The sequence below is a fragment of the Streptomyces sp. 8N616 genome, assembly GCF_052246385.1.
In the GTDB taxonomy this organism is placed as follows: Bacteria; Actinomycetota; Actinomycetes; order Streptomycetales; family Streptomycetaceae; genus Streptomyces.
Map to the genome: position 1 here is coordinate 1 of NZ_JBQQBY010000037.1, position 57237 is coordinate 57237.

A 57237-nucleotide genomic window follows, 5' to 3' on the forward strand; every position below is an offset into this window, starting at 1 on the left:
CGTACGAGGGCGAGCGCACGATGGTCTCGCACGGCCACGAGGCGCCCCCTCCCGACCCCGCCTCCGACTGCCCGCCCCCGTCCCGCGCCTGCGTCGCCTCGCTGGCCCCCGGCCGCCAGGAGGACTGGATCACGTCCGCCGCGGGCCGCGGCAGCCGGATCTTCGCGGACGTCGGCTGGGACGACACGGGCCGCTGGGAGCTGTCGGCGCTCGCCGACCTCGGGCGCTGCGAGGCCTTCCTCCCCAACGCCGAGGAGGCGATGCGGTACACCCGCACCGACAGCCCGCGCGCCGCCGCCCGCGCGCTCGCCGACAAGGTGCCGCTGGCCGTGGTGACGCTGGGCGCCGAGGGCGCGTACGCCGTCGACGGCGGTACCGGCGAGACCGCCGCCGTGCCCGCCATCGCGGTCGAGGCGCTCGACACGACCGGCGCCGGGGACGTCTTCATGGCGGGCTTCGTCACCGGCACGCTGGCGGGCTGGCCGCTCGCCGACCGGCTCGCCTTCGCGGGCCTGACCGCCGCCCTGTCCGTCCAGGAGTTCGGCGGCTCGCTCTCCGCCCCGGGCTGGGTCGAGATCGCCGCCTGGTGGCAGCACGCGAAGTCCTACGACGACCAGGTGGCCGCCCTGCGCCACTACGGGTTCCTCGACGACCTGCTGCCCGCGGCCGCGCGCCCCCTCCCGCTGCGCCGCGCCGTCCCCACGATCGGGTTCCGGCAGCGCTGAGCCCGGGCCGTGCAGCGCCGGAACCGGACGGTGAACGCCGGAACCGGACGGTGAAAAGCCCTCGGGTGTTGTCGGTGCTCCGTCGTAGGCTTGGAGTATCAAGGGGCCGCACGGACCGGCGTGCGGCACGTCGAGCACACAGAAGGCGGGGTCAGCAGGCCAGAGAGCCGGCCCATGACTCAGACACCCACACGTTCGCAGGCAACCGCCCACTTCACCGTCTCGCCCAAGCACCCCATGGTGATGGTTCTGGGGTCCGGTGACTCTCTTCTGCGCGTGATCGAGAAGGAGTTCCCGTCGACCGACATCCACGTGCGCGGCAACGAGATCAGCGTGACCGGGGACTCCAAGGAAGTGGCGCTGGTCCAGCGTCTGTTCGACGAGATGATGCTGGTGCTCCGCACCGGGCAGCCGATGTCGGAGGACGCGGTGGAACGCTCGATCGCCATGCTGCGCGAGGAGGCCAGCGCGGCGGGAGCGGCCGAGACCCCCTCCGAGGTGCTCACCCAGAACATCCTCTCCAGCCGCGGCCGCACGATCCGCCCCAAGACCCTCAACCAGAAGCGGTACGTCGACGCCATCGACAAGCACACGGTGGTCTTCGGCATCGGCCCCGCGGGCACCGGCAAGACCTATCTCGCCATGGCGAAGGCGGTCCAGGCCCTGCAGTCCAAGCAGGTCAACCGGATCATCCTGACCCGTCCCGCGGTCGAGGCGGGCGAGCGGCTCGGCTTCCTGCCCGGCACGCTCTACGAGAAGATCGACCCGTATCTGCGCCCGCTCTACGACGCGCTCCACGACATGCTGGACCCCGACTCGATCCCGCGGCTGATGGCGGCCGGGACGATCGAGGTGGCCCCGCTGGCGTACATGCGCGGCCGGACGCTCAACGACGCGTTCATCATCCTCGACGAGGCGCAGAACACGAACCCCGAGCAGATGAAGATGTTCCTCACCCGGCTCGGCTTCGACTCCAAGATCGTGATCACGGGTGACGTCACCCAGGTCGACCTGCCGGGCGGCACGAAGAGCGGCCTGCGCCAGGTGCGGGAGATCCTCGACGGCGTCGAGGACGTCCACTTCTCGATCCTCAACAGCACCGATGTGGTCCGGCACAAGCTGGTCGGCCGTATTGTCGACGCGTACGAACAGTACGACAGCCGCAACGAGCAGTGACATCACCGAAAGAGCCAGACACAGCGCAATGTCGATCGACGTCAACAACGAGTCCGGCACGGACATCGACGAGCAGGCGATCCTGGACGTCGCCCGCTACGCCCTCGCGCGGATGCGGATCCACCCGCTCTCCGAGCTCTCGGTGATCGTCGTCGACGCCGCCGCCATGGAGCAGCTCCACATCCAGTGGATGGACCTGCCGGGGCCCACGGATGTCATGTCCTTCCCGATGGACGAGCTGCGCCCGCCCGCGAAGGACGACGAGGAGCCCCCGCAGGGGCTCCTCGGCGACATCGTGCTGTGCCCCGAGGTGGCGCGGAAGCAGGGCGAGGAGGCGCCGACGCAGCACTCGATGGACGAGGAGCTCCAGCTCCTCACCGTGCACGGCGTCCTGCACCTGCTCGGTTACGACCACGAGGAGCCCGGCGAGCGGGCCGAGATGTTCGGTCTGCAGAAGGCCATCATCGACGGCTGGCGCACCGAGCGCGGCGTCGCGGGGCCCTCCCCGGCGCCCACCACCCGATGACGGGACGGACACGATGACCGGGCAGTTCATCGCGGCGGCCGTGCTGCTGGTCGTGATCGCCTGGCTCGCCGCCTGCGCCGAGGCGGGCCTGGCCCGTACGACCCGCTTCCGCGCCGAGGAGGCCGTGCGCTCCGGGCGGCGCGGCAGCGCCCGGCTGCTCGCGGTCGCCGACGACCCGACCCGCTATCTCAATGTCGCGCTGCTGGTCCGGGTCGCCTGCGAGATGGGGGCGGGCGTCTTCGTCACCTACGCCTGCCTGCGGGAGTTCGATCAGACCTGGGAGGCGCTGGCCGTCGCGCTCGGCGTGATGATCCTCGTCTCCTACGTCGCCGTCGGCGTCTCGCCGCGCACCATCGGCCGCCAGCACCCGCTGAACACCGCCACCGCCGCGGCGTACGTCCTGCTGCCGCTCGCCCGCGTCATGGGCCCGATCCCGCAGCTGCTGATCCTCCTCGGCAACGCCTTCACGCCCGGCAAGGGCTTCCGCAAGGGCCCCTTCGCCTCGGAGGCCGAGCTGCGCGCCCTGGTCGACCTGGCGGAGTCGGAGCAGCTCATCGAGGACGAGGAGCGCCGCATGGTGCACTCGGTCTTCGAGCTGGGCGACACCCTCGTCCGCGAGGTGATGGTGCCGCGCACCGACCTCGTCGTCATCGAGCGCGCCAAGACCATCCGCCAGGCCCTCACCCTCGCCCTGCGCTCCGGCTTCTCCCGCATACCGGTGACCGGCGAGAGCGAGGACGACATCGTCGGCATCGTCTACCTCAAGGACCTGGCCCGGAAGACGCACATCAACCGGGAGGCCGAGAGCGACCTGGTCTCCACCGCGATGCGGCCCGCCACCTTCGTGCCCGACACCAAGAACGCGGGCGACCTGCTGCGCGAGATGCAGAAGGAGCGCAACCACGTCGCGGTCGTCATCGACGAGTACGGCGGGACGGCCGGCATCGTCACCATCGAGGACATCCTCGAGGAGATCGTCGGCGAGATCACCGACGAGTACGACCGCGAGCTGCCGCCGGTGGAGGAGCTGGGGGAGGAGCGGTACCGCGTCACGGCCCGGCTCGACATCGGCGACCTGGGCGACCTGTACGGCCTCGAGCTGGACGACGAGGACGTGGAGACGGTCGGCGGGCTGCTCGCCAAGTCCCTCGGGCGGGTACCGATCGCGGGCGCGACGGCCGAGGTGGACCTCTCGGAGGAGGCTCCCTCCGGCTCGGCCGGTGGGGGCACCCCCAGCGGTAGCTGGGGGAGCAACCCCACCGGCCCCGCGCTCAAAGCCCTGCGCCTGACCGCTGAGTCCCCTGCGGGCCGCCGGAACCGGATTGTCACGGTGCTGGTGGAACCGGTCCGCTCCACGGAGGCGGGCGCCGGCGTGGAGGCGCCGTAACCCCGCGGATCTGGAGAATTCCGCCGCCGAGGTGGCCCGGGTCTGAGGCTCCGCCCCAGACCTCAGGGGCCCAGGGGCGTACGCCGGGCCGGGCGGTCGGCTCTCTATGATCGCCCCATGACCGACAGCGATGCCCTGGACCCCGAAGACCGCAAGATCATCACGCTGGCCCGCTCCGCGCGGGCGCGGAACGCCGTGCCCGAGGGCGCGGCCGTACGGGACGAGACCGGCAGGACCTACGTCGCCGGGACCGTCGATCTCGCGTCGCTCAAGCTCAGCGCGCTGCAGACCGCTGTCGCGATGGCCGTGGCCAGTGGCGCCACGTCCCTGGAGGCCGCGGCCGTCGTCACCGATGAGCCCGCCGCCGCCGACGCCGACCGCGCCGCCGTACGCGATCTGGGCGGCCCGGACACGCCCGTCCTCCTCGCCGCCCCCGACGGGACCCTCCGCGCCTCCGTCACCGCGGGCTGAGCCCGTCCGCGGCCCGGTCGCCCTGCCCGTCCGGGCCGCTCGCGTACTGCGCGGCCTGGAGGCGGTACAGACGGGCGAAGTGCCCCTCGCGGTCGAGGAGTTGGGGGTGAGTGCCCTCCTCGATGAGATGTCCGCGGTCGAGTACGTAGATGTGGTCGGCGTGCCGGACCGAGGCGAGCCGGTGGGTGATGAGGACGACGGTGTGGCCCTGCGCCGCCAGGGCGCGGATCTTGTCGAACGCCTCGATCTCGGCTCTGGGGTCCAGGGCCGCGGTGGGCTCGTCGCAGATCAGCAGGGGCGCGGACCGGTAGTGGGCGCGGGCGAGGCCGAGCCGCTGCCACTGACCGCCGGAGAGCTGCACGCCGCCGGTGAAGGCGCGGTGGACCAGGCTGTCCCAGCCCTTGGGCAGGGAGTCGACGATCCGGCGGACGTCGGCGTAGTCGGCGGCGCGGTCCAGGGCGTGTTCGTCCAGGGGGCTGTCCGGGCGGCCGATGACGACGTTGGCCCTCGCCGTGAACGGCCAGCGCTGGAAGTCCTGGGTGACCAGGGCGACGCGGTCGAAGAGCTGACGGCGGTCGAGCTCCCTGGCGTCGACACCGTCCCAGGTGATGCGGCCGGTGTCCGGTTCGTAGAGCCCGGCGATCAGTTTGGCCAGCGTGGTCTTGCCCGAGCCGTTCTCGCCGACCAGGGCCACCACCTGGCCGCGCCGCAGGGTCAGGCTGACGCCGTGCAGCGCCGGTTCCGTGCGGCCCGGGTAGCTGAAACCGGCCTTCTCCACCCGGACCACCTCCGGCTCCCGGGGGACGGCGGCGCCTCCCGCCGGGATGGCCCGCCGGTCGGCCTCGGTGTGCAAGGAATCCAGATCCTTCAGGAACAGCCCCTCCTCGTACAGGTGGTTGACCTGGAGCACCAGCGCGGAGAGGTTGCCGGTGGTGGTCCGGATCGCGATCACGGCGGTGCCGGCGACGGCGAGCGGCAGCCCTCCGCCGATCAGCAGCAGGCCCAGTACGGCGTACGTCCCGGCGGTGGCCAGACCGGACAGGGCCGACGCCGCCAGATCGGTCCGGGCCTGCTTGCCGGCCAGGCGGGTCTGCTCGGCCTCGGCGGCCACGGCCATGCCCGCGTAGTGCTCCAGCAGGAACGCGCCCGCACCGTGCACCCGCACCTCCTGGGCTGCCTCCTGCTGGGTGAACAGACCGGCGAGCAGATGGCTGGCCCGGGAGTGCTCCAGCCAGGCCTGCACCGACTCGTACCGGCGGCGCGCGGTGCGCACCGCGGCCCACCCCCGGGGCACCGCGATCAGGCCCAGCAGCGGAAGCAGTACGGGGTTCAGGACCGTGAGAACCCCGGCGGCGGCGATCAGCGCCGCCACGGCGTCGATCACGCCGACGCAGTAGCCGATCATGCGGCGGGCCGAGGCCGTGGCGTGCTGGGCGGCGTCGAGAAGCCGGTGGAACCCCGCGTCCTCGATCGCCGCCAGCTCCACGCGCGCGGCGTGGTGCAGAAACCTGAGCGTCGCCACGCGCTCCACCTTCGGCTCGAGCCGCCCCGTGGCGGCCGTGGAGAGCGACTGCATGAGGGCGGCGAAGCCCGCGACGGCGCCGAGGACCAGCAGGGACGGGGTGGCGGCCGCCACCTTCCCGGGCGTCGGGCCGCCCGCGAACAGGGCGACCAGCACCTTGTTCGTCGCCAGCAGCCCCGTGGCCTGGGCGGCGGCCTTCCCCAGCGCGGCCACGGCGACCATCAGCAGCGCGGCCCGGTCGGCCGCCCAGGCCAGGCGAACGCTCTCGGCGAGCACCTGCGGCAGCCGGCGCGCCATCGCGGTGAACGACAGGTTCAGCGACGCCAGTTCGTGGCGGCTGAACCCGAGATCCCAGCGCAGGCGGCCGCCGAAGAGCAGCGCCTCGCTCCCGCATGCGCCCGCCTCGCTGGAGCCCTTGCGCGCTCCGGCCGGCCGGCCGAGGCCCGGAAACCTCATCCCGTCACCACATCCCCTTCTCGGTTCAGCTGAGCAGGAGAGCCGCATCCCAGGGGGTGTCCGGCTCGCTGTCCGTCGCGTACGTGTGCAGGGCCAGGGCGATCCCGGCCGCGCCTTCGAGGAAACCGGCCCGGTCACCGGCGACCCGCATGGTCGGGGCCGAGTACCGGTATCCGAACGGGAGTTGGGGGTCGTAGGCGTCGAGGACCGGGGCGGCGAGGTGCGGCAGCTGCGCGGTGAGGCGGCTGTCGCCGCTGTCGCGCGCCATCCGCCAGGTGATGAGGAGCACTCCGGTCCGGCCGTGGCACAGGGAGGAGTCGAAGAGCCCCCGGACGTCGTCGAGTTCCGCGGCGAGCGCGTCGACGGCGGCCCGCTGCCAGTCGGTATGGGACAGGGCACGCCCCGCGAGGTACACCGCCCATGCGACGCCCGGGGTGCCGTAACACCAGGCGGTGCGCCCGGGCGGGAGCGGAACCGTCCGGTCACCGGCCTTCATGTGCCGCTCGAACGGGATCACCCACGGCCACCGCCCTCCGGCCGTCCGCCAGTCGAGCAGCCAATCGCAGACGCGGGTGATGGCCGCGTCCTGGCCGGGGACGCGTACGCCCGCCTCCCGGGCGAGCGCGAGGAGCGCCATCGGCCCGGGGATGCCGTGCGCCAGGCCGAGGTTGAAGTGCCCGCGGGGGTAGTCGGGGTCGTCGTCTGCGGTCGCCGGGCCTCCGCGCACCCACCAGCCGGGAACGGTATGGCCGTGGGCGCTGACCGGTTCGGTCAGCCGGACCAGATAGGACAGGACGCGGGCCAGCAGCTCCTGGTGGCGGGGCCGGTGCAGGAGCAGATAGCGGCCGAGGCCCGTCGCTCCGCTGATCACGTCGTAGGCGTGCATGGGCGCTCCGGCCCGGCCCGCTCGCAGGCGCTCCTCCTCGGCTGCGAGCAGGCGCTCCACTTGTGCCGTCACGCGGTCGTCGAGACGGTCCAGCAGGGTCGCGTAGTCACCCGGGCGGTGCCGCGCCGCCCAGGCCGCGAACGCCAGCGGGGCCGCGCCGTCGAACAGCCCGCCGGAGGTCGGCGCGGCCGTGGCCTGGGCCGCGGTCGACAGGTGCGCGTGCGCGGTGGTGCGGTGCCGGGGAACGGAGCGGGACAGCTCCGCGAAGAGCAGGGCCACACCGGGGTGTCCCTCCGCGAGCGACAGCGGGGCCCACGGGACGCGTACCGGGCCGTCCGGGAGGTGGTCGACGTTCCCGGGGGCGGTCGCCACCGCCGCGACCCGGTCGGGTCCCGCGAGGTGCTCGGTCAGGGCGGTCACGATCTGCCCGGCCCGTTTCCGGACGGCAGACGGCGGTGGGGCGGGGGAACGGCGCGCCGGACGCCGCGGCGCGGCCGTCACAGCGCCCACCTGCGGCGGTCCCGGTGGGCCTGGACAGCGCCCCGGGCCACCGCGCAGGAGGCCCGTTCCCCGTCCCGGTCCGCCCCGATGAGGCGGTTGTGGTGCATGTGGAAGAGCGAGGGCAGGACGTCCTGCGGCGACGTCCAGGCCCGCGGCCCCAGCTCGTACAGGAGCCGCCCGTAGTCGGCGAAGGCACGGGCCCGGTTGTCCCACACCTGCCGCAGGGACGCGCCGCCGGGCTGCTCGCACAGCCCCTCCCAGCCGCCGTACGGGTCGATGAGGCGTACGGCGTCCCGGCGCACGCGCTGGAACGCCGCGTGCGCCTCGCCCTTGGGGAACGCCTCCAGCAGCCAGGTCGCCCACGCGGGCTCCGCGCCCCCGCTCACGCCCTGCGGGTACCAGAACGTACGGGCGAGATCGACGTAGCCCGCCGCCACGAGCAGCAGGGGGTCGACCGTGAGCTGTCCGCCCTGCCGCAGCCCGAGCTGCCGGATGACGGCGACGCTGTCGGCGTGGAACGCGCGCTCGGCGGCTTCCATGGCGTCCGGGCCGCCGTACCGCTCCCACTCCGGGACATAGGTGTCCAGGGTGAGCCGCCACGCCAGGCCCTGCCTGCGCAGCCGGGCCATCCAGTCGTGCAGGCGCGGCAGGACCTCGCCGGCGAGCGTGGCGGGCGGCCCGTGGAAGCGGAATCGCAGATGGTCGTCGTCGTCCCGGTACCGGAGGAAGAACCAGCGGTCGACGCCCGAAGGCAACTCCTCGATCAGCGGGGGAACTTCGGTCGCCAGAAGGTCCGTCTGGCGCTCCTTCGCGCAGTACACCGACGCGTACAGCCACTCGCCGCCGGGCGGGTGCTCGACCGGCGCGGCGCGCGGCACGGCTGGTACGGAGCGCGGCACGGCAGCGGTGCCGGTGCGCCGCGCCACCAGGGGAATGACCAGTTCGTTGCGGTGCGCGCCGCCCGGACCGGTGAGCCAGCCCCACTCGCCTTCCCCCGCCCGGCCTTCCCCCGCCTCGTCCTCCCCCGTCACCAGCGCCTCGTACAGCAGGGCCTCCGGGTGCCGCCCCAGCTCGTGGCGCAGCAGCCGCAGATGCTCCTCGTCGCCGAGGTCCAGTTCCAGCCGGTGGTCGGCGTATCCGGTGCACAGCCGCCGCGGCACCCTCCAGCGGTCCCGCCAGGCGCGCACGGCGGCCGCCCACCGGCCGAACGGGGCCTCCTGGTCGAGGACTTGGGGAGCGGGCCGCCACCGGGCGGGGGCGAGCACGGTACGCCCGTAGCGCACCCGCGGAAGGTACGGCAGGGCCTCGGCCGCTCCCCAGTCCCACAGCCCCCAGGCGCGCTCGCCCGTGGTGGAGACCTCGCGCAGGAAGCGGGCGACGTTCGGTGCGTTCCACTGCGTGGTGAGCATGTGGAACACCGTGGGCACCACCTCCCGGCCGGTGGCGCGGTCCACGACGAACAGCCGGTGCGGGTCGGCGCCCACCAGCAGGCTGTCCACGTCGAGCGTGTGCGGGTCGCCGCGGTCGGCGAAGACGGCGACCGGAATCAGGCGCTCCAGCAGCCGGGGCACCTGGGCCACATTGCCGCTGCGCGAGTTGGGGGACGGGAACGTCAGCTGCGCCCGCGCCGCTCCGGGCGAGCGCGTGCCGATGGTGCGCGCCAGCTCCCCCAGCGCGGCTCGGGCGCCCTCGGGCAGCAGATGGGCGAACCGGCCGGAGACCGCGCCCGCCTGCGCGGCCCCGCCGACCACGACCAGGCGGAACCGCCCTTCCTGCAGCGCCGTGGGCGAGTCGGCCAGGAGCTGGGTGAACAGCTCCACCGACCCGGGCGGGACCCCCGTGTCGCGGGAGAGCCGGGAGACCACCGGGTCCTCGGCGTCGTCGGTCAGTACGATTTCGGGCTCGCCGGCCAGGACCGCCTCCTCGGCGAGCCCGGCCAGCACCGCGTCCCGCTCGGGGTCCCGGCGGTGGGCCGGACGCGGGGAGCGGCTGCTGCGCGGGCGCACATAGCCGGCCGGTGCCCCCAGCCCGATGCCGGGGTCGAGCAGTTCCTTCACCGGAACGAGGCGGTCGCTGCCGTACCGCTCCAGGAAGTCCGCGTGGTAGTCCGCCAGGGGGCCGTGGTCGCCCCACCGGGGGCCCAGCCGCCACAGCAGCCCGGCCGCCCGCTCGGCCTCCTCGGCCACCGTCCGCGGCAGCCGTACGTCGGCGTCGACCGCCAGATCCACCTGCACGAGCTGCTCTCCGGCGCGCAGGCGGCCCATCCGGGCGGTCAGTTCGCGCCAGGCCGCGCGCCCATCTCCCAGGGGGCGGGCGCAGTAGTCGGACAGGCGCCGCCGGATGTCCCGCAGCGGCGGGAGGTCGGGCGGCGAGGAGGAGTCCGGGAGGTCCGCGAGCCGGTTCAGGACGTACGCGAGCGGATCGGTCTCCTCCAGCGGCGGGCGCAGGTCGGTGAGGAGGATCTCCTTCCCGATCAGCCGCCCGAGCATGGCAGCGGCAGCGCCCCGGGGTGCGGCCGGAAAGGCCGCCGACAGCCGCCGTTCCAACTCGGCGTACGGCACGGGAGCGCGGGCGGCTTCCCGTACGGCGCGCACCGCGGTGGTGTGCCGCACGCTCACCTCGTGGACGGCTCGCCCCTCGCCGCCGCCTCCCGCGGTGTCGGGCAGATACGGCAGGACCAGCCGGTCACCGCGCACGAAGCAGAGGTTGTTGACCGTCACCCGCAGCTGCCGGAGTACCTCGGGGCGCTCCTCCCACCCCGTCACCAGGCCCATCAGCCACTTCCGGTCGGGCCGGGCGGCGCGCCGGTGCCCTTCCCCCAGCCGCACCTTGACCTCGGCCGGGTCGTCGACGAACTCGGCTGCCGCGACACCCGCCATCAGCCCGAAGGGCGTGCAGCGGGTCGCCATCCGCAGCCGGTAGCGGGCCAGCGCCCGCGCCGCGCGCCGCAGCGCGGCCAGGTCCGGCAGCTCGCAGCCGCTCTCGGCGCCGCGGCTCTCGCCATCGCCCCCGGCCCCGGCGATCCGGTCCAGGCTGCGCGCCAGGGACGGGCTCGAGACCGCGACGGCCTCGCGCACCAGCGGATCCGCCGCGAGGCGGCGGATCCGGTCGACCAGTTTTTCCCCGCCCGCCAGGGAACCGTCCGCGGCTATATCGCACGTTTCCCGGGCGCGCCATTCCGGGTGAACCGGCGCCCGCAGCAACGCGGAACCCGGACAGGAGAAAAGGGAATCAGTGCTCATAAGCCCTCTCGGTCTGTGCTCGGTATTTCGGGTCGGGCATCGATCCGTATGAGTGGGGTGCCTTTCCACAGAGAGGAAAGGAACCCCACCACGGTCACTGGGGGCCACCCCCGGCTGCTTGCACTGCGGGCAGGTGAGGCAGGTGCCGCAGAAGGTGGCGCAGGTGTCACCACAGGTGGCCGGGCACGAGAGGCAGGTGCCGCAGAACGTGGCGAACCCCGTGGCGTGAGGGGCGTTGTCCGGGGTCACCTCGGCGGTTTCGCGGATGTCCAGATCGAAGACATCCTCGGCCGTCTCGTTGACGACAGCGGAGATCGGCATGGTCTTTCCCTCCTTTCCGTGTCTCGAATACTGAATTGTCGATGGGGAGCTCCGGCTCGCTTGCGCAAACGTTCCCAGCGTTGCGCCTTCCCATGGGTAACCCAATAGCAGTAAGGCCATTTAACTCATCCGAAGGAAATTCCCGAGAGGAGTGTTTAAATGCAGGTCGCTGGCCTATGCTCTACCTGCTGTGACCTGCGGAAACGTCACCATCGAAAAGCGCCGGGGAATTCCACCGGCGCAGCGCCCCCCGAATTCCCGCTCCCATTTCGGCCGCCCGCGGCCCGCGATGCGTACGGAGGAGCCATCCGCATCGGGGAGAATGGTCGCCATGAGTGCACCTTCCTCCCCCGCCCAGGCCTCCCACCGCGCGGGCTTCGCGTGCTTCGTCGGCCGCCCCAACGCGGGCAAGTCGACCCTGACCAACGCCCTGGTGGGGACGAAGGTGGCGATCACCTCCACGCGGCCGCAGACCACCCGGCACACCGTCCGCGGCATCGTGCACCGCCCCGACGCGCAGCTCGTCCTCGTCGACACCCCGGGACTGCACAAGCCCCGCACGCTGCTCGGCGAGCGGCTCAACGACGTCGTACGGACGACGTGGGCCGAGGTGGACGTCATCGGTTTCTGTCTCCCCGCGGACCAGAAGATCGGCCCGGGCGACCGGTACATCGCCACCGAGCTCGCCGGAATCCGGAAGACCCCCAAGGTCGCGGTCGTCACCAAGACCGACCTGATGGACTCCGACCGGCTCGCCGAGCAGCTCATCGCCGTCGACCGGCTCGGCAAGGAGCTGGGCGTCGAGTGGGCCGAGATCGTGCCTGTGTCGGCCGTAGGCGACAAGCAGGTCGGGCTGCTCGCGGACCTGCTCGTTCCGCTGCTGCCCGAAGGCCCTGCGCTCTACCCGGAGGGCGACCTCACCGACGAGCCCGAGCAGGTCATGGTCGCCGAGCTGATCCGCGAGGCCGCGCTGGAGGGCGTACGGGACGAGCTGCCGCACTCGATCGCGGTCGTCGTCGAGGAGATGCTGCCGCGCGAGGGCCGCCCCGCCGACCGGCCGCTGCTGGACGTCCACGCCAACCTCTACATCGAGCGGCCCAGCCAGAAGGGCATCGTCATCGGCCCGAAGGGCGCCCGCCTGAAGGAGGTCGGAAGCACGTCGCGCAAGCACATCGAAGCCCTGCTCGGGACCCCGGTCTTCCTGGACCTCCACGTGAAGGTCGCCAAGGACTGGCAGCGGGACCCCAAGCAGCTGCGGAGGCTGGGCTTCTGAGCCTCGCCGGCCGGGCTTCTGAGCCCGCCGGCCGGGCCGGAGATCGCTCCGAGCCTACGAGCCCTCCTTCAGCACCCGCGTGATCAGCTTCCGCTGCGGCTCGGTGAGCCGCGGGTCGGAGCAGTAGACGGTGCGGTCGTCGATCGTGATCTGGTAGCTGAAGCCGTCGGGCACACCGACCGGGGGCGTGTCCCGGCCGTCGGCCGCCGCCTGCTCGGCCAGGGCGCGCCACTCCTGGGCGTCGGGCCGTCCCGAGGTGTCCACCTCGGCGTGGCGGTCGATGCCCGCGAACCCTCCAGTGCGCCTCACGTGAATTCGCATGGGTTCATCAGTACCCGCTTAGGCCGGTTACGTCCCAGGGTTCTGCGGCTCCGTCCGCCGCGCCGCCGGTACGCCCACCCGGGACCAGGCCTTCAGCAGCGCCTCCTGCTCCTCGCCCTCGCCGTAGCGGGCCCGCGCGGCGGCGACGGTGAGCCGGGCGAAGTCGGCGAACTCCGCGTCCGCGGCCAGCTCGCCGCCGGTCAGCACGTCGTACCAGATCCGCCCGGCCCGCTCCCAGGCGTGCCCGCCCAGGCTCCGGGCGGCGAGGTAGAAGGCGTGGTTCGGGATGCCCGAGTTGATGTGCACCCCGCCGTTGTCGCTGCTCGTGCGGACGTAGTCGTCCATCGTGGCGGGCTGCGGGTCCTTGCCGAGGACGTCGTCGTCGTACGCCGTCCCCGGGGCCTTCATCGAGCGCAGCGCCACCCCGCTGACGCGCGGGGCGAGCAGCCCGGCGCCGATCAGCCAGTCCGCCTCGCCCGCGGTCTGGCCGAGCGCGTACTGCTTGATCAGCGAGCCGAAGACGTCGGACACGGACTCGTTGAGCGCGCCCGACTGGCCGAAGTACTCGAGATTGGCGGTGTACTGCGTGACGCCGTGGGTCAGCTCGTGGCCGATGACGTCCACCGGAATCGTGAAGTCGAGGAAGACCTCGCCGTCACCGTCCCCGAAGACCATCCGCTCGCCGTCCCAGAAGGCGTTGCCGTAGTCCTCGCCGTAGTGGACGGTCGCGTCCAGCGGCAGCCCCTCGCCGTCGATGGAGTTGCGGGCGAACTCCTTGAGGTAGAGCTCGAAGGTCGCGCCGAGCCCGGCGTAGGCGCGGTTGACGGTCGCGTCCCGCACCGGCTCGTCGCCCTCGCGGCGCACCTCGCGGCCCGGCAGCTCCTCGCGGTGCTCCGCGTCGCAGATGGTCCGCTCAGGCCGGTCGGAGGGGCCGCGCCGGGGGGCTGCGGCGAGTGGGCCCGCGACCGTGGTCAGCCGGCGGCGGGTGCGCTGCGAGGCGTCCCGCTCCAGCGTGCGGCGGGCAGGCCCGGCGAGCGCCGGGTCGCCCGACCTGGCGAGCCGGTCGAGGAGGTGGGGCGGCACGATCGTGCAGAAGACGGGTTGGGTGGCATGCGTGAGATATGCGGTCATGCTGCGCAATGTGGCACATGGTCATGGTCCTGTCACCCATGGCGACGGCAGTTAGTGAAATGGAGTGATTCATCACTCTTCAGCGGTCACCGCCGACACGTCTTGCATACTGAAACGGACTCGGTTCACCCGCGCAGCTCGGTTAGGCTTCTGCGCATCATGCGTTTCGGGCTGCTTCTCCTTAGCTGCCGCGGCGAGGGCCTGTAGTCGTAGGCCGACCCCCTCCCCGCGGAGTCCGGTGTTGCCCACCGCCGCCCCGTCGGCCGTCGAAGCCCATTCGACAGGAGCCCAGCCCACATGACGACCGCCCCGAATTCCGCATCCGCGAATTCCGTAGGCCGCCCCACCCCCATCACGGCAGCCGGTGTCACGCAGAAGCCGTCCGGGATGCCGATCCACAAGTACACGCCGTACGAGGCCGTGGACATCCCCGACCGCACCTGGCCGGACAACCGCATCACCAAGGCCCCCCGCTGGCTGTCCACCGACCTGCGGGACGGCAACCAGGCGCTGATCGACCCGATGTCGCCCGCCCGCAAGCGCGCGATGTTCGACCTCCTGGTGAGGATGGGCTACAAGGAGATCGAGGTCGGCTTCCCCTCCTCCGGCCAGACGGACTTCGATTTCGTCCGCTCGATCATCGAGGAGGGCGCGATTCCGGAGGACGTGACGATCTCCGTCCTCACCCAGGCCCGAGAGGAGCTGATCGAGCGCACGGTGGAGTCGCTGCGGGGCGCTCACCGGGCCACGGTCCACCTCTACAACGCGACCGCTCCGGTCTTCCGCCGGGTCGTCTTCCGCGGTACCCGCGAGCAGGTCAAGGCCATCGCCATCGACGGCACCCGGCTGGTGACGGAGTACGCGGAGAAGCTGCTGGACGACCGGACGGCCTTCGGCTACCAGTACAGCCCGGAGATCTTCACGGACACCGAGCTGGACTTCGCGCTGGAGGTCTGCGAGGGCGTCATGGACGTCTGGCAGCCCGAGGACGGCCGCGAGATCATCCTCAACCTGCCCGCCACCGTGGAGCGTTCGACGCCGAGCACGCACGCCGACCGCTTCGAGTGGATGTCGCGGAACCTGTCGCGGCGCGAGCACGTCTGCCTGTCCGTGCACCCGCACAACGACCGCGGTACGGCCGTGGCCGCCGCCGAGCTGGCCATCATGGCGGGCGCGGACCGCATCGAGGGCTGCCTGTTCGGGCAGGGCGAGCGGACCGGCAACGTCGACCTGGTGACGCTGGGCATGAACCTCTTCTCCCAGGGCGTCGACCCGCAGATCGACTTCTCGCAGATCGACGAGATCCGCCGTACTGCCGAGTACTGCAACCAGATGACCATCCACCCGCGCCACCCCTACGCGGGCGACCTGGTCTACACCTCCTTCTCCGGCTCCCACCAGGACGCCATCAAGAAGGGCTTCGAGTCGATGGAGGCCGACGCGGCGGAGCAGGGCAAGACGGTCGACGACATCGAGTGGGCCGTGCCGTACCTGCCGATCGACCCCAAGGACGTCGGCCGGTCGTACGAGGCGGTCATTCGCGTCAACTCCCAGTCCGGCAAGGGCGGTATCGCGTACGTCCTGAAGAACGACCACAAGCTGGACCTGCCGCGCCGGATGCAGATCGAGTTCTCGAAGATCATCCAGGCGAAGACCGACGCCGAGGGCGGCGAGGTCACGCCGAAGGACATCTGGGACGTCTTCCAGGACGAGTACCTGCCGAATCCGGACAACCCGTGGGGCCGCATCCAGCTGCGGGCCGGGCAGACCACGACCGACAAGGACGGCACGGACACGCTGACCGTCGAGGCCGTGGTGGACGGGCAGGACACGGTCCTGGCCGGCACCGGCAATGGTCCGATCTCGGCGTTCTTCGAGGCGCTGGCGGCGATCGGCGTCGACGCCCGGCTGCTGGACTACCAGGAGCACACGATGAGCGAGGGGGCCAGCGCCCGCGCCGCCGCGTACATCGAGTGCGCCATCGACGGCAAGGTCCTGTGGGGCATCGGCATCGATCCCAACACGACCCGCGCCTCCCTGAAGGCGGTCGTCTCGGCGGTCAACCGAGCCGCTCGCGCCTGACGGGGTCCGCCGGCCGTCCCGCCGCGGCCGCGTGCCCGACTCGTTTTTTCAGCCCCTGCCCGCCCGGGTGCAAAACGCCCAGGCGGGCAGGGGTTGTGCAATTGCGGGCCCGGGTCCGGGGCCGTTTCCCTCGGCAGGGGGTGCTGACGGCACATCATCGATGTGGTTAACATCACCTCCAACACGGCGCCGTTGCCGAAGAGTCACCGAGCAGCAGCGGACCGTGTCGGGACGAGTCGGGAAACTCTTGGGCCTACGCGCCGGAGGTGCGCTATGCAGCGCGTGTGGGGAGTGCGCACGACCTGGCGCACGGTCGGAGACGGCGAGTTCTTCTGCCCCGACTGCGGGGGCGACCGCAACTACCGCCGCCGCACCGGCCGTCGCCGCCTCGCCGTGCTCGGACTCCCGCTCCTCCCGCGCGGATCCGCGGCCCCGGTCGTCGAATGCTCCTGCTGCCGCGGCCGCTTCGGCGCCGACGTGCTCGACCACCCGACCACCCACCGCTTCTCCGGGATGCTCCGGGACGCCGTGCACACCGTGGCCCTCGCCGTCCTCGCGGCGGGCGGCGCGCAGGACCGCTCGGTCCGCGAGGCCGCGGTCGGCGCGGTGCGCGGCGCCGGGTTCGAGGACTGTACGGGCGAGCAGCTGCTCGCGCTCGTCGAAGCGCTGGCAGCCGACACCGGGCGCCTGCCGTGCCGCTTCGAGGACGGCGTGAAGGGCGGCACCGCGCTCACCATCGAACTCCATGAGTCCCTCGAGCCCCTGGCCCCGCACCTCGCACCCGCCGGGCGCGAGGGCATTCTGCTGCAGGGCGCCCGGATCGCCCTCGCCGACGGGCCGTACAGCCCGGCCGAGCGGGAGGCCCTGGCGGCCCTCGGCCGCGCCCTCCTCATCGGTCCGGAGGACACCGACCGCCTGCTGGCAGCCGCGGCCCGCACGCCGTCGTAGGCCCGTCCCGGAGTCGTACGGGCCTGTGGCGTACGGAGGGACCCGGGTTCGCCCCCGACGGCCCGAGCCGCCCCTTCCGTACGGGACAATGGCCGCATGAGTCTGTTCCGCGACGACGGCATCGTGCTGCGCACCCAGAAGCTGGGGGAGGCGGACCGGATCATCACGCTGCTCACCCGCGGTCATGGGCGCGTACGGGCCGTGGCGCGCGGCGTGCGCCGGACCAAGTCGAAGTTCGGGGCGCGGCTCGAGCCGTTCTCCCACGTCGACGTGCAGTTCTTCGCGCGCGGCAGCGAACTCGTCGGCCGCGGGCTGCCGCTGTGCACGCAGAGCGAGACCATCGCTCCGTACGGTGGCGGCATCGTCAGCGACTACGCCCGCTACACCGCGGGCACCGCCATGCTCGAGACCGCCGAGCGGTTCACCGACCATGAGGGCGAGCCCGCCGTACAGCAGTACCTGCTGCTGGTCGGGGCGCTGCGCACACTCGCCGCCGGCGAGCACGCCCCGCATCTCGTCCTCGACGCCTTCCTCCTGCGCTCCCTCGCCGTCAACGGCTACGCGCCGAGCTTCGACGCCTGCGCGCGCTGCGGCATGCCGGGCCCCAACCGGTTCTTCTCGGTCGCCGCGGGCGGAGTGGTCTGCGCGGAGTGCCGGGTGCCGGGAAGCGTCGTACCCTCGGCTGAGTCGCTGACGCTGCTCGGTGCGCTGCTGACCGGCGACTGGGAGACGGCGGACGCGTGCGAGGCGCGGCACGTACGGGAGGGCAGCGGGCTCGTGGCGGCGTACCTCCACTGGCACTTGGAGCGCGGCCTGCGCTCGCTCCGGTATGTCGAGAAGTAGAAGCGCAGGGCCGATGACATGGGAGACGTGAACCGCATGGCACGACGCGGGATTCTGGGCCGTACCCGCCGCGAATACCTGGCACCCGAGCCGCACCCCTCCGGTGCGCGCCCACCGAAGATCCCGGGCGAGCTGGTCCCGAACCATGTGGCGATCGTCATGGACGGCAACGGCCGCTGGGCGAAGGAGCGCGGCCTGCCGCGCACGGAGGGCCACAAGGTGGGAGAGGGCGTCGTCCTCGACGTCCTCAAGGGCTGCCTGGAGCTCGGCGTCAAGAACCTTTCCCTGTACGCCTTCTCGACCGAGAACTGGAAGCGCTCGCCGGACGAGGTGCGCTTCCTGATGAACTTCAACCGGGACGTCATCCGGCGGCGCCGCGACGAGATGGACGCGCTGGGCATCCGTATCCGCTGGGTGGGCCGGATGCCGAAGCTGTGGAAGTCGGTCGTCCAGGAGCTCCAGGTCGCGCAGGAGCAGACCACGGGCAACGACGCGATGACGCTGTACTTCTGCGTCAACTACGGCGGGCGCGCGGAGATCGCGGACGCGGCGGCCAAGCTCGCGGCCGACGTGAAGTCCGGCAAGCTCGACCCCTCGAAGGTCACCGAGAAGACCTTCGCCAAGTACCTGTACTACCCGGACATGCCGGACGTGGACCTCTTCCTGCGCCCGAGCGGCGAGCAGCGCACGTCCAACTACCTGATCTGGCAGAGCTCGTACGCCGAGATGGTCTTCCAGGACGTGCTGTGGCCGGATTTCGACCGGCGCGACCTGTGGCGGGCGTGCCTGGAGTACGCGTCGCGGGACCGCCGCTTCGGCGGCGCACTGCCGAACGAGACCGACGCATCCCAGGGCAGCATGTCCTGACGGGAAATCCGCGCACGGCGACGGACCTCCCGGAGCGGGGACCCGCGCTCAGGGGCAGCGAGGGTGCTGCGTCACCTGCCCGGTTCGGTCGCCGGAGGCCGGCCCGCCGACGGCCACGAGGCCGCGGGCGGCACGACCGGCAAAACGTCCGCGCCGGCGGTGTCGTCCCAGAGGGCGGTGGCCGGGGGAGGAGCAGGTGCGGGCGCCGTCTGGCAGGTGAACCCCAGGCGCTTCATGGCCCGGGTCACCTCGAAGGCGGTGAAGTCGCGGCGGTCCTGGCGGGTGACCAGCGCCCCGACCTGCTTGACCGGGTAGACGGTGCGACCGATACGGACGGAGGCACCGGTGATCGGCTCGGGCCTCACGCCGCGCATCGTCTGCTCCACCTCGCTCGCGGTCAGATCGAAGGGGTAGCCGGCGATGATGCAGCGCATGGTGCCTCAGCTAGGGGGAGGGGGGAGTACGTCGGGCGTACGTCGGTCCGCTCAGCGTCCCACAGTCCTGCCCGGGCGGGAAGCAAATGGGGCCATCCGGAATATCCCCACCCCGCGAAGAAGTGTGCTACCTTGTTGTTAGTTGCAGTTTTGGTACCCATGAAACTTTGTGTGCGCCTGACGGGATGTGACCTTCAGGCGCATTTTGTTTTTCCGATCTCATCGGATGGGGACATACGGCGACGTGGAATCCGCACAGGGCGGGTTCCGGTACTGCTTCCCCTATGAAGGAGATTTCATATGGCCACCGGCACCGTCAAGTGGTTCAACGCGGAAAAGGGCTTCGGCTTCATCGAGCAGGACGGCGGCGGCGCCGACGTCTTCGTCCACTACTCGAACATCGCCACCCAGGGCTTCCGCGAGCTCCAGGAAGGCCAGAAGGTGAACTTCGACGTCACGCAGGGCCAGAAGGGCCCGCAGGCGGAGAACGTCGTTCCTGCCTGAGGCCTGGACGCGCCACACAGCAAGGGCCCGCACCTGATGGGTGCGGGCCCTCGCCCGTGCCATGGCGGCTTTTGCTGAAACCCCGAGGCACCTTTCGCTGAGGTGCCACGCATTCCCATCTCCCGGCCCGTTCCCGCGATTCTCCGACCGGCTCCCAGGCCGCGGATTTCCTGCCCGGTACGCGCCGTCGTCCCGAGGAAGGTTCCTTCCCTTTGAATCGTCGTGCCCGCACCACCCGCCACGCCCGTTCGCAATCCCCTGCACCCGCTCGTGGCCGCGGGGCCGCTCCCGCTCAGAGTGATTTCGCTCTGCCGACCGGAACCACCCCGGCGCTGCCCGCGGCCGGCTCCTTCGCCGAACTGGACATGGATCCGGCCCTGGTGGCCGAGCTCACCCGGCAAGGCGTGACCGTGCCGTTCCCGATCCAGGCCGCGACCCTGCCGAACGCGCTCGCCGGCCGGGACGTACTGGGCCGCGGACGCACCGGCTCCGGCAAGACACTGGCCTTCGGGCTAGCGCTTCTCGCTCGTACGGCGGGAGGCCGCGCGCAGACCCGCCGGCCGCTCGCCCTGGTCCTGGTTCCCACCCGGGAGCTGGCCCAGCAGGTCACCCAGGCGCTCGACCCGTACGCCCGATCGCTGCGGATCCGGATGGCCACCGTGGTCGGCGGCCTGTCGATCGGCCGTCAGGCGGGGGAGCTCCGCACGGGCTCCGAGGTCGTCGTGGCCACTCCCGGCCGGCTGAAGGACCTCATCGAGCGCGGCGACTGCAGCCTGGACCAGGTGCGCATCACGGTGCTCGACGAGGCCGACCAGATGGCCGACATGGGCTTCATGCCGCAGGTCACCGCCCTGCTCCGGCAGGTGCCCGCCGACGGCCAGCGGATGCTCTTCTCCGCGACCCTCGACCGGAACGTCGATGCGCTGGTGCGCCGCTTCCTGACGGACCCGGTCGTCCACTCGGTCGACCCGTCCGCCGCCACCGTGAGCACGATGGAGCACCACGTTCTGCACATCGCGGACGAGGACAAGCAGGCCACCGTCACCCGGATCGCCGCCCGCGACGGCCGAGTGATCATGTTCCTGGACACCAAGCACGCCGCCGACCGGCTCGTCCGGCGGCTGCTGGCCAGCGGCGTACGGGCAGCGGCGCTGCACGGCGGCAAGTCCCAGTCCCGGCGCACCCGTACCCTCGACCAGTTCAAGGAGGGGCACGTCACAGCCCTGGTCGCCACTAACGTGGCCGCCCGGGGCATCCATGTGGACGACCTCGACCTCGTGGTCAACATAGACCCGCCCGGCGACCACAAGGACTATCTCCACCGCGGCGGCCGTACGGCCCGCGCCGGTGAGTCCGGCAGGGTCGTCACCCTGGTCCTGCCGCACCAGCGACGTGACATGACCCGGCTCATGGCCGACGCCGGGATCACTCCTCAGGTCGTACGGGTGCACTCCGGTGACACGGAGCTCACCGACATCACGGGCGCCAGGACTCCGTCCGGCGTCGCGGTCACCATCACGGCTCCGGTGGTCGAGCAGCCCCGCCGGACCGGCGACGGCGGCAACCGCAGGCGCCGCCCGTCCCGGGCGCGCCGCTCCTCATCGGTGGTGGCACGGCAGGCCGGTTCCCCGGCACGCAGAAGGTCGCGCTAGGACTGCGCGCGGCGAAGGTCGCGCTAGGCCTGCGCGGCCTTCGCCGCGCAGGTTCCGCACGTCCCGAAGATCTCGATCGTGTGGGCGACGTCCACGAAGCCGTTGTCCGCCGCGATCTGGTCGGCCCACTTCTCCACGGCCGGGCCCTCCACCTCGACCGCCTTGCCGCACCCGCGGCACACCAGATGGTGGTGGTGGTCGTCGGTGCTGCAGCGGCGGTAGACGGCCTCGCCCTCGCTGGTGCGCAGGACGTCGACCTCGCCGGCGTCCGCGAGCGACTGGAGGGTGCGGTAGACGGTGGTCAGACCGACCGAGTCGCCGCGGTGCTTGAGCATGTCGTGCAGCTCCTGGGCACTGCGGAACTCGTTCACCTCGTCGAGGGCGGCCGCCACTGCGGCGCGCTGCCTGGTCGACCTGCCGCGCACTGGGGCTGTGCTCATCCCACTGCTCCCCGCGGTAGCCACCGTTGCCTCCTCTGCTCGCCGTCCGCACCTACGGCTGGCCATTGTGCCAGTTCGCGGGTGCGGCAAAGAGCTACACCTTGACGTCGTCCCCCGAGGGGCCCGCGCCCGGTACCTCAAGGGTGCACTGTTCCTCGAAGGCCGCCGCGGCCCTGCGCGCACGTTTCCTGGCCAGCGGCGCCACGAGCGCGGTGATCACCGCGAATACGGCGATGGCCAGCACCACGATGCTCGCCCCGGGTGGCACGTCCACGTAGAAGGAGTAGACGGTCCCGGTCAGGCTGACGCCGACGCCGATGCCGACCGCGGCCGCGAGCGTCATCGCGAAGCCGCGGGTGGCCTGCTGGGCGGCGGCGACCGGCACCACCATCAGCGCGCTGACGAGCAGCAGGCCGACGACCCGCATGGCCACGGTGACCGTGACGGCGGCGGTGACGGCGAGCAGCAGGTTCAGCAGCCGTACGGGCAGCCCGGTGACCCGCGCGAACTCCTCGTCCTGGCAGACGGCGAACAGCTGCCGCCGCAGTCCCAGCGTGATGGCGATCACGAAGGCGGCCAGCGCGCAGATCGCCCAGATGTCCGAGCTCGACACCGTGGTGATCGAGCCCCAGAGATACGTGGTGAGGTTGGCGTTGGAGCCGTTCGGCGCGAGGTTGATCAGCAGGACGCCGCCCGCCATGCCGCCGTAGAAGAGCATGGCCAGCGCCAGGTCGCCGCGCGCCTTGCCGTACCAGCGGATCAGCTCCATCAGCACCGAGCCGACCACGGTGACCGCGATGGCCGCCCAGATCGGGTTGGTCCCGGTCAGGAAGCCGAGCGCGACACCGGTCAGCGCCACGTGCCCGATTCCGTCGCCCATGATCGCCTGGCGGCGCTGGACGAGGTAGATGCCGACGGCGGGCGCGGTGATGCCGACGAGGACGGCGGCGAGCAGCGCCCGCTGCATGAAGTCGTAGCTGAGGATGTCCATCAGGTCAGCAACCCCGTCCGGATCGATTCGGCCGTCTCGCCCGCGTGCGGGTGGACGTGGTCGTGGCCGGGCAGCGCGTGCTGGCCCAACGCCTGGGGCGGTGGCCCGTCGTGGACCACGCAGCCGTCGCGCAGCACCACCGCGCGGTCGATGAGCGGCTCCAGCGGGCCGAGTTCGTGCAGCACGAGCAGCACCGTGGCACCCGCGGAGACCTGTTCGCGCAGGGTGTCCGCGAGCACCTGCTGGCTCTCGTGGTCCACCCCCGCCATCGGCTCGTCCAGGATCAGCAGCTCGGGCCCGGTGGCGAGCGCGCGGGCTATGAGCACCCGCTGGTGCTGGCCGCCGGAGAGGTTGTTGACCGAGTCCTTGGCCCGGTCCGCCATCCCGACCAGCTCCAGCGCCCGCTGCACCGCCTCCTTGTCGGCCTTGCGCTGCCGCCCCAGCTTCGTACGGGCAAGCCGGCCCGCCGCCACGACCTCGCGGACGGTCGCGGGCACGCCGCTCGCGGCGGTGGTGCGCTGCGGTACGTACCCGATGCGGGCCCAGTCGCGGAAGCGGCTCCGCGGGGTGCCGAACAACTCCAACTCGCCTCCGGTGAGCGGAATCTGGCCGACGATGGCCCGTACGGCCGTGGACTTGCCGGAGCCGTTGGCGCCGAGCAGCGCGACGACCTCGCCGTGCCCCACGGTCAGGTCGATCCCGCGCAGGACGGGCCGCGAGCCGAGCGAGGCGCTGGCCTTGCCGAGGGATATGACCGGCTGCTCCATGTGCGGTGCCTCCGTTGCCGTCACTTGGCCCCGAGGGCCTTCTGCAGGTTCTTCAGGTTCGCCTGCATGACCTCGAGGTAGTCGTCGCCCTGGGACTTGTCGGTGATGCCCTCGAGCGGGTCGAGCACATCGGTCTTGAGGCCGGTCTCGCTCGCCAAGGTCCTGGCGGTCTTGGGACTGGCGATCGTCTCGAAGAACACGGTGGTGACCTTGTCCTTCTCGGCGATCGTCTGCAGCTCGCGCATCCGGGCCGGGCTGGGATCGGACTCCGGGTCCGAGATGCCGACGATGCCCTCCTGGTCCAGGCCGTAGCGCTCGGCGAGGTAACCGAAGGCGGCGTGGGTGGTGATGAAGGTGTCGGTGGAGCGGCTCTTCAGGCCGTCCTCGTACTCCTTGTTCAGCCCGTCCAGCTTGCCGACCAGGGCCTCGGTGTTCTTCTTGTAGTCGTCGGCGTGGTCCGGGTCGGCCTTCTCCAGGGCCTTGCCCACGCCCTCGGCGATCTCGGCGTACTTGACCGGGTCCAGCCAGACGTGCACGTCGGCGCCGGCGTCCTCCGCGCCGTGCTCGTCGCCCTCTTCCTCGTGGCCGTGCTCTCCGCCGTGTTCCTCGCCGTGGTCGTGGCCGACCTCGGTCCCGTGGTCCCCGAGCTTGGTGAGGGTCGTGGCGTCGACGGTGTTCTTCACGCCGGACTGCTCGACGGCCTCGTCCACGGCGGGCTGCAGGCCCTTGAGGTAGAGGATCATTCCGGCTTCGCCGAGCTCGGCGGTCTGCTGCGGGCTGAGCTCGAGGTCGTGCGGCTCGATGCCCGGCTCGGTGAGGTCGGATACGGAGACGTGGTCGCCGCCGATCTCCTTCGCGAGGTACTCCATGGGGTAGAACGACGCCACCACGGTGAGCTTGCCGCCGTTGCCACCGCCTCCCGAACCGGAGCCGGAGCAAGCGGACAGGGAGGTGAGGCCGAGCGTGACGGCCCCGGCGACGGCGGCGGTGGGTATGAGGCGACGGCGTACGTTCATGACACTCATTTTCAACAAAATTGGAAACGATTGTCAACAACGTCTCTGTGGGGCCTCAAACGCTTACCGATTTGATCCGAGGGGTGCGGCCGCCGGTAATCTGAGGTATTCGCTGGGCCGGATCCCGGCGGAACCCACCATCACCGCCTTCGTCGTCATGAAGAGAGCACCGTGGCCGCCGACAAGATCGACACCATCGTCAGCCTGAGCAAGCGCCGTGGCTTCGTCTACCCGTGCAGCGAGATCTACGGCGGCCAGCGCGCCGCCTGGGACTACGGGCCGCTCGGCGTCGAGCTCAAGGAGAACATCAAGCGCCAGTGGTGGCGCGCCATGGTCACCTCGCGCGACGACGTGGTCGGTATCGACTCGTCCGTGATCCTGGCCCGCGAGGTCTGGGAGGCGTCCGGCCATGTCGCGACGTTCACCGACCCGCTCACCGAGTGCACCTCCTGTCACAAGCGGTTCCGCTCGGACCACCTGGAGGAGGCGTACGAGGCCAAGCACGGCCACATGCCGGCCAACGGCCTCAACGACGTCAACTGCCCGCACTGCGGCAACAAGGGCGCCTTCACCGAGCCCAAGCAGTTCTCGGGTCTGCTCGCGACCCATCTCGGCCCGACCCAGGACTCCGGCTCCGTCGCGTACCTGCGCCCCGAGACCGCGCAGGGCATCTTCACCAACTTCGCGGCGGTGCAGCAGACCTCGCGCAAGAAGCCGCCGTTCGGCATCGCGCAGATGGGCAAGTCGTTCCGCAACGAGATCACGCCGGGCAACTTCATCTTCCGCACGCGCGAGTTCGAGCAGATGGAGATGGAGTTCTTCGTCAAGCCGGGCGAGGACGAGAAGTGGCACGAGTACTGGATGCAGGAGCGCTGGAACTGGTACCGGGACCTGGGTCTCCAGGAGGCCAACATCCGGTGGTACGAGCACCCGAAGGAGAAGCTCTCCCACTACTCGAAGCGCACCGCTGACATCGAGTACCGCTTCAACTTCGGCGGCACCGAGTTCTCCGAGCTCGAGGGCGTCGCGAACCGCACGGACTTCGACCTCTCCGCGCACTCCAAGGCCTCCGGCCAGGACCTGTCGTACTTCGACCAGGAGGCGGGGGAGCGCTGGACGCCGTACGTCATCGAGCCGGCGGCCGGTGTCAACCGTGCGATGCTCGCCTTCATGCTCGACGCGTACACCGAGGACGAGGCGCCGAACGCCAAGGGCGTGATGGAGAAGCGCACCGTCATGCGGCTGGACGCCCGGCTGGCGCCGGTCAAGGTCGCGGTGCTGCCGCTGTCCCGCAACCCGCAGCTGTCGCCGAAGGCGAAGGGGCTGGCGGCGGACCTGCGCAAGCACTGGAACATCGAGTTCGACGACGCGGGCGCGATCGGCCGCCGCTACCGCAGGCAGGACGAGATCGGCACGCCGTTCTGCGTCACCGTCGACTTCGACACGCTCGACGACAACGCGGTGACGGTGCGCGAGCGCGACACGATGAAGCAGGAGCGGGTCTCGCTCGACCAGGTCCAGGCGTACCTGGGGGCGCGCCTGCTCGGCTGCTGAGCCGCGAAGCCGCCTCCGGCGCGGTGAGCTAACGTGCCGGGGTCCCGCAAGGGACCCCGGCACCGTGGTGTGGGCATGCGTTCCGCGGGGGCGGAACGGGTGGGCACAACGGGGCCACCGGCGTGCAGCCGCGCACGAAACGGGAATCCCCGGCGGCGGGTGGCGCGTCGTTGCCGGGTGCGGGCCGTGGTGTGCCTACCCTCCCCCATAGCCTGAACGGCATGGAGGCACCCCCATCGCCCCGCGGAACGAATGCCCACACCACGGGATCGTGCTGCGGCCGGTCAGGCCATGAGGCCGCGGAGTACGAGCGCGCGTACGGCGGCGAAGGCCGTGGTGATGTCCGGCGACGACCACTCCGGGGCGTAAGCCGGGTCGTGGAAGCGGTTCGTGGCGTCGAAGACCGCGCGGGCCGCGGTGGCGTAGTCGCCGTCGGGGGCTTTGAACACCCCCTGCTCGTGCCCGTCCTGGAGGATTTGCGCCAGCTGACCGACCAGGTCGGCGACGTGCCGCTCGACCACCCCGCCGCTCTCGCCGATCAACGCCATGTAGGTGGCGAAGAGTTCGGGGTCGTCACTCGCCTTGTGGCGCTTGGCTTCGAAGAGTTCCGACAGCCACCGCTCGAGCCGCTCCGGAGCCGGGCCCGGCCCGGCCGCGATCGCGGCCAGTGCCTCTGACGTACGGCTGAGCCAGCGCTCCGTGACGGCCTCCCGCAGCGCGGCCTTGCTCGGGAAGTGGCGGTAGACGCTGCCGTGGCTGACCCCCAGCGCCCGCGCGACGTCCACCACCGTGGCCTTGGCCGGGCCGAAGCGGCGGAGCACCTCCTCGGTGGCTTCGAGGATGCGGTCCGGGGTCAGGGTCTCGGGCGGCATCTGCTCCCTGCGGCCTCTCTCGTCGTCATGCCGGGGTTGTCCCGCTACGTCTTCTTCTCGCTGTCGAGGTGTGCCATCTGGGCCGCAGGGTAGCGCTCGCCCGCCGCCGCCCCGGCCGGGACGGCGGCCTCGATCGCTGCCAGGTCGTCCGCGCCGAGGGTGACGTCCAGCGCGCCGAGCGCCTCGGTCAGCCGGTCGCGGCGGCGCGCGCCGACGAGCGGGACGATGTCCTCGCCCTGCGCGAGCACCCAGGCGATGGCGGTCTGGGCGACCGTAGCACCCCTGCTTTCCGCGACCTTGCGGAGCGCCTCGACCAGGTCCAGGTTGCGGTCGAGGTTGTCGCCGCTGAACCGCGGGCTCATGCCGCGGAAGTCGTTCGCGGCCAGCTGCCGGTCCCGGCTCCAGTGCCCGCTGATCAGGCCGCGCGAGAGCACGCCGTACGCGGTGACGCCGATGCCCAGCTCGCGGCAGGTGGGGAGGATGGTGTCCTCGCTGCCGCGGGAGATCAGCGCGTACTCGATCTGGAGGTCGGAGATCGGGGCGACGGAGGACGCGCGGCGGATGGTGTCCGCACCCGCCTCGGACAGGCCGACGTGGCGCACCCAACCGGCCTCCACCGCCTCCGCGGTGGCGCCGACCGTTTCCTCGATCGGCACGTCGGGGTCGACCCGGGCGATCCGGTAGACGTCGATGTGGTCGGTGCCCAGGCGCCGGAGCGAGTAGGCGAGGAAGTTTTCACAGCCGCCGGGCGGCCGTCGAAGCCGGTCCAGCCGCCTTCAGGGTCGCGCAGAGAGCCGAACTTCACGCTGATGACGGCCTGGTCGCGGGCCTGGGAGCTGGTCCGCAGGGCGTCGCGGATCAGCAGCTCGTTGTCGCCCATGCCGTAGAAGTCGCCGGTGTCGAGAAGCGTGATGGACGTAGGGATGGGCGGTACGCCTCCAACGTGACACATGGAATGACAGATTTCAATATCTGTCATTCCATGCTTGTTCCGTAACGCGGCCGCAGCCCGTCACACCACCGACGTCACGTCACCGCGCGCGGCAGCCGCAGGCTCATCAGCGTGGTCAGCAGCACCGCCCCCAGCTGTACGGTCAGCGTGATCGCCAGCGCATCGCGCATCCCCATCGACCCGGCCAGCGACAGGAACAGCGAGCCGAGCGTCGCCACGCCCAGCGCCAGGCTGGCCTGCTGGGTGGTCACCAGGACCCCGCTGCCGACCCCCGCCCGTACGCCCGGCACGTCCGCCAGCACGATCCGGAACAGCACCGGCAGTTGGAGCCCCTGGCCGAAGCCCGCAACGGCCATCCCCGGCAGCAGCTGCCAGAAGCCGAGTTCCGGCCAGCTCCGCAGCGCCGCCGCGACGAGCAGGGCCAGGCCCGTCGCCTGCAGCAGCCCGCCCGCGGTCACGACCCGGCTGCCGTACCGGCCCACCAGGCGCGGTCCCATCAGCGAGGCGACGAAGAACGCCACCGCCATCGGCACCAGCGAGACCCCGGCCTCCACGGGACCGTGCCGCAGCCCCTGCTGAAGCGCGACCGCCATGACGAACATGAAGCCGCCGAAGCCGATGGCGACCGGCATGAGGACCCCGAGACCGCGCCGCAGACCCGGCAGTGCGAACAGGCTCGGCGGCACCAGCGGCGTACGCCCCAGCCGGTCGGCCCGCCGCTCCACCGCCCAGAACGCGCCCGCGGCGAACGGGAACACGGCCAGCGAGACCCCCGTCCACACCGGCCAGCCCGCCGCGCGGCCCTCCGTCAGCGGCATCAGCAGGGTCACCAGCGCGACCGCCAGCAGGACCGTGCCGGGACCGTCGACCGGCGCGGGCCGGTCCGAGCGGGTCTCGGGGACCGTACGGGCGGCCAGCACCAGACCGATCAGCGCCACCGGCACGTTGACCAGGAAGATCGACCGCCAGCCGGTGCCTGCTATGTCGGCGGACACCAGCACGCCGCCCAGGATCTGCCCCGCGACCATCGACAGGCCGGCCGTCGCGCCGTAGAGGCTGAGCGCCCTGGCCCGGCGCCGGCCGGCCGTGGTGGCGTGGATCGTGGCGAGTACCTGAGGCAGCATCAGCGCGGCTGACGCGCCCTGGGCCACCCGGGCCACCACCAGCGTCCCGGCGTCCGGCGCGAGGCCGCACGCCAGTGAGGTCAGCCCGAAGGCCGCCATGCCGGTGAGGAAGAGCCTGCGGCGGCCGAACATGTCGCCCAGGCGGCCGCCCACCACCAGCAGGACGGCGTACGCCACGCCGTAGCCCGCGACTACCAGCTCCAACAGGGCGGGTCCCGCGGAGAGTTCGCGGTCGATGGACGGCAGGGCGACATTGACGATGAAGAAGTCGATCAGAGGGAGGGACGCTCCCAGCAGGATCGTGATCAGCCCGAGCGGGCTGAGCGCGGCCGCCGGATCGCCGGCTCCGCGGGCGGGCCCGGGAGCGGCTCCGGGTCCTGTCTCGTCCACCGGGTCCCCGAGCCGGCGGACGCGCGGGTGGATCTCGGCGCGCGACGGCGACCCGGTCACCGGCGGCGGGGGCGTGTACGGGGTTCCTGTCGTTGATTCGGTCACGTCCCCGACGATGCGCCTCCGCTGAGACGGGTACCAGAGTGCCCTTATCCTGGTACTGGAAATACCTGGAAACTGGCTGAGGACTCGCTCATGCTGGACGCATGAGCACCGCCACGGAGCCTTCCGCCGACCGAACCCCCGCCGCCTGGGCCGTCGAAGCCGTCGAGGCGGCCCCCGGCGCCGATACCGTGCGGCGCAGCGAGCTGGCCGCCTTCCTCCGCAGCCGCCGCGAGCGGATCTCCCCCGAGCAGGTCGGCCTGCCCCGGGGCCCCCGCCGCCGCACGCCCGGACTGCGGCGCGAGGAGGTCGCGCACCTGTCCGCGGTCGGCGTCACCTGGTACACCTGGCTCGAACAGGCCCGGGACATCCATGTATCAGCCCAGGTCCTCGATGCGCTCGCCCGTGCCCTGCAGCTCGACCCGAGCGAGCGCAGCCACCTCTTCGCTCTCGCCGGGGCCGCCGACCCCGACCCCGGCACCGAGTGCTCGGGCATCTCGCCGTCGCTGCGCCAGATACTCGAGCAGCTCGAGCCCTACCCGGCGTGCGTGCAGAACAGCCGGTACGACATCCGCGCGTACAACCGCACCTACGGCCGTCTGCTCTGTGACCTCGACAGCCTCCCCTACCAGGACCGCAACAGCATGTGGCTGGCCTTCACCCATCCCCAGTGGCAGGCCGCCCTCGTCGACCGCGAGGAGACGATCCGCCTGATGGCGGCCAAGTTCCGCGCTGCCATGGCCGAGCACATCGCGGAGCCGGCCTGGAAGGCGCTGCTCAAGCGGCTGCAGCAGGCCTCGCCCGAGTTCCGGGAGATCTGGGAGCGCCATGAGGTGCTGAGCGGCGTGACCAGCCGGACCAAGCGGTTCCGCAACGCTGACGTCGGCCTGCTCCACCTTCAGCACACCGACCTCTGGCTCGGGCCCCGGCACGGCCCGCGCGTGGTGGCGTACGTCCCCGCCGACGCCGAGACCGGCGAGCGGCTCGAGAAGCTTCACGCCCTCGCGCTCGCCGACTCCTGATCAGCGGCTTCCGTGTCCAGCCGGGCGGCGGTGCGGTGTGCCGTACGGGCCGCCCAGTCGCCCGTCGTGGCGGCCCCGACGAGCAGGATCGACAGTCCGCAGCCGGCGATGATCCACCACGCGGGGCGGCTCGCGGCCGTGAACCCCTCGACGTCCGCGGCACCGCGTACTCCCGCCGCCAGCACCGCCCCGATCACCGCGACGCCGAGCGTTTGCCCGACCTGCCGGCTCGTGGAGGCCACGGCGGCGGCCACGCCCGCCTGCGAGCGCGGCATGCCGGAGACGGCGGTGTTGGTGATCGGCGCGTTGACCAGGCCGAAGCCGACGCCGAAGAGCACATAGCCGGTGAAGAGCAGCGACACCGACGCCTCGGCCTCGAAGCCCGCGAACAGCACCCCGCTGGCCGCCATCGACACCCCGGCGAGCAGCAGTGGCAGCCGCGGCCCGCGGCTGCCGACCAGCCGGCCCGACAGCGGCGCGAAGACGAAGGTCATCGCCGCCATCGGCAGCATCCAGGCCCCGGCGTCCAGCGCCGACAGGCCGCGCACCTCCTGCAGATACAGGGTGTTGACGAACAGGAAGCCGCCCAGCGCGGCGAACGCGCTCACCGCGATCACCGTGGCGCCGGTGAACGGTGCGCTGCCGAAGAAGCGCAGATCGATCAGCGGCTCCGCACGCAGCGGCTCGTACAGCACGAGCGCCAGCAGCGCCGCCGCGGCCACCCCTGCGCAGGACAGGATCAGCGGCGAGGCCGGGCCCGCGACCGGGGCCTCGATGATCGCGTATGTCAGGGAGCCCAGCAGGGCGATGACGAGCAGCTGGCCGACCGGGTCCACGCGGCGCGGCTTCGGGGCGCGAGACTCGGGCACGTAGCGGGCGGTGAGGAGCAGCGCCGCGAGCCCCACCGGCAGATTGAGCCAGAAGATCGACCGCCAGCCGACCGCGTCCACCAGCACCCCGCCGACCAGCGGCCCCGCCGCCATGCTGATCCCGACCACCCCGCCCCACACGCCGATCGCGCGGGCCCGCTCCCTCGGATCCGTGAAGACGTTGGCGACGATCGACAGCGCCACGGGGTTCAGCATCGAGCCGCCGACGGCCTGCACCATGCGGAAGACCACCAGCCACTCCAGCGTCGGCGCGAGGCTGCACAGCAGCGAGCCGAGCGTGAACAGCACCAGGCCCGCCTGGAAGACCCTGCGCCGCCCGATCCGGTCGGCGGTCGAGCCCGCGAGCATCAGCAGCGACGCCAGCACCACCGTGTACGCGTCGATCGTCCACTGCAGGCCCGAGACGGAAGCTCCCAGGTCCCTGCGCATGGCGGGCAGCGCGACGTTGAGAACGGTGTTGTCGAGGCTGACGATCAGCAGGCTCATGCAGCAGATCCCCAGCACGAGCAGCCGCCGGCGGTGGCTGAGTTCCGACATGGCTGAACCGTACAAGGGCCCGGCGCCGGCATCCGGGACAACGCCCGGCGCGGGTGCGGGACAATGGGTGGTCGTCCCCCGTCCGTACGGCCCCGAAGGATGCCCTCCGTGACCCAGCTGCAGATCGGTCCGCACACGGTCCTGCCACCGGTGGTCCTCGCCCCGATGGCCGGGATCACCAACGCGCCGTTCCGCACCCTGTGCCGCGAGTTCAGTGGCGGGAAAGGGCTGTTCGTCAGCGAGATGATCACGACGCGGGCGCTTGTCGAGCGAGACGCCAAGACCATGCGGCTGATCCGCTTCGACGGAACCGAGAAGCCGCGCTCCATCCAGCTGTACGGCGTCGACCCGGAGACCGTCGGCAGGGCCGCCCGCATGATCGCGGACGAGGACCTGGCCGACCACATCGACCTCAACTTCGGCTGCCCGGTGCCCAAGGTGACCCGCAAGGGCGGCGGTTCCGCGCTCCCGTACAAGCGGAACCTGCTGCGCTCGATCCTGCGCGAGGCGGTCGCGGGCGCGGGCGGCCTGCCCGTGACCATGAAGATGCGCAAGGGTATCGACGACGACCACCTCACGTACCTCGACGCGGGCCGGATCGCGGTCGAGGAGGGCGTCACGGCGATCGCGCTGCACGGGCGTACGGCGGCGCAGCACTACGGCGGTACGGCCGACTGGGACGCCATCGCCCGGCTGAAGGAGGCCGTCCCCGAGATCCCGGTGCTGGGCAACGGCGACATCTGGTCGGCGGACGACGCACTGCGGATGATGCGCGAGACCGGCTGCGACGGGGTGGTCGTGGGGCGCGGCTGCCTGGGGCGGCCGTGGCTGTTCGGCGACCTGGTGAGCGCCTTCGAAGGGACGGGCGAGGTCGCGGCCCCGAGGCTGAAGGAGGTCGCGGTCGTCATGCTGCGCCACGCCCAGCTGCTGGGGGAGTGGCTGGAGGACGAGGCGCGCGGCGTCATCGACTTCCGCAAGCACGTCGCCTGGTACACGAAGGGCTTTGCGATCGGCTCCGAGATGCGGAAGCGGCTCGCGGTCGCCTCGTCGCTCGCCGAGCTGGACGAGCTGCTGGGCCGGCTGGACCTGGACCAGGCGTGGCCGGCCGGTGCGGATGGGCCGCGGGGCCGCACGTCCGGCAGGGACCGGGTGGTCCTGCCGGACGGCTGGCTCGACGACCCGTACGCGTGCGCTGCGCTGAGCGAGGACGCGGAGTCGGACACGTCCGGGGGGTAACCGGTTGTGGGCATTCGTTCCGCGGGGCGGAACGGGTGGGCACAACCCGACCACCGGCGTGCGGCCGCGTACGAAGCGGCAACCCCCGGCGGCCGGTTGCGCGCCGTTGCCGGGTGCGGGCCGGTTGTGCCCACCCGTTCCGCCCCAGGCGGAACGAATGCCCACAACCGGCGCTTACGTCAAGGCGCTGAGCAGGGCCAGGGGGGTGGCGGCCGCCCAGGCTTGGGGGGAGCAGGAGTGCGGGTACGGCACGGGCGTCGGGTGCTCGTCCCGCCCGTACCCGGCCATCACCTCCGGCAGCCGCCACCCGTGCACCGCCGCCGCCTCCACCAGCCCGCGGACCACCGCGAGCGCCTGCTCCGTCAGCCCGTACCGCGCAAGCCCCAGCACCGTCAGTGCGTTGTCGTGCGGCCAGATCGAGCCCTTGTGCCAGGACAGCGGGTGGTACGGCACCTGGCCCGCGGCGAGCGTGCGGATGCCCCAGCCGGAGAAGAAGTCCGGTTCGAGCAGCCTGCGGCCGACCCGCGCCCCGTGCTGCGGATCCAGAATCCCCGACCACAGCAGGTGCCCGGCCTCCGACGCCAGGACGTCGACCTGGCGGCCCTCGCCGTCCAGGGCGAGGGCGGGGAACTCCTGCCCCGGCATCCAGAATTCGCGGTGGAAGCGGCCGCTCAGCTGGGCCGCGGCCTCCTCGAGCCGGTCCGCGAGCGCCGCGTCGTCCCAGGTCTTGCGGGCGAGCGCGGCGGTGCGCAGGAGCGCGTCGTACGCGTACCCCTGCGCCCCGGCGACCGCGATGGGCCCTTGTGCCGGGGTCCCGTCGCTGAAGCAGATCGCGCCAGGGGAGTCCCGCCAGCTCTGGTCGCCGCTCGCGGCGAGCGGCACGCCGCCGTAGACGAGCCGCCCCAGCTCCGCAAGACCGCCGTCCTGGAACATCCACTCGACGGCGGCGCGGGCCTGTGGTTCGAGGCGGCGGGCGAGCGCGTCGTCGGCCGTCCGCTCGGTGTAGGCGTGGAGGAGGATCAGGAAGAGCGGGGTGGCGTCGACGGCGCCGTAGTAACGGTCGTAGGGGACCTGGCGGAAGCGGGCGAGTTCGCCGTGCCGGATCTCGTGCGCGATGCGGCCCGGCTGCTCCTGCCGCGGGGCGTTCTCCCCCTGCCTCCGGCGGGTGCGCTCCCAGCCGGAGGCAGGCGGAGGGTCGTACTCCGTGCCCTGCGCCGCGGCGAGCGCGGCGAGGGTGGCGGCCGCCAGCCCAGGCCGGTACGGCAGGGCGAACAGCGAGGTGAGCAGGGAGTCCCGGCCGAAGAGGGCCAGGAACCAGGGGATTCCGGCGGCGGGCACCCGCAGCGGCTCCCCGTCGGGGCCGACCGCCGGTACGCGCAGGCCCGCCAGGTCGGCCAGGCCCTGCTCGCAGGCGCGGGCCAGCTCGGTCCAGCCGATGAGGTCGCGGGGCCTGGGGGCGGCTGCGGTGAACGCGGCGTTCTCCTGGGCGAGGCCCGCGACTGCCGTGGCCGGGGGCTGGACGCGCGGCGGCTCCGCGTCCGTGCCGGACGGCAGCGCGCACGCCTGGAGGACGATCTCGCCGTTGCCGTGCGGCGGGAGGACGACGCGCCATTCGAGGGTGCGGGCGGTGCCGCTGGCCGGGTGGGTCACCTTGTCGGGCGCGGGGACGGCGGTGATCACGGTTCTGGAGTGCCACTCGGGGCCGGGCCCTCCGCCGGGGGCTGGGCGTTCGTAGCCGAGGGCCACGCCGTCCTGGAGGGCCTCGACGGTGCGGACGGCGTCGGTCTTGTCGTAGGTGCGGTAGTCGGTGCGCAGCTCGAACTGGTCGGCGAAGTCGGCGTCCACGGTCAGGGAGACGCGGGCGGTGGTCGGCACGGGGCGGTTGCTGGTCAGCCGGATGCGCTCGGCCAGCGAGCGGTCCGCGACCGCCTGCTCCCGGAAGACCGTGTACGCCGGGGGCTCGTGCCCGCTGCCGGGCGGGGTGAGCACGGCGGCGAGCGGCCGGTCGGGCCCGGCCTGCCCGGCCGCGACGAGCAGCTCGGGCGAAGAGCCCTCCACGGTCAGCTGCCACCGGCTGAGGTGGCGCGCATCGCGGGAGAACATCCCGTCCGGGGAGGCGCCGCGTGCGCCGCTGATGTCGCCGGAGTCGGTTACGACGGCAAATGTCCCGTCATGCACCAGAAGATGGTGTCCTGTCATCGGTCAAGCCTGCCCTTCGTCGGGCTCCGTGCGGCGGATGTCACTCCATGTGTCCGTATCACGACGAGGAGTGCCGACCCGGGACGCCACACGGTGGATGCTCATCTGAGCAATTTCGTATGCGAATGTGTCCACGGGGTGAGATCTGGGGTACGCCTAAGGCGTGATTCTCACCACCCCTGATAGGGGCTCTGCTCAGATGAGCGACTTCGATCAGGGTGCACCTTTCCAAGGGGTGGCACCCAGTGCCACCCTTGTCGGCTTCGAGTGATCTAGGAGTAAGTCACTCTCCGCCGATGGCAATTGGCGGACCTGTCGGCCGAGAGTGATGATGTCTTCACCTCTTAAAGGAGGCGGGGTTGATCTAAAACCAGCCATGTACCTGCGATCTGCTGGCGGACGAGTGGTTACGGCCGTATGACGGCCAGGTGGACGTACTCATGCGCCTTCGATCTGGGTACGCTCCCGGCCGTCAGGGCAGCCGTCCGCGAGGAGTCGAGATCCCGTGTCGGAAAACCAAGATCCCCACGTATCCCAGCCTGAGCCCCAGAAGTTCGTCTACGACTTCACCGAGGGCAACAAGGACCTCAAGGACCTGCTCGGCGGGAAGGGGGCCAACCTTGCCGAGATGACCAACCTGGGGCTCCCCGTCCCTCCGGGCTTCACGATCACCACCGAGGCGTGCAAGGTCTACCTGGACAGCGGCAGCGAGCCCGCGGCACTGCGTGACGAGGTAAGTGCGCACCTCGTCGCCCTCGAGCAGAAGATGGGCAAGAAGCTCGGCCAGCCGGACAACCCCCTCCTCGTGTCCGTGCGTTCCGGTGCCAAGTTCTCGATGCCCGGCATGATGGACACCGTCCTCAACATCGGCCTCTCCGACGACTCGGTCGCGGGCCTCGCCGACCAGGCCGGGGACGAGCGCTTCGCCTGGGACTCCTACCGCCGGCTGATCCAGATGTTCGGCAAGACCGTGCTCGGCGTCGACGGTGATCTCTTCGAGGAGGCGCTCGAGGGGGCCAAGGAGGCCAAGGGCGCGGCCACCGACGTCGACCTCAAGGCCGCTGACCTGCAGCAGCTCGTCGAGGACTTCAAGGGCATCGTGCTCAAGGAGACCGGCCGGGAGTTCCCGCAGGACCCGCGCGAGCAGATGGACCTGGCCATCAAGGCCGTGTTCGACTCGTGGAACGGCGAGCGCGCCAAGCTCTACCGCCGCCAGGAGCGCATTCCGCACGATCTGGGCACGGCCGTCAACGTCTGCTCGATGGTCTTCGGCAACCTCGGCCCCGACTCCGGCACCGGCGTCGCCTTCACCCGCGACCCGGCCAGCGGCCACCAGGGCGTCTACGGCGACTACCTGCAGAACGCGCAGGGCGAGGACGTCGTCGCGGGCATCCGCAACACCGTGCCGCTCGCCGATCTCGAGCAGATCGACAAGACCTCGTACGACCAGCTGATGCAGATCATGGAGACCCTCGAGACGCACTACAAGGACCTGTGCGACATCGAGTTCACCATCGAGCGCGGCCAGCTGTGGATGCTCCAGACCCGGGTCGGCAAGCGCACCGCGGGCGCGGCCTTCCGGATCGCCACGCAGCTCGTCGACCAGGGCCTGATCGACGAGGCGGAGGCGCTGCAGCGGGTCAACGGCGCCCAGCTCGCGCAGCTGATGTTCCCGCGCTTCGACGAGTCGGCGAAGGCGGAGAAGATCGGCCGGGGCATCGCCGCGTCGCCGGGCGCGGCGGTCGGCAAGGCGGTCTTCGACTCGTACACCGCCGTCAAGTGGTCGCGGTCCGGCGAGAAGGTCATCCTCATCCGCCGCGAGACCAACCCCGACGACCTCAACGGCATGATCGCCGCCGAGGGCATTCTCACCTCCCGCGGCGGCAAGACCTCGCACGCCGCCGTCGTCGCCCGCGGCATGGGCAAGACCTGTGTCTGCGGCGCCGAGGAGCTCGAGGTCGACACCAAGCGGCGGCGGCTGACGACCACCGACGGGACGGTCGTCGAGGAAGGCGACCTGGTCTCCATCGACGGCTCGTCCGGCAAGGTCTACCTGGGCGAGGTGCCGGTCGTCCCGTCCCCCGTCGTCGAGTACTTCGAGGGCCGGATGCACGCCGGGGCCGAGGACGCCGACGAGCTGGTCAGGGCCGTGCACCGGATCATGGCGTACGCGGACCGGGTGCGCCGGCTCCGGGTCCGCGCCAACGCCGACAACGCCGAGGACGCGGCGCGCGCCCGCCGGTTCGGCGCCCAGGGCATCGGCCTGTGCCGCACCGAGCACATGTTCCTCGGCGAGCGGCGCGAGCTGGTCGAGAAGCTGATCCTCGCCGACACCGACGAGGAGCGCGACGACGCCCTCAAGACCCTGCTGCCGCTGCAGAAGCAGGACTTCGTCGAGCTCTTCGAGGCCATGGACGGGCTGCCGGTGACGATCCGGCTGCTCGACCCGCCGCTGCACGAGTTCCTGCCCGACATCACCGACCTCTCGGTGCGGGTGGCGCTCGCCGAGTCCCGCAACGAGCAGCAGGAGAACGACCTGCGGCTGCTCCAGGCCGTGCACAAGCTGCACGAGCAGAACCCGATGCTGGGGCTCCGCGGCGTGCGCCTCGGTCTGGTCATCCCCGGCCTGTTCACCATGCAGGTGCGGGCCATCGCGGAGGCCGCGGCCCAGCGGAAGGACGCCAAGGGCGACCCGCGGGCGGAGATCATGATCCCGCTGGTGGGCACCGTCCAGGAGCTGGAGCTCGTACGGGACGAGGCGGAGGAGGTCATCGCGGAGGTCCAGGAGGCCACCGGTATCGACTTGAAGATCGCGCTCGGCACGATGATCGAGCTGCCGCGGGCCGCCCTGACGGCCGGTCAGATCGCGGAGGCCGCCGAGTTCTTCTCCTTCGGTACCAACGACCTCACCCAGACCGTGTGGGGCTTCTCCCGCGACGACGTGGAGGCCAGCTTCTTCACCGCGTACCTGGAGAAGGGGATCTTCGGGGTCTCGCCGTTCGAAACGATCGACAAGGACGGCGTCGGCTCCCTCGTACGGAACGCCGTCCAGGCCGGCCGCGCCACCCGTCCCGACCTCAAGCTCGGCATCTGCGGTGAGCACGGCGGTGACCCGGAGTCGGTCCACTTCTTCCACGAAGTGGGTCTGGACTACGTCTCCTGCTCGCCGTTCCGGATTCCGGTCGCGCGCCTTGAGGCGGGCCGCGCGGCGGCACAGAGCAAGGGCAGCGACTCGCGCTGACCCTCCGAGGAAAAGAGCCACCGGAGCAGCCGCCGGGAACCCCGACCCTCAGCCCGGCGGTGGCTCCGGCACCCTGAAAGGGGGCGGCACCTGTGCGGAGGTGCCGCCCCTATCTCTTTGAACGGCTTACCAATTGAAACCGCTTACCCGCGGTGTACCACCGGCGTACTACGGCAAAAATCCGCCCGGGTTTTCCGGGCGGATTCTTGGTGGTTGCCGCTTGTACCGGCCGCGCGGGGGTGGCGCGTCGGCGCAGTTGGCGCGGTTGTACGGGGAGGCGGGGCTGTCGGCCCGCGGTCCGGACGGGCTCGAGGTACCGGACCGCAGGCCGTAACCCCTGCCAGACACGTGGCGGTACCCAAAGCCGCCCGGAAACCGCCGTACTGCCCCCACAACAGCTGCATCGGCGGGCTTCCGCGTGCCCAACGAGATACAGCATTTCGTTACGGGGCGTATCCCTGCGACCCGTTTCAACTGTGGCCAAAAGGGCGTGGTCACCGTCCGTGCCTGTGTGCATACTCGATGACCGGGACAAAGGCGGGGGGCCACTTGTGGGGGTTTGGTGCTACGCATCCATTTCACCGGGCTTGACCTCGCCCGGGTCCGGATAGCTGCTCGTCCGGACGCGCTGTGGGAATCCGTACTCAGTTTTCACCGGCTGCGCGACAAACAAGGAGCGTCGATCTTCCGGCAATGGCGCGGGGAAACCAGAACCAGGTTGAGTGGTGAAACACGGCCGCTCGCCTCGCTCGTGCCGTGCCGGGGCTATTTCCCGGACTTCCTCACCCCGCCCGAAGGGGCACTCGGCGTGGAGCCGGCGTTCGAAGCGCTGCGCGAGACACCGGACCACCGGCTGCAGCGCGACATGCGGCTGCTCGGCGGGGAGCGCCCGCGGCCGGGCTGGATGCACGGTCTCGCCGAGGGCGACAAGGGGGCGCTCGGCCGGTTGATCGGCATCCTGCGCAGCTACCACAAGGCGGCCATCGCCCCGTACTGGCCGCACATCCGGGCCCGGATCGAGGGTGACCGGGCGGCCCGCGGCCGGGCCCTGCTGGACGGCGGCGCCGACGAGCTGCTGGCCTCGCTGCCGCGGATGGTGCGCTGGCGGCCGCCGGTGCTCGAGGCGGACTATCCGGTGGACCGGGACCTGTATCTGAGCGGGCGGGGGCTGCTGCTCCAGCCGTCGTTCTTCTGCCGCAGGACCCCGGTCACCTACCACGACCGGGACCTGACCCCGGTGCTGGTCTATCCGGTGGAGCACACCGCGGAGTCGGCGCCGTCGGCCGCGCCTGTGCGGGCGTACGCGGACGACCCCTGCTCGCTCGGCAAGCTGGTGGGACACACCCGCTCCGCGGTCCTCCAGACCATAGGTCAGGGCTGTACGACCAGTGAACTCGCCCGAAGAGTCGGGGTGTCCGCCGCCTCGGCGAGCCAGCACGCGAGCGTGCTGCGCGAGGCGGGGCTCGTGCTGACACTGCGGCACGGCAACGCCGTGCTGCACACGCTGACACCGCTGGGCGCCGCCCTGCTGCGGGGCGGCGCCGCAGCGGTGCCGGATCTGCCGGGGCTACCGGCCGGTCCCGTTGCTCAGACCGCTCAGACCGCTCAGACCGCTCAGACCGCTCAGACCGCTACGTCCGGAACGGGCCGGTGACCTCGTACGTGATGCCGCCCGAGGAACTGCCGCTGGTGCCGCGCTGGCTGGAGAAGTACAGCCGGGTGCCGCTGGGCGAGAAGGCCGGTCCGGTGATCTCCGAGCTGGACTGGCCGTTGATGCGCAGGAAGGGCGCGACGATGTCGTCCGGCGTGATGATGCAGATCTCCATGTTGCCGCCGTCCTCGGCCACGTACAGGTCGCCGAAGGTCGAGCCGGTGACGTTGTCCACGCCGGTGAGCGGGGCCGGGCCGGGGTTGACCAGGGTGTCGTCGTAGGCGAGCTCGTACGTGCTGTTGGACAGGTTGATCTGCCAGACGCGGTTGTCGCCCTTGGTGGTGAACCAGACGGTGTTGTTGGCGTAGTGGCAGCCCTCTCCGCCGTTGAACCGCTTCGCGCCGGAGACCTGGTTGCGTGTCGCGGTGGGGGAGCCGTCCGGGTCCGAGACGGTTCCCCAGGTGAAAGAACCCGACGTGCCGGTCCCGGCCACGAGCGCCTGCAGGGTGCCGGAGGACAGGTCGCCCCAGGTGGTCGGGATGAAGCGGTAGAAGACGCCGTCGGACGCGTCCTCGGTCAGGTAGATCACGTTGCGCACCGGGTCGGCGGCCGCCGCCTCGTGGTTGAACCGGCCCATGGCGGGGCGCTGCGTGGCGGCGTTCACGCCCCACGGATCGGTCTCGTAGACGAAGCCGGTCGAGACCTCCTCACAGGAGAGCCAGGTGTTCCACGGGGTGGCGCCGCCGGCACAGTTGCGGTTGGTGTTGGACAGGATCCGGTATGCCCCGGTGATGCTGCCCGAGGAGTTGAACTTGACGGCACCCGCGCCGCCCGTCGAAGAGATCTCGGAGTTGGAGACGTAGATCCAGCCACTCCCGTCGGCGAAGCAGGCGCCGCCGTCGGGGGCGTCGTGCCAGGTGTAGGAGGTGCCGGACACGGTCTGCCGGGAGCGGGCGATCACCCGGCTGGTGAAGCCGCTCGGGAGCTGGATGCCGTTGGCGTCGGCCGCGCCAAGCGGGCCGTAGGGGCTGGTACCGAGCTGGGCGGGGGCGGCGTACGCGGCGCCGTGCGAGAGGGTGCCGCCGAAGACGGCGGCCGAAGTTCCGATGACTGCTGCGCGCAGAAGACTGCGGCGTTCCATGGTCACTCCGAGGGTGTCGTGACTTTGGCCCGCCACCGGTCGGCGGCGGGGAGGGGGCAGCGCGGAGGACTCTAGGATCGGCGAATTTACTGAGCATGAACAGCCAACCGTCGCTTGCGTCCGGGCAGGCCAACAGGAGTGGATGCGGTCCAGGCCATCTGGCTCAAATGAGGCCTTGGGCAAGGAAGTTGAGGATGAGGAGCAGGGGCGGGCGGCCGACGAACTCCGGCGCGAACCACGTGCCTGGGCGGCTGGTGGCGGCTGTGGTGGCGTTGCTGCCCGTCAGCGCTGCAGGGCGTCGTACGTCACGCCCGTCAGCCGCTCCGACGCGCCCCACAGGCGCTCGCCCGCCGCGTCGTCATGGGTCCACCGCGCCCGCCACGACGGGCCCGGCGCGCCACGCCAGCCCTGGACGCGCGGGCCGGTGAAGGAGTCCGAGCTCACGCCGGGTGCCGTGGCCGCGTACAGCGTCGGCAGCGCCCCGGCCTCGGCCGGCTGCGCGAAGATCCGGTTGGCGATCCCCACGACCCGCTCGGCCGCCGTGCGGCCCTCCATCCGCACGCCCGCCGTCTGCAGATTCGTGTCGGCGTAACCGGGGTGCGCGGCCGCCGCCACCACGTCCGAGCCGGCCCGCGCCAGCCGCCGCGCCAGCTCGTGGATGAACAGCAGATTCGCGGTCTTGGAGCGGGCGTACGCGATCCAGCGGCGATAGCCGCGCTCGCTGTTGAGATCGCGCAGGTCGACATTGGCCAGCGCGTGCATGCCGCTGGACACGCTGACCACCCGCGCCAGCGGTGTGGCCAGCAGCTTCGGCAGCAGCAGCCCGGTCAGCGCGAAGTGCCCCAGGTGGTTGACCCCGAACTGCATCTCGAAGCCGTCGACCGTCCTGCGGTGCGGCAGCGCCATCACACCGGCGTTGTTGATCAGCAGGTCGAGCCGCTCGTGGCCGTAGCCGCGGGCGAACTCCCGCACCGAGGCCAGGTCCGCCAGGTCCAGGCGGGCGAACTGCACGTCCGCCTCCGGGACTTCGCTCCTGATGTGGGCCTCGGCCTCCTTGCCGCGCGTCTCGTCCCGGCACGCCAGCACCACCCGTGCGCCGCGCCGGGCGAGCTCCCGGGCGGTGATGTAGCCGATGCCACTGTTGGAACCGGTCACCACTGCCGTACGCCCGCTCTGATCAGGGATGTCGCTCGCGGTCCAGCGCTTCATGACAGCTGCTCTCCTCGCGTCGGCGCGGGACGTTCCGCGCCGTTCCGCCGCACGTAGCCATGCGTTACCCGCGAGTCAGCTTAGGCGCCGCCGGTCACGGGCGCGAGAGCAGCTCCCCCGTCAGGCGGTGCGGACGGCGTACGCCGGCACGGAGACCGACTCGTCGTCCAGGCACCGGCCCGTCTCGAGATCGAAGCGCTGCTTCAGGAGCGGCGAGGCCACGAAGGGCCGGCCCTCCGCCGTCCGCCCGAGCAGCCCGCGCGAGAGGACGTACGCACCGGTGAACGGGTCCTGGTTGCCCACGGCGTACGTGGTGCCCGCGCGGTCGAGGAACAGCGCCACCTGCCGCCCGTCCGGCAGCAGCGCGGCCACCCCGCGCCCGGGCGTGAGGTGGGCGAGGTCGCAGACCGCGAACCACCGCTGGTCGACCAGCAGTTCCACTCTGACGGTGGTCTTGTCCGGGGCGAGCGTCATGGGTCTTGGCTCCTTAGCGTGTGGTGCCGACGGGAAGGGTGGGGCGGCCGGGGCGGACGCGTCCGGACCGGGCCGCCGTCAGGGGCCCGGCCGCCATCAGGCGGATGACCCTTCGAGGGTGCGGATGGGGAGGACGGGACCGGCCAGCACGGCCAGGTCCGGCTTCACCTGCTCGCGCTCGGGCACGAACTGCACCGACGGGTCGGGCGTGCCCGGCGCGTTGACGAAGGAGACGAAGCGCCGCAGCCGGTCCGGGTCGTCGAGGGTTGCCGCCCACTCGTCGCGGTAGTTCGCCACGTGGTCGGCCATCAGCCGCTCCAGCTCCGCGCACAGCCCGAGCGAGTCGTCCACCACTACGTCCCGTACGTGGTCCAGGCCGCCCTCGATCCGCTCCAGCCAGGCCGAGGTGCGCTCGAGCCGGTCGGCGGTGCGGATGTAGAACATCAGGAACCGGTCGATGAGCTTGACCAGCTCCTCGTCGTCCAGGTCCTGGGCCAGCAGGTCGGCGTGGCGCGGGTCCGCGCCGCCGTTGCCGCCGACGTACAGATTCCAGCCGTTGGAGGTCGCGATGATCCCGAAGTCCTTGCCGCGCGCCTCCGCGCACTCCCGCGCGCATCCGGAGACCGCCGACTTCAGCTTGTGCGGGCTGCGCAGCCCCCGGTAGCGCAGCTCGAGGTCGATCGCCATCCGCACCGAGTCCTGCACGCCGTAGCGGCACCAGGTCTGCCCCACGCACGACTTCACCGTGCGCAGCGCCTTGCCGTACGCGTGCCCCGACTCGAAGCCCGCGTCGACCAGGCGCGCCCAGATCTGCGGCAGCTGGTCCACGCGCGCCCCGAACAGGTCGATCCGCTGACCGCCCGTGATCTTCGTGTAGAGCCCGAAGTCCCGCGCGACCTCCCCGATCACGATCAGCTTCTCAGGAGTGATCTCGCCGCCGGGGATGCGCGGCACGACCGAGTACGAGCCGTTGCGCTGCATGTTGGCGAGGAAGTGGTCGTTGGTGTCCTGCAGGGAGGCCTGCTCGCCGTCCAGGACGTAGCCGCTGGCGCCCAGCGTCGGCGCGAGCGAGGCGATGATCGAGGCGACGGCCGGCTTGCAGATCTCGCAGCCGTCGCCGCCACGGGCGCTCTCCCGCCCGTGCTCGTCGAGCACGCGCGCGTACGTGGTGTGCTGGCGCACCCGCACGATCTCGTACAGCTCGGCCCGGGTGTGCGCGAAGCAGCCGCACAGGCCCTTGTCGACGCTGACGCCGCTCGCCTCCAGCTCGTCGTTGACGAGAGTGGTGAGGACCTTGACACAGCTGCCGCAGCCGGTGCCCGCCTTGGTGCACTTCTTGACCTCGGGAACGGTCGTGCACTGGTGGTCGGTGACGGCGCCGCGGATGGCGCCCTTGGTGACGTTGTGGCAGTTGCAGATCACCGCCTCGTCGGGCAGCGCGGAGGGGCCGAGCGCGGCGGGCGCGCCCACCCCGGCGGGCATCACCAGCTGCTCGGGCTGGATCGGCGGCACCGAGCCGGTGAGCGGGCGCAGCATCCCGTACGCCTCGGCGTCCCCGACCAGCACCCCGCCCAGCAGGGTGCCGTCGGCGCCGACGACCAGCTTCTTGTAGATGCCGGAGCGCGAGTCGGAGTAGACGACGTCGAGGCAGCCGTCGGCCGCGCCGTGCGCGTCGCCGAAGGACGCGACGTCCACGCCCAGCAGCTTCAGCTTGGTGGAGGTGTCGGCGCCGGTGAAGGCGCCAGTCTTGCCCGCGATGGCGTCGGCGGCCGTCTCCGCCATCTCGTAGCCGGGCGCCACCAGGCCGTACACCCGCCCGTCGGCGGCCAGCGCGCACTCGCCGATCGCGTAGACGGCCGGGTCGGAGGTGGCGCACTTCTCGTCGACCTTGATGCCGCCGCGCTCGCCCACCTCCAGGCCGCTGTCGCGGCCGAGCTGGTCGCGGGGCCGCACGCCGGCCGAGAAGACGACGAGGTCGGTCGAGAGCGTCGAACCGTCGGACAGGGCCATGCCCGCGACCGCCCCGCCGTCGTCCGTGGTGATCTCCTTCGAGCCCACGCCCGTGTGCACGGTCAGGCCCATGTCCTCGATGGTGCGGCGCAGCGCGGCGCCGCCGCCCTCGTCCACCTGCACGGGCATCAGCCGCGGCGCGAACTCCACGATGTGCGTCTCGAGGCCGAGCCCCTTGAGCGCGCCCGCCGCCTCCAGGCCCAGCAGCCCGCCGCCGACGACCGCGCCGGTCGTCGCGTTCTTGGCGTACTCCTCGATGGCGAGCAGGTCCTCGATCGTCCGGTAGACGAAGCAGCCGGTCGCGTCCTTGCCGGGGACGGGCGGCACGAAGGGGTACGAGCCGGTGGCCAGGACCAGCGTGTCGTACGCGATGACCAGACCCGCGCGCGAGGTGACCGTGCGCGCCTCGCGGTCGATGGACTCCACCGGGTCGCCGAGGTGCAGCTCGATGCCGTGCCGCTCCATGAAGTCCGGCTCGACGAGCGAGAGGCCGTCAGGGGTCGTCCCGGAGAAGTACGAGGTCAGCTGCACCCGGTCGTACGCGGGCCGCGGCTCCTCGCACAGCACGACCACGCGCGCACGCTCGGTGACGCCGCGGTCGGCAAGGGCCTCCAGGAAGCGCTGGCCGACCATCCCGTGGCCGACGAGAACGATCGTGGGGGGAACAGACGCGGTCGGCATGGTCAGGAGCCTCCATCGTTGGTGAGCAGGTGGAGCAGTGGAGCGGAGGGCAGCGGCTCGTCGCCCTCCCAGGTACGGGCGAGCGCGCCAACGGTGCCGAGATCGCCGAGCAGAATTCCCCCGACGAGGCGGTCACCGCGGACGACGACCTTGCGGTAAGCACCGCGGGTCGCGTCGGAGAGGTGAACCACGTCGTCTCCGGGGGCGGGCTCGACCTCGCCGAAGGCGGCGAGGTCGAGAGGGCCGGGTGCCGCGGTGAGCGTCAGGCGCGTCAGCGCGCGCGTCCCGGTGTAGCGCGACGCCGCGGCGGTGGCGGAGTCGGCGGAGCCGGAGTCCGCGGCGGCGGATGCGCCAACGTCCTCCGGGCGATGAGCGGCGCCCGCGAGGACGCGGGCCAGTATGTCGGCCTGCTCCTGCGCCGGGCCCGCCAGGCCGTACACGATGCCGTCGTGCTCCGCGCAGTCGCCGATCGCGTGGATACGCGGATCCGAGGTGCGCAGCTCGTCGTCCACGACGATGCCGCGCGCGACCTCGAGCCCCGCCGCCTGGGCGAGGCCGACCCGGGGGCGCACCCCGCAGGCGATGACGACGAGCTCGGCGTCCAGCCGGAAGCCGTCGGCGAGCTCCACCGCGCTGACGCGCCGGATGTCCTGCCCGGTGGTTGCGAGGCGACGGACCCGGCACTCGGTGTGGACCTCGACGCCCAGCTCCTCGACGTGCCGCCGCAGCAGCCCCGCCGCGCCCGCGTCGAGCTGGCGCTCCATGAGGTGCTCGCCCTGCTGGGCGAGGACGACCTGCGAGCCCCGGCGGGCCAGCGCCCGGGCCGCGGACACGCCCAGCAGTCCGCCGCCGATCACCACCGCCCGCGTCCCCGGGCGTACGGCGCTGGCGAGCGCGAGGCAGTCGTCCATGGTCCGGAAGGCGTGGACGCCCAGCGGGAGGTCGCCGCCGTCCGGCTCGAACAGGCCGCGAAGCGGCGGCAGCACCGGGTTGGAGCCGGTGGCCAGCACCAGCGAGTCGTACGGGACGTACTGCCCGTCGTCGCACTGCACCTGGCGCGCCGCGCGGTCCAGCCGTACGGCCCGCACGCCGTGCAGCCAGCGGGCCGCAGACGGGGGCGAGGGCAGCTCGATCACATCGGGCGCGTACTGGCCGGCGAGGACCTCCGCGAGCAGCACCCGGTTGTAGGGCGTGTGCGGCTCCTCGCCGATGACGGTGACCGTGACGTCGGTGTCCGGTGCCCCGCCCTGGGCGGCAGCCAGCTGCTGCACCAGCCGGGCAGCGGCCATCCCGCCGCCGACCACCACGATGCGGTGGCCGGTCCGGCGGGTGGGGGCAGTTTTCGCGGGTGCCATGTCCCGAAGCGTGCGTGGCGCACATTACCTGCCCGCATCACGACTGTTTCCCGCGCGCAACGCTGCCCTCAGCGAAGGGGGCGGGGCGATGTGAGCGTCCGGCCGCGGCGCGCGCGAGCCCTGCCGGGGCTGGGCGAGAGGCCTGCGCGGGGCGTCATTCCCCGCTGCTGCGGCGGTTGCCTTAACCCATGGTGAGTCGGCCCTTAACGGCGGTGTAAAGATCGCCGATCAGCCCCTGACCTGGGTCTTCTCGCTCCCGTGGGCGTCTACGGTGAGCCGCGTCACCACATGCCGACCCCCTTCCCCAGGATCTACCTCCCTATGGCCAGACACCGCAAGCCCAGCAGCGGCGCCCTGGCCGCCTCCATCCTCCCCCGGCACTCAGGCCGCGCCCTGACCATCGGTCAGAAGCTCAAATGTCCCTCAAGTCCGGCGGGATGCGCGCCGCGCGGCGCCTAGGGTCATGATCATGTCTGTCCTTCCCCCCACGTGTCCGGTCCGCCTCCCCGGCGCCGCGCGGGACGCCGCCGCGGCCGCCCTGCGCACGGTGGCGGAAACGGAACTCGGCCAGGCCGACCCCGACACCGGTGTGCGGCCCTATCTGGAGCACGGTGCGAAGCAGTTACGCAACCACCTGCCCGGCGAGTTACTCGAAGCCCTGGCAGGGTGGTACGACTCCGTCACCCCCTGGCTGACCGTCTCGAACCTCCCGGAATCCCCGCATCCCGTACCCACACCGCAGGACGGCTTCAGCGACGAGACCCTGCTGCGCATACCCAATCTCGTGCACTTCGGACTCCTGCGCCTGCTGGGCCTGACCCCGGTCGCCTACGTGTGGGAGAACGCGGGCCGCCTGATCCGGAACGTGGCCCCGCGCGCGGGCGCTTCCCGTACGCACACCTCCTGGGGCTACGCCCGGCACCTCGGCTGGCACACCGACGACTCGGTGCTGGACCACCGGACGGGCGCCGCCCCCTCGATGGCGATCCCGCACGTCCTCTCCTTCTACGGCATGCGCAACACCGAGCGGGTCCCGACCGAACTGCTGCCCGTCGACACCGTCGTCGCCGAGCTTCCCGAGCGGGTCGCGGGGGAGCTGCGCCGGCCCCAGTTCGCGGTCACGGCCCCCGAGTCGTATGCAGGAGGGGCGGACGGTGGCGAGCCGCCGGCGCGTACGGACGTCCCGATGCTCTGGACGCTCTCCGACGGAAGGGCCGCCCTGCGCTACGGGCCGGGCCGCATCACCGGTCAGACGCCGTGGGCGCGGGCGGCGCTGCGGTCGTTCGAGGAGTGCGTCGCAGGGCTCGACGGGGTCCCGGTGACGGTGGAGGCGGGTGGGTTCCACGTTTTCGACAACCGCAGGGTGATGCACCGGCGGGCCTCCTTCGAGCCGGCCCCACCGGGCAAATCCCGGTGGCTGCGCCGTTGCTACGCGATGCGGCGCCCCGCCGCCGCGCGCTGACCCCGCCCGTGTCCTTCCGCTCCCTTCCCCCTGCCCCTCTGCCTCCCTTTGCGAAAGCGACTGTGCCTGCCGTGCCCGACATACCGCTGACAACGTTGTTGCTGCTCTGCCTGGCCGCGGCCGCGGCGGGCTGGGTCGACGCGGTGGTGGGCGGCGGCGGTCTGCTCCAACTCCCCGCGCTGCTGGTCGGCCTACCGCATCTGCCGCCCGCGTACGTACTGGGCACGAACAAGGCGGTGGCGATCGTCGGTACATCGGCCGCCGCCGTCACGTACACGCGCAAGGCGCCCGTGGACGTACGGACGGCCGTACGGATCGGGCTCGCCGCTGCCGGGGGCTCGCTCGCGGGGGCGTTCTTCGCGGCGGGCATCGACAGCGCGGTGCTCCGGCCGCTCATCATGGTCGTCCTGCTCGGGGTCCTGGCCTTCGTCCTCCTCCGCCCGTCCTTCGGCACGGCCCCCGCGCCGGGCCCGGCCACCCGTCAGCGGGTGGTCACCGCGATCCTCGTCGCGGGCGTCGGTATCGGCTTCTACGACGGCCTGCTCGGCCCCGGCACGGGCACCTTCCTGGTCATCGCGCTGGCGGCCATCCTCCACATGGACCTGGTCACGGCCTCGGCGACCACGAAGGTCGTCAACGTCTGCACGAACCTCGGCGCCTTGGCGATGTTCACCGTCCAGGGCACAGTCCTGTGGCGGCTCTCCGCGCTGCTCGCGGTCTTCAACCTGGCGGGGGGCATGGCGGGGGCGCGGATGGCACTCAAGAAGGGGAGCGGATTCGTCCGGGGAGTGCTGGTGGTGGTCGTGGTGAGCCTGGTCTGCAAGCTGGCCTACGACCAGTGGCTGGCGTGAGGGCCGGCCGCCGCGCTGTGAACAGCGGTCAGAGATGAACGGCGGCCAGCCGTGAACAGCGGTCAGGGAGCGGGAGCCCTCATCGCCACGACGAGGGCTCCCGCCTCCCGCTCCCGCTGCTCAGCCGGGGATCAGCGGCTGTCGGAGAACTTCGCAGACTTCCCCGCGTACTGCGCCTTGGCGGCCAGTGAGCCGCAGTTGGAGCCGGTGTTGAAGGTCTCCCAACCGCCGATGACCCCGCCCCACTCGACGCAAAGACCGCGCGCGTACTTGTATACCGGCCCCGCGTACGACCGGTACTCGCCCTCGTCGATCGCGGGCTCGTAGGCGGGATCGTCGAGGACGTTGAGGTAGGCGACCATGTAGGTCGGGCTGCCCGTGGTGTTGCGGATGGTGACGACGCAGTTCTTGCCGGTCGTCGCGTTGTAGGTCAGATAGACCGTGCCAACGCTTCCGACGGGGGCCGAGTTCACGACGTTGTACCCCGAGCCGCAGACTCCGTTGTACGCGGCCGTGGCGGCGGCCGTTGCGGTGGGCGCCGTGGCCAGCAGGCCCGCACCGGCAGTGGCGGCAGCGGTTAACGCCGCCGCCAGAACACGCTTGGAACGCTTCATGTGCATCCTCGATCCGTTGGTCAATCGGCTCTGGATGGTGGTGTTGCTGAATCCACCCCATGAGACTTTCGGGAGGGCTCGGTAGTTGTACGTGGATGCCGCCCAATTGCCCATTTTCTTCGATCAATCTGGTGTCTCGGCCGAGCGGCATGCGGGCGCGCGGCCGCGACCCGCAGGCGCACCTCCGGCGCGTGAACCGGGCGCTGCGGCCCCGGCCCCTACAGTTCTCAGCGACGCAGTCCTGGCGCGAACCGGACCCAAGGAGCAAGCGTGGCGGCCGAATTCCTGACCGTGATGACCACCACCGACAGCGCAGAGAAGGCCGAGACCCTCGCGCGCGGGGCCGTCCACGCGCGCGTGGCGGCGTGTGCGCAGATCACCGCGCCCATCACGTCCGTGTACCGGTGGGAAGGCGCCATCGAGACCGGGCAGGAGTGGCAGGTGCTGTTCAAGACGAGCGCGGAGCGGTACCGGGAGCTCGAGGCGTACATCGAGGGCACGCACGCGTACGAAACGCCCGAGATCATCGCGACGCCGATCGTCGCCGGCAGCGCCGACTACCTCGCCTGGGTGACCGCGGAAACCGCCCCCGAGGTGAACGGGCACTAGGCCCGCCCGGCGCTCGCAGGGGCCGCTGCCCCTTGGGCCGTTTGACCTCAATCGCACGTGAGGTTCGAGACTGTCCGCGCAGGAGCCGGAACAGGTACCGGGCCGGGAAGGCCGGACAGGGAGTGTGGTCACCATGCGTGCGGTGTGGGCGGAGCGGTTCGGAGGGCCCGATGTGCTCGTCATGGGCGAGGCGCCGGATCCGGTCGCCGGGCCCGGAGAGGTCGTGGTCGAGGTGTCCGTCGCCCCGCTCCTCTTCGTGGATACGCAGATCCGGCGCGGCCTGGGCCGCGATTGGTTCGACCTGACACCGCCGTACGTGCCGGGGGCCGGCGTCGCCGGACAGGTGATCTCCGCCGGCGAGGGCGTGGACCCGGGCTGGGCCGGCCGGCGGGTCGTCACCGACACCACCGGCAGCCGCGGCGGCTACGCCGGGCAGGCGGCGGCCCCCGCAGAGGGTCTGATCGCGGTGCCCGAAGGGCTGGGGCCGCGGGAGGCCGCGGCGCTCCTGCACGACGGGCGGACCGCGATGAGGCTGGCCGAGCTCTTCCCGGTCCGGCGGGGCGAGCGGGTGTTGGTCCTCGCGGCTGCGGGCGGCCTCGGCACCCTGCTCGTACAGCTCGCGCACGCGGCAGGCGCCACGGTCATCGGCGCGGCCCGCGGCAAGCGGAAGCTGGACCTCGTACGGGAGCTGGGCGCCGATGCCGTGGTCGACTACTCCGAGCCCGGCTGGTCCGAGCGGGTACGCGAACTGACCGGCGGCGGGCCCGAGATGGTCTTCGACGGCGCCGGCGGGCAGACCGGGCGGGAGGCGTTCGAAGTGACGGCCCCGGGCGGCAGGTTCTCGGCGCACGGCACGCCCGGCGGCGGCTTCTCCCGGATCGGCCAGGAGGAGGCGCGGCAGCGCGGGGTGACCCTGACCGGGATCGAGCAGGTGCAGCTCTCGGCAGTGGAGGGGAAGCGGCTGACCGGGGAGGCCCTGTCCGAGGCCGCCGCAGGCCGGATCCGGCCGGTCATCGGACGGACCTTCCCGCTCGAGCGGGTCGCTGACGCGCACGCCGCGCTGGAGGCCCGCGAGATCCTCGGGAAGGCGTTGCTGCTGGTCCGATAGCCCGGGCGGCGTGCCCGGGGCGGCGCGCCCGGGGCGGCGCGCCGGGCCCTGGATCGGACCGAGGCGCCGGGCAGGCGGGCAGGCGTGCCGGGGTCAGGGCGTGGCCGGTGCCGGAGCCTCAGGGCTCCCCGGCGTGCCGGGATTCTGGCTGCTGCGGAGGCGACGGGGACGCGTCCGGCGCTTCAGGGGACCCGGGCTCCTCCGGCCAAGGAGTCCCCGGCCGTCGACCCCGAGAAGGGGTCCGGGCCCTTGGAGGAGGCGGCCTGGAGGAAGACCTCTCCGGCCTCCGTCTCGCCCGCCGAGCGCGTCAGGATGACCGCCACGGCGATGGCGACCGCAAATGATCCCGGTGATGATCGCGACCCGGCGCACCGGCCGCCGCCCACCGCCACGAGGGCGCTCGCCTCCGGGTCCCTCGCCCTCCGGACCCTCAGGGCCGCCCGGGCCTCCGGGACCGCCGGGGCCGCCCGGCTCGCGCGGACCCTCAGGACCTCCGGGCTCGCCCGGCCCTCCGAGTACACCGGGACGGCACGGTCGGCTCCCGGGGCCCTGAAGGTCGGCCCGCCGGTCCGGACGGCTCAGTCGGAGGTCGGCCCGGCGGCCTGCCGGAGAGAGGTCCCGATGGCGGCCCTGTGGGCTCCGTGGGCTCGCTATTGTCCCGGGGGCGCCTGGGACGTCACGGGCACTTCCTCCGAGGCGTAGGACTTGGGGGAATGGCGAACTGCTGGCAGTTCATCCCCCTTTCGTCCCTGCACGCTTATGGTGTTGTCCGGCTCCGCGCCTCCCGCAAGCGGGACGGAGCCCCCGTGCTTACCGTGGATGGAGGGGCGGATCCCGGCAGAAATCAGGCAGGGGAGGCAGGGGATGGGCGGGAAAAGGGCAGCAGGCGGCAGGAGACGGACGGCGTGAGCCGGACGCAGAGGGCCGCCCCCGCAGGCGCGAAACCCGCGCTGCGCCCCGTGTATGCCTGGCGGGACGCCCTCGCCGCCGTGGTCGCCAGTCTGGTCACCATGTGGGTCGTCGCCGCACTCGGCCTCTGGGCGGCGGGCACGGGTGACCTGCCCGGTGGCGCGTTCCCACGCGTCGTCTCGGCCACCGTCGTCATCGCGGTCGGCGGCTCGGTCGAGCTGCACGGCGATGCCGGGTTCATCGCCGAGACGGACGCCGCCCTCGACGCCGTACCCCTCTCCGTGACCCTCGCCGGAGCCCTGGTGATGGCCTTCGCCTTCCTGGTGCCGCTGCGCCGCCGGGCGGTGGCCGACACCCGTGAGGTGCTCGCCCGGGTCGTCCGGGTCGCCGTCCTCTGGCTCCTGGCCCTCCTGGTCATGGCGCTCGTCGCCCGCCACACCTTCCGGATCTCGCTCGGCGGCGGCATCGCCGAGGACATCGGCGAGGCCCTGGGGGCGACCCCGACCGTCGGCTTCCGCGCCGAGGCGGGCCCGACGATGGGCTTCGGGCTGCTCTGGCTGCTGGCCGTGCTGGCGCTCACCTTCGTCATCTCCCACAAGGCACCGCTGCCCTCCCGGCTGCTGCACTTCCAGGAGTCCGTACGGCCGCCCGCGTACGCCATGCTGCTGCTGTTGCTCTGCTACGTCGTGATCGGGCTGGTCATCGGCCTCATCACCGCCATCACGCACGGGCATCCCGCCGAGACCTTCGCGGTGCTGCTCCTCGCCCTGCCGAACCTGGTCTGGATGGCCCTCGGCATCGGCATCGGCGGCTCCTGGGACGGCCATGTCGCCGAGGGCATCGGGCTGCCGATGCCCCACGTCCTCGACGAGGTGCTGCGCACCCGGGGCGGCGGGGACGCGACCCTCGACCTCGGCTCGCTGGCGGAGCACGACGGGCGGGCCTGGCTGCTGGTCGCCGTGGCCGCCGTCCTGCTGCTCGCGGCCGGATTCACCGCAGCGGTCCGCTCCCCGGCCCGTACGAAGCACTGGCAGCACGCCGTCCACATGGCGCTGGCACTCGGCCTCACCATGCTCGTGATCGGGCTGCTCACCCGGTTCTCCGCGCATTACGGGCTCACGCTCATCGGTGTGGGAGACCTGGGCGGCGGCCTGGGCGGCGACGTGTCGCTGCAGCCGAACTTCCTGCCGCTCATTGGCTTCGGGCTGCTCTGGGGGCTGGTCGCGGGCTTCCTCGGCAGCCTCGCCGCGACGCGAGTGCGGCACCGCGGCCGGCAGTGAACCGCGAGCGGGGCCGCCGCGGCCGGCGTTCGCGCCTTCGCGCTGGGGAGGTGCCGCCCCGAAGGCGCGTCTCAGGGAAGGAGTTTCTCAGGGAGTGGCCAGTGGCCGGAAACACCGATGCTGCCCGCCGCGGCGGGGGCGGCGGGGCCGCGGGCGGCTCGCCGGGCGGCAGGTCCGGGCGTACGTCCGGGCGTACGTCCACCTGCGTCGGGGTCCGTACAGCCGGGTCCGTACAGCCGGGTCGGCAGGACCCGGGGCCCTGCCCGCCTCCCGCAGCTCGGCCACGAACGGGCGGCAGGTGTCGAACCGCTCGTCCGGCGCCTTGGCTGGCCGGCGCCTTCGCCATCACCTCGTCGACGGCGGGGGTGAGGTCGGGGCGCTGCTCGGACAGCACGGGCGGCGGGTCGTACTGCTGCGCCCACGGCACCGCCAGGTCGTCATCGCGCCGGAAGGGCGGGACGCCGGTCAGCGTTTATGGTGCTGGGCTTTTGACCGCTTTGTGAATTCGACGGGTGAGGTGAGAGCGGGTGTGAGAACGAGCGCGAGAACGGGTGCGAGAACGGGTGAGGGAGGAGTGGGGGTGACGGTGGAGCGGCCGGGGCTGCCCTTTTTCGTCTACGGGACGCTGCGACCCGGCCAGGTCAACCACGACCGTTTCCTGCGCGGGCGCACCGAGTCCGAGGTGCCCGCCCGGATGCGTGGGGCGGTGCTGTACGAGGGGCCCGGCTATCCGTACGCCGTGGCCGATCCCGGGGGCGAGATCCGCGGAGAGCTCGTCATCCCGGCGGCCGCGCACTACGAGGCGCTGCTCGCCGCACTCGACGAGCTGGAGGACTACGCGCAGGGGGACCCGGCCAACCTGTACGAGCGCGTCGCCCGCGAGGTACTTCTCGGCCGTGGTCGGGCCGTCCGCGCCTGGGTCTATCTGGCCGCGGAGCCGGTGGCGCGGCGGCTGCGGGCCACCGGCACGCTCGTGCCGGACGGTGACTGGGCGCCCTGGTAAGCCGGGGTGCCGCTGGCTGGGGGTGCCTGCGGTGTGTCGCCTGTGGTGGCCGCTCGTCGCCGACGATTTCGGTGGTTACTCGGCGGCCGCGGCCGGCTCCACGCGGACCGCGCAGACCTTGAACTCCGGCATGCGGGAGGTGGGGTCCAGCGCCGGGTTGGTGAGCGTGTTGGCGCGGCCCTCGCCCGGCCAGTGGAACGGCATGAAGACCGTGTCCGGCCGGATGTCCCGGGTGATCTGCGCGGGCGCGACGGCGCGTCCGCGGCGGGAGACCACGGCCACGGGGTCGCCCTCGGCCACCCCCATGCGCTCGGCGAGCTGCGGATGCAGCTGCACGAACGGGCCGGGCGCCGCCGCGTTGAGCTCGTCGACCCGCCGGGTCTGCGCCCCCGACTGGTACTGCGAGACGACCCGCCCGGTGGTCAGCAGCACCGGATAGTCGGCGTCCGGCTCTTCGGCCGCGGGTCGGTGCGTGACGGGTACGAATCGGGCGCGTCCGTCGTCGGTCGCGAACCGGTCGAGGAACAGGCGGGGGGTGCCGGGGTGGCCTCCGGCCGGGGCGGAGACGAGCGGCGGCTCGGCGCCGGTGTCGGCAGGCTCGGCCTCGTAGTCGTTCGCCGGGTCGTCCAGCAGCGGGCCGAGCGGCGTCTCGTCGGTGTTGGGGATATTGGGGGTGCTGGGCACCTCGGGGGCGTTGGAGGCCGCCTCAGGGGTCTCGCGGTCCGACGACTCCTCGGTGCCGGGTGCTTCCGGGCAGGGCCAGAAGACCCCGTCCTCCTCGGCGATCCGGCGGTATGTGATGCCGGAGTAGTCGGCGGGGCCGCCCGCGGAGGCGCGGCGCAGCTCGTCGAACACCTCCTCCGGGTCCGTCGGAAAGCCCTTCTCCCAGCCCAGGCGGACCGCGAGGCCGTTCAGCACCTCGAGGTCGGTCCGCACCCCCGGCGGGGGCGTGATGGCACGGCGGCGCAGCAGCACCCTGCCCTCGAGGTTCGTCGTGGTGCCGGTCTCCTCGGCCCACTGGGTCACCGGCAGCACGACATCCGCGAGCTGCGCGGTCTCCGACAGCACGACGTCGGCGACCGCGAGGAACTCGAGCGACCGTATGCGCTCCTCGATGTGGGCCGCGCGCGGCGCGGACACCACCGGGTTCGACCCCATCAGCAGCAGCGACTTCACATCCGTGCCGAGCGCGTCCAGCAGCTCGTACGCGCTGCGGCCGGGGCCCGGCAGGTCGTCCGGGTCCACGCCCCACACCTCGGCCACATGGGCGCGCGCCGCCGGGTCGACCAGCTTGCGGTAGCCGGGCAACTGGTCGGCTTTCTGGCCGTGTTCGCGGCCGCCCTGCCCGTTGCCCTGACCGGTGAGGCAGCCGTATCCGGACAGCGGCCGGCCGGCCCTGCCGGTCGCCAGGCAGAGATTGATCCAGGCGCCGACGGTGTCCGTGCCCTTCGACTGCTGCTCGGGCCCCCGGGCGGTGAGCACCATCGACGACGGCGCGTCGCAGAACAGCGCGACCGCCTCGCGCAGCTGCGGCAGCGGCACGCCCGTGATCCGCTCCACCAGCTCGGGCCAGTGCGCCATGGCCGCGGCCCGCGCCTCGGGCCAGCCGCTCGTACGGGCCGCGACGAACTCCTCGTCGACCCGGCCCTCCGCGACCACCAGGTGCAGCATGCCCAGCGCGAGCGCGAGGTCCGTGCCGGGCCGGGGCGCGAGATGGAGATCGGCCTGCTCGGCGGTACGGGTGCGGCGCGGATCGATGACGACCAGCTTGCCTCCGTTCTCCTTCAGCTCGGTGAGATAGCGCAGCGCGGGCGGCATGGTCTCGGCGAGGTTGGAGCCGACGAGGATGACGCAGCCAGTGCGGGGGATGTCGGCCATCGGGAACGGCAGCCCGCGGTCCAGGCCGAAGGCGCGCTGGTGCGCCGCGGCGGCCGAGGACATGCAGAAGCGGCCGTTGTAGTCGATCTGCGAGGTGCCCAGGACGAGCCGGGCGAACTTGCCCAGCGCGTACGCCTTCTCGTTGGTCAGCCCGCCGCCGCCGAAGACGCCCACCGCGTCCGGGCCGTGCTCCGCGCGCGTACCGGCGAAGCCCGCCGCGATCCGGTCCAGGGCCTCCTCCCAGGTGGCCGGCTCGAGCCTGCCTGTGGCAGGGCGTCGGACCAGGGGCTCGACCAGGCGCACCCGGGAGGAGAGCACAGCGGGGGCGGTACGCCCCTTCCCGCACAGCGCCCCGCGGTTGACCGGGAACGCGGTCCGCTCCACGACTTCGACGCCGCCGC

General features: G+C 71.9%; 45 protein-coding genes and 1 pseudogene (1 of these 46 only partly in view). 23 read left to right on the forward strand and 23 right to left on the reverse strand.

Annotated elements, in window-relative coordinates; genetic code table 11:
* The 5 genes from ACTWQC_RS28170 to ACTWQC_RS28190 all read left to right on the forward strand — a co-directional run.
* Positions 1 to 725 (forward strand): carbohydrate kinase family protein (locus ACTWQC_RS28170; protein ID WP_443318637.1); only part of this gene is annotated, 725 nt, incomplete at its 5' end.
* A gap of 174 nt (positions 726 to 899) precedes the next feature.
* Positions 900 to 1901, forward strand: coding sequence for a PhoH family protein (locus tag ACTWQC_RS28175; RefSeq protein ID WP_443318638.1), 1002 nt, complete (start codon positions 900 to 902; stop codon positions 1899 to 1901).
* Between the two features lie 28 nt (positions 1902 to 1929).
* The gene (gene ybeY, locus ACTWQC_RS28180) at positions 1930 to 2427 is read left to right on the forward strand and encodes an rRNA maturation RNase YbeY (protein ID WP_443318639.1); all 498 of its coding nucleotides are present in this window, start codon (positions 1930 to 1932) and stop codon (positions 2425 to 2427) included.
* Positions 2428 to 2440: 13 nt separating this feature from the next.
* Complete coding sequence (locus ACTWQC_RS28185) at positions 2441 to 3814, forward strand: hemolysin family protein (RefSeq protein WP_443318640.1); 1374 nt, start codon at positions 2441 to 2443, stop codon at positions 3812 to 3814.
* Between the two features lie 117 nt (positions 3815 to 3931).
* A complete protein-coding gene (locus ACTWQC_RS28190) occupies positions 3932 to 4285 on the forward strand; it encodes a cytidine deaminase (protein WP_443318641.1) in 354 nt (117 codons plus the stop codon).
* Here ACTWQC_RS28190 and ACTWQC_RS28195 read toward each other — a convergent pair.
* The 3 genes from ACTWQC_RS28195 to ACTWQC_RS28205 form a co-directional block, all read right to left on the reverse strand.
* The gene (locus ACTWQC_RS28195) at positions 4272 to 6263 is read right to left on the reverse strand and encodes an ABC transporter ATP-binding protein (RefSeq protein ID WP_443318642.1); all 1992 of its coding nucleotides are present in this window, start codon (positions 6261 to 6263) and stop codon (positions 4272 to 4274) included. The genes ACTWQC_RS28190 and ACTWQC_RS28195 overlap by 14 nt on opposite strands.
* Positions 6264 to 6288: 25 nt before the next feature.
* Entirely contained in the window at positions 6289 to 7569 is a 1281-nt protein-coding gene (locus ACTWQC_RS28200) for a lanthionine synthetase C family protein (RefSeq protein WP_443318643.1), read from the reverse strand.
* Between the two features lie 77 nt (positions 7570 to 7646).
* Positions 7647 to 10892, reverse strand: a complete 3246-nt coding sequence (locus ACTWQC_RS28205; RefSeq protein ID WP_443318644.1) for a lantibiotic dehydratase — start codon at positions 10890 to 10892, stop codon at positions 7647 to 7649.
* A gap of 652 nt (positions 10893 to 11544) precedes the next feature.
* On the opposite strand from ACTWQC_RS28205, the gene era reads away from it, so the two are divergent.
* Positions 11545 to 12486, forward strand: a complete 942-nt coding sequence (era, locus tag ACTWQC_RS28210; RefSeq protein WP_443318645.1) for a GTPase Era — start codon at positions 11545 to 11547, stop codon at positions 12484 to 12486.
* A gap of 54 nt (positions 12487 to 12540) precedes the next feature.
* Here era and ACTWQC_RS28215 read toward each other — a convergent pair whose 3' ends face one another.
* Both ACTWQC_RS28215 and ACTWQC_RS28220 read right to left on the reverse strand, forming a co-directional pair.
* Positions 12541 to 12807, reverse strand: coding sequence for a protealysin inhibitor emfourin (locus ACTWQC_RS28215; protein ID WP_443318646.1), 267 nt, complete (start codon positions 12805 to 12807; stop codon positions 12541 to 12543).
* A 27-nt stretch (positions 12808 to 12834) separates the two neighbouring features.
* Entirely contained in the window at positions 12835 to 13938 is a 1104-nt protein-coding gene (locus ACTWQC_RS28220; protein ID WP_443318647.1) for a M4 family metallopeptidase, read from the reverse strand.
* Between the two features lie 297 nt (positions 13939 to 14235).
* Here ACTWQC_RS28220 and leuA point away from each other — a divergent pair, with 297 nt between their 5' ends.
* From leuA to ACTWQC_RS28240, 4 genes are all read left to right on the forward strand, one after another.
* The gene (gene leuA, locus ACTWQC_RS28225) at positions 14236 to 16020 is read left to right on the forward strand and encodes a 2-isopropylmalate synthase (RefSeq protein ID WP_443318648.1); all 1785 of its coding nucleotides are present in this window, start codon (positions 14236 to 14238) and stop codon (positions 16018 to 16020) included.
* 273 nt (positions 16021 to 16293) lie between these two features.
* Complete coding sequence (locus ACTWQC_RS28230) at positions 16294 to 16968, forward strand: TerB family tellurite resistance protein (protein ID WP_443318649.1); 675 nt, start codon at positions 16294 to 16296, stop codon at positions 16966 to 16968.
* Between the two features lie 96 nt (positions 16969 to 17064).
* Positions 17065 to 17811, forward strand: coding sequence for a DNA repair protein RecO (gene recO / locus ACTWQC_RS28235; protein WP_443318650.1), 747 nt, complete (start codon positions 17065 to 17067; stop codon positions 17809 to 17811).
* 36 nt (positions 17812 to 17847) lie between these two features.
* Positions 17848 to 18678, forward strand: coding sequence for an isoprenyl transferase (locus ACTWQC_RS28240; RefSeq protein WP_443318651.1), 831 nt, complete (start codon positions 17848 to 17850; stop codon positions 18676 to 18678).
* A gap of 71 nt (positions 18679 to 18749) precedes the next feature.
* On the opposite strand, the gene ACTWQC_RS28245 is transcribed toward ACTWQC_RS28240, so the two are convergent.
* Positions 18750 to 19112 carry an SCO5918 family protein gene (locus ACTWQC_RS28245; protein ID WP_443318652.1) on the reverse strand — a complete coding sequence of 121 codons (363 nt, stop codon included), beginning with the start codon at positions 19110 to 19112 and terminating at the stop codon, positions 18750 to 18752.
* Positions 19113 to 19412: 300 nt separating this feature from the next.
* Here ACTWQC_RS28245 and ACTWQC_RS28250 point away from each other — a divergent pair, with 300 nt between their 5' ends.
* Together ACTWQC_RS28250 and ACTWQC_RS28255 are read left to right on the forward strand one after the other, a co-directional pair.
* Entirely contained in the window at positions 19413 to 19616 is a 204-nt protein-coding gene (locus ACTWQC_RS28250; protein WP_443318653.1) for a cold-shock protein, read from the forward strand.
* 212 nt (positions 19617 to 19828) lie between these two features.
* Positions 19829 to 21268, forward strand: coding sequence for a DEAD/DEAH box helicase (locus tag ACTWQC_RS28255; RefSeq protein ID WP_443318654.1), 1440 nt, complete (start codon positions 19829 to 19831; stop codon positions 21266 to 21268).
* Positions 21269 to 21291: 23 nt separating this feature from the next.
* On the opposite strand, the gene ACTWQC_RS28260 is transcribed toward ACTWQC_RS28255, so the two are convergent.
* The 4 genes from ACTWQC_RS28260 to ACTWQC_RS28275 form a co-directional block, all read right to left on the reverse strand.
* A complete protein-coding gene (locus ACTWQC_RS28260; RefSeq protein ID WP_443318655.1) occupies positions 21292 to 21708 on the reverse strand; it encodes a Fur family transcriptional regulator in 417 nt (138 codons plus the stop codon).
* 94 nt (positions 21709 to 21802) lie between these two features.
* On the reverse strand, positions 21803 to 22699 hold the full coding sequence (locus ACTWQC_RS28265; protein ID WP_443318656.1) for a metal ABC transporter permease: 897 nt from the start codon (positions 22697 to 22699) through the stop codon (positions 21803 to 21805).
* A complete protein-coding gene (locus tag ACTWQC_RS28270; protein ID WP_443318657.1) occupies positions 22699 to 23466 on the reverse strand; it encodes a metal ABC transporter ATP-binding protein in 768 nt (255 codons plus the stop codon). The genes ACTWQC_RS28265 and ACTWQC_RS28270 overlap by 1 nt, the downstream gene beginning before the upstream one ends.
* A 20-nt stretch (positions 23467 to 23486) precedes the next feature.
* On the reverse strand, positions 23487 to 24482 hold the full coding sequence (locus ACTWQC_RS28275) for a metal ABC transporter substrate-binding protein (RefSeq protein ID WP_443318658.1): 996 nt from the start codon (positions 24480 to 24482) through the stop codon (positions 23487 to 23489).
* Positions 24483 to 24653: 171 nt separating this feature from the next.
* Between ACTWQC_RS28275 and ACTWQC_RS28280 the strand changes: the two genes are divergently transcribed.
* Positions 24654 to 26036 carry a glycine--tRNA ligase gene (locus ACTWQC_RS28280; protein ID WP_443318659.1) on the forward strand — a complete coding sequence of 461 codons (1383 nt, stop codon included), beginning with the start codon at positions 24654 to 24656 and terminating at the stop codon, positions 26034 to 26036.
* A gap of 284 nt (positions 26037 to 26320) precedes the next feature.
* Here ACTWQC_RS28280 and ACTWQC_RS28285 read toward each other — a convergent pair whose 3' ends face one another.
* The 3 genes and pseudogenes from ACTWQC_RS28285 to ACTWQC_RS28295 form a co-directional block, all read right to left on the reverse strand.
* Positions 26321 to 26908 (reverse strand): TetR family transcriptional regulator, encoded by a 588-nt coding sequence (locus ACTWQC_RS28285; protein ID WP_443318660.1) that lies wholly within the window; start codon positions 26906 to 26908, stop codon positions 26321 to 26323.
* Positions 26909 to 26952: 44 nt separating this feature from the next.
* Positions 26953 to 27860: pseudogene (locus tag ACTWQC_RS28290) on the reverse strand (aldo/keto reductase).
* A 74-nt stretch (positions 27861 to 27934) separates the two neighbouring features.
* Positions 27935 to 29374 (reverse strand): MFS transporter, encoded by a 1440-nt coding sequence (locus tag ACTWQC_RS28295; protein ID WP_443318706.1) that lies wholly within the window; start codon positions 29372 to 29374, stop codon positions 27935 to 27937.
* A 206-nt stretch (positions 29375 to 29580) separates the two neighbouring features.
* Here ACTWQC_RS28295 and ACTWQC_RS28300 point away from each other — a divergent pair, with 206 nt between their 5' ends.
* A complete protein-coding gene (locus ACTWQC_RS28300; protein WP_443318661.1) occupies positions 29581 to 30498 on the forward strand; it encodes a helix-turn-helix transcriptional regulator in 918 nt (305 codons plus the stop codon).
* Here the strand turns inward: ACTWQC_RS28300 and ACTWQC_RS28305 are convergent.
* Positions 30471 to 31925: an MFS transporter gene (locus ACTWQC_RS28305; protein WP_443318662.1), complete on the reverse strand. Its 1455-nt coding sequence runs from the start codon at positions 31923 to 31925 to the stop codon at positions 30471 to 30473. The genes ACTWQC_RS28300 and ACTWQC_RS28305 overlap by 28 nt on opposite strands.
* A gap of 99 nt (positions 31926 to 32024) precedes the next feature.
* Between ACTWQC_RS28305 and dusB the strand changes: the two genes are divergently transcribed.
* The gene (gene dusB, locus ACTWQC_RS28310; protein WP_443318663.1) at positions 32025 to 33161 is read left to right on the forward strand and encodes a tRNA dihydrouridine synthase DusB; all 1137 of its coding nucleotides are present in this window, start codon (positions 32025 to 32027) and stop codon (positions 33159 to 33161) included.
* 174 nt (positions 33162 to 33335) lie between these two features.
* On the opposite strand, the gene ACTWQC_RS28315 is transcribed toward dusB, so the two are convergent.
* Entirely contained in the window at positions 33336 to 35360 is a 2025-nt protein-coding gene (locus tag ACTWQC_RS28315) for an amylo-alpha-1,6-glucosidase (protein ID WP_443318664.1), read from the reverse strand.
* A gap of 505 nt (positions 35361 to 35865) precedes the next feature.
* Between ACTWQC_RS28315 and ppdK the strand changes: the two genes are divergently transcribed.
* Together ppdK and ACTWQC_RS28325 are read left to right on the forward strand one after the other, a co-directional pair.
* The gene (gene ppdK / locus ACTWQC_RS28320; RefSeq protein WP_443318665.1) at positions 35866 to 38601 is read left to right on the forward strand and encodes a pyruvate, phosphate dikinase; all 2736 of its coding nucleotides are present in this window, start codon (positions 35866 to 35868) and stop codon (positions 38599 to 38601) included.
* Between the two features lie 562 nt (positions 38602 to 39163).
* Positions 39164 to 40255, forward strand: a complete 1092-nt coding sequence (locus ACTWQC_RS28325) for a helix-turn-helix domain-containing protein (protein WP_443318666.1) — start codon at positions 39164 to 39166, stop codon at positions 40253 to 40255.
* Here the strand turns inward: ACTWQC_RS28325 and ACTWQC_RS28330 are convergent.
* The 5 genes from ACTWQC_RS28330 to ACTWQC_RS28350 all read right to left on the reverse strand — a co-directional run bounded on the left by ACTWQC_RS28330 (position 40233) and on the right by ACTWQC_RS28350 (position 47122).
* Positions 40233 to 41393, reverse strand: coding sequence for an alkaline phosphatase PhoX (locus ACTWQC_RS28330; RefSeq protein WP_443318667.1), 1161 nt, complete (start codon positions 41391 to 41393; stop codon positions 40233 to 40235). The two genes, ACTWQC_RS28325 and ACTWQC_RS28330, sit on opposite strands and share 23 nt — an antisense overlap.
* Before the next feature lie 282 nt (positions 41394 to 41675).
* A complete protein-coding gene (locus tag ACTWQC_RS28335) occupies positions 41676 to 42602 on the reverse strand; it encodes an oxidoreductase (RefSeq protein WP_443318668.1) in 927 nt (308 codons plus the stop codon).
* A 120-nt stretch (positions 42603 to 42722) separates the two neighbouring features.
* Positions 42723 to 43076, reverse strand: a complete 354-nt coding sequence (gene nirD / locus ACTWQC_RS28340) for a nitrite reductase small subunit NirD (protein ID WP_443318669.1) — start codon at positions 43074 to 43076, stop codon at positions 42723 to 42725.
* Between the two features lie 96 nt (positions 43077 to 43172).
* Positions 43173 to 45767, reverse strand: a complete 2595-nt coding sequence (nirB, locus tag ACTWQC_RS28345; RefSeq protein ID WP_443318670.1) for a nitrite reductase large subunit NirB — start codon at positions 45765 to 45767, stop codon at positions 43173 to 43175.
* A 2-nt stretch (positions 45768 to 45769) separates the two neighbouring features.
* Positions 45770 to 47122: an NAD(P)/FAD-dependent oxidoreductase gene (locus tag ACTWQC_RS28350; RefSeq protein WP_443318671.1), complete on the reverse strand. Its 1353-nt coding sequence runs from the start codon at positions 47120 to 47122 to the stop codon at positions 45770 to 45772.
* A 469-nt stretch (positions 47123 to 47591) separates the two neighbouring features.
* Between ACTWQC_RS28350 and ACTWQC_RS28355 the strand changes: the two genes are divergently transcribed.
* Both ACTWQC_RS28355 and ACTWQC_RS28360 read left to right on the forward strand, forming a co-directional pair.
* Complete coding sequence (locus ACTWQC_RS28355) at positions 47592 to 48584, forward strand: TauD/TfdA family dioxygenase (protein WP_443318672.1); 993 nt, start codon at positions 47592 to 47594, stop codon at positions 48582 to 48584.
* 71 nt (positions 48585 to 48655) lie between these two features.
* Entirely contained in the window at positions 48656 to 49435 is a 780-nt protein-coding gene (locus tag ACTWQC_RS28360; RefSeq protein WP_443318673.1) for a sulfite exporter TauE/SafE family protein, read from the forward strand.
* Between the two features lie 131 nt (positions 49436 to 49566).
* On the opposite strand, the gene ACTWQC_RS28365 is transcribed toward ACTWQC_RS28360, so the two are convergent.
* Entirely contained in the window at positions 49567 to 50049 is a 483-nt protein-coding gene (locus ACTWQC_RS28365) for a spore-associated protein A (RefSeq protein WP_443318674.1), read from the reverse strand.
* Positions 50050 to 50343: 294 nt separating this feature from the next.
* On the opposite strand from ACTWQC_RS28365, the gene cutA reads away from it, so the two are divergent.
* On the forward strand, positions 50344 to 50658 hold the full coding sequence (gene cutA, locus ACTWQC_RS28370) for a divalent-cation tolerance protein CutA (RefSeq protein WP_443318707.1): 315 nt from the start codon (positions 50344 to 50346) through the stop codon (positions 50656 to 50658).
* Between the two features lie 133 nt (positions 50659 to 50791).
* Positions 50792 to 51766 (forward strand): zinc-binding dehydrogenase, encoded by a 975-nt coding sequence (locus ACTWQC_RS28375; RefSeq protein ID WP_443318675.1) that lies wholly within the window; start codon positions 50792 to 50794, stop codon positions 51764 to 51766.
* A 182-nt stretch (positions 51767 to 51948) separates the two neighbouring features.
* On the opposite strand, the gene ACTWQC_RS28380 is transcribed toward ACTWQC_RS28375, so the two are convergent.
* Positions 51949 to 52089, reverse strand: a complete 141-nt coding sequence (locus tag ACTWQC_RS28380) for a hypothetical protein (RefSeq protein ID WP_443318676.1) — start codon at positions 52087 to 52089, stop codon at positions 51949 to 51951.
* Positions 52090 to 52671: 582 nt separating this feature from the next.
* Between ACTWQC_RS28380 and ACTWQC_RS28385 the strand changes: the two genes are divergently transcribed.
* Both ACTWQC_RS28385 and ACTWQC_RS28390 read left to right on the forward strand, forming a co-directional pair.
* Complete coding sequence (locus ACTWQC_RS28385; RefSeq protein ID WP_443318677.1) at positions 52672 to 53955, forward strand: streptophobe family protein; 1284 nt, start codon at positions 52672 to 52674, stop codon at positions 53953 to 53955.
* A gap of 580 nt (positions 53956 to 54535) precedes the next feature.
* Positions 54536 to 54958, forward strand: coding sequence for a gamma-glutamylcyclotransferase family protein (locus tag ACTWQC_RS28390; RefSeq protein ID WP_443318678.1), 423 nt, complete (start codon positions 54536 to 54538; stop codon positions 54956 to 54958).
* Positions 54959 to 55033: 75 nt separating this feature from the next.
* On the opposite strand, the gene ACTWQC_RS28395 is transcribed toward ACTWQC_RS28390, so the two are convergent.
* On the reverse strand, positions 55034 to 57237 hold the 3' portion of the coding sequence (locus ACTWQC_RS28395) for a molybdopterin oxidoreductase family protein (protein ID WP_443318679.1). The gene runs 112 nt beyond the window's last position; only the last 2204 of its 2316 coding nucleotides appear in the window; its start codon lies beyond the right edge, outside the window; the stop codon is at positions 55034 to 55036.

Excerpts from the sequence above, each read along its gene's own strand:
- cutA (WP_443318707.1), top strand. The coding sequence starts at position 50,344 with ATGACCACCACCGACAGCGCAGAGAAGGCCGAGACCCTCGCGCGCGGG.
- ACTWQC_RS28275 (WP_443318658.1), bottom strand. The coding sequence starts at position 24,482 with ATGAACGTACGCCGTCGCCTCATACCCACCGCCGCCGTCGCCGGGGCC.
- ACTWQC_RS28305 (WP_443318662.1), bottom strand. The coding sequence starts at position 31,925 with ATGTCGGAACTCAGCCACCGCCGGCGGCTGCTCGTGCTGGGGATCTGC.
- ACTWQC_RS28175 (WP_443318638.1), top strand. The coding sequence starts at position 900 with ATGACTCAGACACCCACACGTTCGCAGGCAACCGCCCACTTCACCGTC.
- ACTWQC_RS28190 (WP_443318641.1), top strand. The coding sequence starts at position 3,932 with ATGACCGACAGCGATGCCCTGGACCCCGAAGACCGCAAGATCATCACG.
- ACTWQC_RS28215 (WP_443318646.1), bottom strand. The coding sequence starts at position 12,807 with ATGCGAATTCACGTGAGGCGCACTGGAGGGTTCGCGGGCATCGACCGC.
- ACTWQC_RS28355 (WP_443318672.1), top strand. The coding sequence starts at position 47,592 with ATGTCTGTCCTTCCCCCCACGTGTCCGGTCCGCCTCCCCGGCGCCGCG.
- ACTWQC_RS28245 (WP_443318652.1), bottom strand. The coding sequence starts at position 19,112 with ATGCGCTGCATCATCGCCGGCTACCCCTTCGATCTGACCGCGAGCGAG.
- leuA (WP_443318648.1), top strand. The coding sequence starts at position 14,236 with ATGACGACCGCCCCGAATTCCGCATCCGCGAATTCCGTAGGCCGCCCC.
- ACTWQC_RS28335 (WP_443318668.1), bottom strand. The coding sequence starts at position 42,602 with ATGAAGCGCTGGACCGCGAGCGACATCCCTGATCAGAGCGGGCGTACG.
- ACTWQC_RS28375 (WP_443318675.1), top strand. The coding sequence starts at position 50,792 with ATGCGTGCGGTGTGGGCGGAGCGGTTCGGAGGGCCCGATGTGCTCGTC.
- ACTWQC_RS28365 (WP_443318674.1), bottom strand. The coding sequence starts at position 50,049 with ATGAAGCGTTCCAAGCGTGTTCTGGCGGCGGCGTTAACCGCTGCCGCC.
- era (WP_443318645.1), top strand. The coding sequence starts at position 11,545 with ATGAGTGCACCTTCCTCCCCCGCCCAGGCCTCCCACCGCGCGGGCTTC.
- nirB (WP_443318670.1), bottom strand. The coding sequence starts at position 45,767 with ATGCCGACCGCGTCTGTTCCCCCCACGATCGTTCTCGTCGGCCACGGG.
- recO (WP_443318650.1), top strand. The coding sequence starts at position 17,065 with ATGAGTCTGTTCCGCGACGACGGCATCGTGCTGCGCACCCAGAAGCTG.
- ACTWQC_RS28330 (WP_443318667.1), bottom strand. The coding sequence starts at position 41,393 with ATGGAACGCCGCAGTCTTCTGCGCGCAGCAGTCATCGGAACTTCGGCC.
- ACTWQC_RS28350 (WP_443318671.1), bottom strand. The coding sequence starts at position 47,122 with ATGGCACCCGCGAAAACTGCCCCCACCCGCCGGACCGGCCACCGCATC.
- nirD (WP_443318669.1), bottom strand. The coding sequence starts at position 43,076 with ATGACGCTCGCCCCGGACAAGACCACCGTCAGAGTGGAACTGCTGGTC.
- ACTWQC_RS28250 (WP_443318653.1), top strand. The coding sequence starts at position 19,413 with ATGGCCACCGGCACCGTCAAGTGGTTCAACGCGGAAAAGGGCTTCGGC.
- ACTWQC_RS28195 (WP_443318642.1), bottom strand. The coding sequence starts at position 6,263 with ATGAGGTTTCCGGGCCTCGGCCGGCCGGCCGGAGCGCGCAAGGGCTCC.
- ACTWQC_RS28265 (WP_443318656.1), bottom strand. The coding sequence starts at position 22,699 with ATGGACATCCTCAGCTACGACTTCATGCAGCGGGCGCTGCTCGCCGCC.
- ACTWQC_RS28315 (WP_443318664.1), bottom strand. The coding sequence starts at position 35,360 with ATGACAGGACACCATCTTCTGGTGCATGACGGGACATTTGCCGTCGTA.
- ACTWQC_RS28230 (WP_443318649.1), top strand. The coding sequence starts at position 16,294 with ATGCAGCGCGTGTGGGGAGTGCGCACGACCTGGCGCACGGTCGGAGAC.
- ACTWQC_RS28260 (WP_443318655.1), bottom strand. The coding sequence starts at position 21,708 with ATGAGCACAGCCCCAGTGCGCGGCAGGTCGACCAGGCAGCGCGCCGCA.
- ybeY (WP_443318639.1), top strand. The coding sequence starts at position 1,930 with ATGTCGATCGACGTCAACAACGAGTCCGGCACGGACATCGACGAGCAG.
- ACTWQC_RS28285 (WP_443318660.1), bottom strand. The coding sequence starts at position 26,908 with ATGCCGCCCGAGACCCTGACCCCGGACCGCATCCTCGAAGCCACCGAG.
- ACTWQC_RS28240 (WP_443318651.1), top strand. The coding sequence starts at position 17,848 with ATGGCACGACGCGGGATTCTGGGCCGTACCCGCCGCGAATACCTGGCA.
- dusB (WP_443318663.1), top strand. The coding sequence starts at position 32,025 with ATGCCCTCCGTGACCCAGCTGCAGATCGGTCCGCACACGGTCCTGCCA.
- ACTWQC_RS28270 (WP_443318657.1), bottom strand. The coding sequence starts at position 23,466 with ATGGAGCAGCCGGTCATATCCCTCGGCAAGGCCAGCGCCTCGCTCGGC.
- ACTWQC_RS28300 (WP_443318661.1), top strand. The coding sequence starts at position 29,581 with ATGAGCACCGCCACGGAGCCTTCCGCCGACCGAACCCCCGCCGCCTGG.
- ACTWQC_RS28185 (WP_443318640.1), top strand. The coding sequence starts at position 2,441 with ATGACCGGGCAGTTCATCGCGGCGGCCGTGCTGCTGGTCGTGATCGCC.
- ACTWQC_RS28205 (WP_443318644.1), bottom strand. The coding sequence starts at position 10,892 with ATGAGCACTGATTCCCTTTTCTCCTGTCCGGGTTCCGCGTTGCTGCGG.
- ACTWQC_RS28220 (WP_443318647.1), bottom strand. The coding sequence starts at position 13,938 with ATGACCGCATATCTCACGCATGCCACCCAACCCGTCTTCTGCACGATC.